At 39.1% G+C, this 57,671-nt stretch carries 37 protein-coding genes and 2 tRNA genes (2 of these 39 running past the window's edge); 25 read left to right on the top strand and 14 right to left on the bottom strand.

The features are described from left to right. Positions 1 to 332, top strand: partial view of an NUDIX hydrolase gene (locus tag L2567_RS01260; protein WP_235295867.1) — the 3' portion only. The gene continues 298 nt to the left of window position 1, outside the view; the window shows 332 of its 630 coding nt (coding positions 299-630); its start codon lies off the left edge, out of view; the stop codon is at positions 330 to 332. 71 nt (positions 333 to 403) lie between these two features. Then, positions 404 to 757, top strand: coding sequence for a hypothetical protein (locus tag L2567_RS01255; RefSeq protein ID WP_235295866.1), 354 nt, complete (start codon positions 404 to 406; stop codon positions 755 to 757). A 5-nt stretch (positions 758 to 762) separates the two neighbouring features. On the opposite strand, the gene L2567_RS01250 is transcribed toward L2567_RS01255, so the two are convergent. After that, positions 763 to 1,560 (bottom strand): hypothetical protein, encoded by a 798-nt coding sequence (locus tag L2567_RS01250; protein ID WP_235295865.1) that lies wholly within the window; start codon positions 1,558 to 1,560, stop codon positions 763 to 765. Positions 1,561 to 1,673: 113 nt separating this feature from the next. Here L2567_RS01250 and L2567_RS01245 point away from each other — a divergent pair, with 113 nt between their 5' ends. The 18 genes from L2567_RS01245 (at position 1,674) to L2567_RS01160 (ending at position 29,783) form a co-directional block, all read left to right on the top strand. Beyond that, positions 1,674 to 5,708: a two-component regulator propeller domain-containing protein gene (locus L2567_RS01245; protein WP_235295864.1), complete on the top strand. Its 4,035-nt coding sequence runs from the start codon at positions 1,674 to 1,676 to the stop codon at positions 5,706 to 5,708. A 130-nt stretch (positions 5,709 to 5,838) separates the two neighbouring features. Continuing rightward, a complete protein-coding gene (locus L2567_RS01240; RefSeq protein ID WP_235295863.1) occupies positions 5,839 to 8,763 on the top strand; it encodes a TonB-dependent receptor in 2,925 nt (974 codons plus the stop codon). 32 nt (positions 8,764 to 8,795) lie between these two features. After that, positions 8,796 to 10,376, top strand: coding sequence for a T9SS type A sorting domain-containing protein (locus tag L2567_RS01235; RefSeq protein WP_235295862.1), 1,581 nt, complete (start codon positions 8,796 to 8,798; stop codon positions 10,374 to 10,376). Between the two features lie 62 nt (positions 10,377 to 10,438). After that, complete coding sequence (locus L2567_RS01230; protein WP_235295861.1) at positions 10,439 to 11,599, top strand: glycoside hydrolase family 88 protein; 1,161 nt, start codon at positions 10,439 to 10,441, stop codon at positions 11,597 to 11,599. Between the two features lie 6 nt (positions 11,600 to 11,605). Beyond that, entirely contained in the window at positions 11,606 to 14,893 is a 3,288-nt protein-coding gene (locus L2567_RS01225) for a DUF4861 family protein (RefSeq protein ID WP_235295860.1), read from the top strand. Further along, complete coding sequence (locus tag L2567_RS01220; protein ID WP_235295859.1) at positions 14,894 to 16,042, top strand: alginate lyase family protein; 1,149 nt, start codon at positions 14,894 to 14,896, stop codon at positions 16,040 to 16,042. Next, positions 16,039 to 17,202 (top strand): alginate lyase family protein, encoded by a 1,164-nt coding sequence (locus tag L2567_RS01215; RefSeq protein WP_235295858.1) that lies wholly within the window; start codon positions 16,039 to 16,041, stop codon positions 17,200 to 17,202. Before L2567_RS01220 ends, L2567_RS01215 begins: the two co-directional genes overlap by 4 nt. Continuing rightward, positions 17,199 to 20,558: a T9SS type A sorting domain-containing protein gene (locus tag L2567_RS01210; RefSeq protein WP_235295857.1), complete on the top strand. Its 3,360-nt coding sequence runs from the start codon at positions 17,199 to 17,201 to the stop codon at positions 20,556 to 20,558. The genes L2567_RS01215 and L2567_RS01210 overlap by 4 nt, the downstream gene beginning before the upstream one ends. After that, positions 20,559 to 21,356, top strand: a complete 798-nt coding sequence (locus L2567_RS01205; RefSeq protein ID WP_235295856.1) for an SDR family oxidoreductase — start codon at positions 20,559 to 20,561, stop codon at positions 21,354 to 21,356. It begins immediately after the preceding gene. Positions 21,357 to 21,358: 2 nt separating this feature from the next. Next, positions 21,359 to 22,528, top strand: a complete 1,170-nt coding sequence (gene uxuA, locus L2567_RS01200) for a mannonate dehydratase (RefSeq protein ID WP_235295855.1) — start codon at positions 21,359 to 21,361, stop codon at positions 22,526 to 22,528. Between the two features lie 50 nt (positions 22,529 to 22,578). Then, positions 22,579 to 23,514: a TRAP transporter substrate-binding protein gene (locus tag L2567_RS01195; RefSeq protein WP_235295854.1), complete on the top strand. Its 936-nt coding sequence runs from the start codon at positions 22,579 to 22,581 to the stop codon at positions 23,512 to 23,514. Position 23,515: 1 nt separating this feature from the next. Continuing rightward, entirely contained in the window at positions 23,516 to 23,992 is a 477-nt protein-coding gene (locus L2567_RS01190; RefSeq protein WP_235295853.1) for a TRAP transporter small permease, read from the top strand. After that, positions 23,988 to 25,292: a TRAP transporter large permease gene (locus tag L2567_RS01185; RefSeq protein WP_406626645.1), complete on the top strand. Its 1,305-nt coding sequence runs from the start codon at positions 23,988 to 23,990 to the stop codon at positions 25,290 to 25,292. The genes L2567_RS01190 and L2567_RS01185 overlap by 5 nt, the downstream gene beginning before the upstream one ends. A 368-nt stretch (positions 25,293 to 25,660) precedes the next feature. Then, positions 25,661 to 26,491: a 5-dehydro-4-deoxy-D-glucuronate isomerase gene (gene kduI / locus L2567_RS01180; protein WP_235295851.1), complete on the top strand. Its 831-nt coding sequence runs from the start codon at positions 25,661 to 25,663 to the stop codon at positions 26,489 to 26,491. Positions 26,492 to 26,536: 45 nt separating this feature from the next. After that, complete coding sequence (locus L2567_RS01175) at positions 26,537 to 27,541, top strand: sensor histidine kinase (RefSeq protein ID WP_235295850.1); 1,005 nt, start codon at positions 26,537 to 26,539, stop codon at positions 27,539 to 27,541. After that, complete coding sequence (locus L2567_RS01170) at positions 27,538 to 27,948, top strand: response regulator (RefSeq protein WP_235295849.1); 411 nt, start codon at positions 27,538 to 27,540, stop codon at positions 27,946 to 27,948. Before L2567_RS01175 ends, L2567_RS01170 begins: the two co-directional genes overlap by 4 nt. Continuing rightward, positions 27,938 to 29,236, top strand: a complete 1,299-nt coding sequence (locus tag L2567_RS01165; RefSeq protein WP_235295848.1) for a sensor histidine kinase — start codon at positions 27,938 to 27,940, stop codon at positions 29,234 to 29,236. The genes L2567_RS01170 and L2567_RS01165 overlap by 11 nt, the downstream gene beginning before the upstream one ends. A gap of 13 nt (positions 29,237 to 29,249) precedes the next feature. Beyond that, positions 29,250 to 29,783, top strand: a complete 534-nt coding sequence (locus L2567_RS01160; protein WP_235295847.1) for a response regulator — start codon at positions 29,250 to 29,252, stop codon at positions 29,781 to 29,783. A gap of 902 nt (positions 29,784 to 30,685) precedes the next feature. Here L2567_RS01160 and L2567_RS01155 read toward each other — a convergent pair. From L2567_RS01155 to L2567_RS01145, 3 genes are all read right to left on the bottom strand, one after another. Then, positions 30,686 to 30,769: transfer RNA gene (locus tag L2567_RS01155), tRNA-Leu, on the bottom strand. Positions 30,770 to 30,796: 27 nt separating this feature from the next. Then, positions 30,797 to 30,869 (bottom strand) — tRNA-Gly (locus L2567_RS01150). A 197-nt stretch (positions 30,870 to 31,066) separates the two neighbouring features. Beyond that, complete coding sequence (locus tag L2567_RS01145; protein WP_235295846.1) at positions 31,067 to 31,975, bottom strand: sugar phosphate isomerase/epimerase family protein; 909 nt, start codon at positions 31,973 to 31,975, stop codon at positions 31,067 to 31,069. Positions 31,976 to 32,018: 43 nt separating this feature from the next. Between L2567_RS01145 and L2567_RS01140 the strand changes: the two genes are divergently transcribed. Both L2567_RS01140 and L2567_RS01135 read left to right on the top strand, forming a co-directional pair. Further along, complete coding sequence (locus tag L2567_RS01140; RefSeq protein WP_235295845.1) at positions 32,019 to 33,197, top strand: redoxin domain-containing protein; 1,179 nt, start codon at positions 32,019 to 32,021, stop codon at positions 33,195 to 33,197. A 113-nt stretch (positions 33,198 to 33,310) separates the two neighbouring features. Then, complete coding sequence (locus L2567_RS01135; RefSeq protein ID WP_235295844.1) at positions 33,311 to 33,826, top strand: DUF2911 domain-containing protein; 516 nt, start codon at positions 33,311 to 33,313, stop codon at positions 33,824 to 33,826. Positions 33,827 to 33,862: 36 nt separating this feature from the next. Here L2567_RS01135 and L2567_RS01130 read toward each other — a convergent pair whose 3' ends face one another. The 10 genes from L2567_RS01130 to mgrA form a co-directional block, all read right to left on the bottom strand. Continuing rightward, a complete protein-coding gene (locus L2567_RS01130; protein WP_235295843.1) occupies positions 33,863 to 35,221 on the bottom strand; it encodes a hypothetical protein in 1,359 nt (452 codons plus the stop codon). Between the two features lie 44 nt (positions 35,222 to 35,265). Beyond that, on the bottom strand, positions 35,266 to 36,297 hold the full coding sequence (locus tag L2567_RS01125; protein WP_235295842.1) for a DUF4249 family protein: 1,032 nt from the start codon (positions 36,295 to 36,297) through the stop codon (positions 35,266 to 35,268). Position 36,298: 1 nt separating this feature from the next. Next, positions 36,299 to 38,983: a TonB-dependent receptor gene (locus L2567_RS01120; protein WP_235295841.1), complete on the bottom strand. Its 2,685-nt coding sequence runs from the start codon at positions 38,981 to 38,983 to the stop codon at positions 36,299 to 36,301. Further along, entirely contained in the window at positions 38,973 to 40,451 is a 1,479-nt protein-coding gene (locus L2567_RS01115; protein WP_235295840.1) for an FG-GAP repeat domain-containing protein, read from the bottom strand. Before L2567_RS01115 ends, L2567_RS01120 begins: the two co-directional genes overlap by 11 nt. After that, positions 40,435 to 42,471, bottom strand: coding sequence for a CRTAC1 family protein (locus L2567_RS01110; RefSeq protein ID WP_235295839.1), 2,037 nt, complete (start codon positions 42,469 to 42,471; stop codon positions 40,435 to 40,437). The genes L2567_RS01115 and L2567_RS01110 overlap by 17 nt, the downstream gene beginning before the upstream one ends. Next, positions 42,468 to 45,494 (bottom strand): VCBS repeat-containing protein, encoded by a 3,027-nt coding sequence (locus tag L2567_RS01105; RefSeq protein ID WP_235295838.1) that lies wholly within the window; start codon positions 45,492 to 45,494, stop codon positions 42,468 to 42,470. The genes L2567_RS01110 and L2567_RS01105 overlap by 4 nt, the downstream gene beginning before the upstream one ends. Continuing rightward, positions 45,481 to 48,945 (bottom strand): VCBS repeat-containing protein, encoded by a 3,465-nt coding sequence (locus L2567_RS01100; protein ID WP_235295837.1) that lies wholly within the window; start codon positions 48,943 to 48,945, stop codon positions 45,481 to 45,483. Before L2567_RS01100 ends, L2567_RS01105 begins: the two co-directional genes overlap by 14 nt. Before the next feature lie 79 nt (positions 48,946 to 49,024). Beyond that, entirely contained in the window at positions 49,025 to 50,746 is a 1,722-nt protein-coding gene (locus tag L2567_RS01095; RefSeq protein ID WP_235295836.1) for a RagB/SusD family nutrient uptake outer membrane protein, read from the bottom strand. Between the two features lie 32 nt (positions 50,747 to 50,778). Next, a complete protein-coding gene (locus L2567_RS01090) occupies positions 50,779 to 53,934 on the bottom strand; it encodes a SusC/RagA family TonB-linked outer membrane protein (protein WP_235295835.1) in 3,156 nt (1,051 codons plus the stop codon). A 320-nt stretch (positions 53,935 to 54,254) separates the two neighbouring features. Next, entirely contained in the window at positions 54,255 to 55,253 is a 999-nt protein-coding gene (mgrA, locus tag L2567_RS01085; RefSeq protein WP_235295834.1) for an L-glyceraldehyde 3-phosphate reductase, read from the bottom strand. Positions 55,254 to 55,592: 339 nt separating this feature from the next. On the opposite strand from mgrA, the gene L2567_RS01080 reads away from it, so the two are divergent. The 3 genes from L2567_RS01080 to L2567_RS01070 form a co-directional block, all read left to right on the top strand. After that, the gene (locus L2567_RS01080) at positions 55,593 to 55,808 is read left to right on the top strand and encodes an RNA-binding S4 domain-containing protein (protein WP_235295833.1); all 216 of its coding nucleotides are present in this window, start codon (positions 55,593 to 55,595) and stop codon (positions 55,806 to 55,808) included. A gap of 69 nt (positions 55,809 to 55,877) precedes the next feature. Beyond that, positions 55,878 to 56,978, top strand: a complete 1,101-nt coding sequence (mnmA, locus tag L2567_RS01075) for a tRNA 2-thiouridine(34) synthase MnmA (RefSeq protein WP_406626622.1) — start codon at positions 55,878 to 55,880, stop codon at positions 56,976 to 56,978. A gap of 9 nt (positions 56,979 to 56,987) precedes the next feature. Beyond that, positions 56,988 to 57,671 carry the 5' portion of a hypothetical protein gene (locus tag L2567_RS01070; RefSeq protein WP_235295831.1) on the top strand. 81 nt of this gene lie beyond the right edge of the window, so only the first 684 of its 765 coding nucleotides appear in the window; it begins with the start codon at positions 56,988 to 56,990; its stop codon lies off the right edge, out of view.

The following is a 57,671-nucleotide window of genomic DNA, read 5'->3' as shown; positions in this document are numbered from 1 at the left end:
TCTGGGATTTGCCGAAAGGGAAGTTGGATAATGGTGAAGATTATAAAATGGCAGCTGTGCGTGAGGTTAAAGAAGAGTGTGGTTTAAAAAATTTAACTAGGGGAGCGAAATTGACCACCACTTACCATGTTTTTAAAAATTTAAGTAAACAAAGAATCTTGAAAAAAACAAAATGGTATCACATGACAAGTTCGGATACCAAGCTGGTAGCGCAGAAAGAAGAAGATATCGAAATCGCGAAATGGAGGAAATTGGGCGAATTTCTCGCTTCGGGTGATGTCGCTTACAACAATATTAATGACGTATTATTTACATATTTCGATAAAACATAATAAAATGAATTGGGTAACGTTCTTGCTTAGTGTCCTATAGGTACAGGACTAAAAAATTAAACAATTAAAGAATGAGAACCACTTTATTTTCTTTGCTTTTGACATTTACTTTCGCACTGGGAAGCGCTCATACCACAGTATTGGATCCACCAACTGCAGTCAAAGTTGTCGAAGTGGATTTCCCAATTTTTAAGGATAAAGACTTTAAGATTATTTATTTGGATTTTGAACTTTTAACCACTAATGTGAAATCACTTCAGATCATTAAGAATAAAAGCAATATCGCTTTTACAGATGACGTCAGCAAGGTGAGTGTAGACGGAATCTATGAAATTGATTATTCTGAATATTCTGCCGGACAATATGATTTAGAACTTCTTACCTACACCGGCGAAAGACTGAGATCTACTTTTGTTATTGAATAGTATTCTTATTCGCATAGTGCATCACTTAACACATTAGTAGCAGTAGCTGTATTCTGTGGTATGTGAGTCAAAAACATCGTCAGTTTATCAATTCCATGATTTGTCGATCTGCCTGCAATCTGTATGGTATAATCTCCTGCTTCATCAAAAATAGCAAAGATTTGGTGTGGGTCGTTGTCACTTGTTCTCGATATCCAAGCCCATGAGCCAAGCCTGTTCATATAAATTTTAAACCAACCATCTTTTCCTGCACCCTCCGGCATCGTGTGCGCCTGGCCCTCGCTATCCACTATCGGGTCTTGATTGGTACCTTTAGGATATACAATATGACCGTCACTATCTCTTTTACCATAAAAATGATCGGCATTAGGAATGCGCAACCATGAATCGTTAAAATCCGTGTTAGAATTGCCTTGAGTAATTCTAGATCTCCATAGAAAGCGATAGGTGCCAGGATTTTCAATTCTTATTCGAAAGTTTAACAAACCTTTACCAGGATCCGAATAGTGATTACTCCCTTTCCATACTAGATATTTATCGTTCGACGCTCCAGATAAAACACTGTCTAGTGTCCATGAAGTGGCATCATAATCAGCACTCTCCATTTCAATCATTAATTGTCCATCTTTCTCTAAATAGAAAGGAATTAAAGTGTCAGGACATCCGCCATTGGCCAACAAGACATTGGCTTCAGGAATTTCGATCTCCTCTTCCTCCATTTCATGATCTACAAGTTCTTCCTCGCAGGAAATGGCAAGACAAAGTAGCAGTATGATGCCTATATTCGTTAGTCCTTTAAACATATGAATTATTTATTAGAAAGAAAAAAGATAATAGAAGTATGAGGAGCAGCTGTACTGTACTGTTTTGTTTGAAATCACGCTATTAAAAAAAGATTATATTTGTTTACACGAATATGAATAACTGTAAAACTAACTTATCACTGGTAAGAGGTTTACTGCTTTTAGCATGGACCTGCTGGAGTGTAGTGCTTGTTGCACAAGATGCGACATATTTCAAAAAGCTTGGCCGCCAGGACGGGCTTTCACAGTCCTCAGTTTTCGCCATCACCGAAGATACAGATGGCTTCTTATGGTTCGGTACCCGGGATGGTTTGAACAAATATGATGGGTATAATTTCACGATTTTCCGTAAAGGAGATTCCGATAATGGACCTGTGGGAAATGATGTTCGGAGCCTTTACACTGATCCTTTTGAAAATTTACTATGGATTGGCACATTGGAAGGGTTGAGTTATCTTGATCTTGACACCTATACCTTTACCAGCTTCCGTCACGAAGTTGATAATTTGTCCGGTTTGGCATCCAATCATATTTCCTGCATTTACAGAAAAGGTGAAAATCAGGTTTGGGTAGGTACTTCTAAAGGCTTAAATGAATACAATCCGGTCACTAGCCAATTTAAACTTTATAGAAATACTGATGCTTCCAACACCAACACAATTACACATATTTTGGACATGGGACCATCTACATTTTGGATAGGAACCAGGAATGGACTTTATTCATTTGATTTGAACACCAAGGGCTTTGCAAAGATTGATTTAGGGGAATCATTGAACCAATCAATTATTACAGCAATGGTCAGAAATGTGGATGGAACCATATGGCTAGGAACAGATCAATTCGGAATAATTCAATTAGATTCAGAAGGCAAAATACTAAAGCATTTAAAGAGCAATTCTGAAGTATCAAATACATTGGGTAGTAATATTATTCGATCTCTTTGCTTTGATGCGCCAAATCGCTTGTGGATAGGCACATTCGATGGACTTAATTTACTGGATACGAAGACGGAAGAAATGACCTTATATAAGAGTGATCGCTCCTTGAAGAATGCATTGACTGATAACTCTATTAAGGCGCTCTATGCAGATCGAAAAGGTAGTATGTGGATTGGAACCTACTACGGTGGCGTCAATCATCTTGATGAAGGGTATAATCAATTTAAGAACTACACCTATTCTCCGTATCATCAAGGTTTGAGTGCTCCCGTAGTCAGTTCATTTGCTGAGGATCAGAATGGTGACCTATGGATTGGAACAGAAGGTGGAGGACTAAATTTCTATGACGTTAACCTTCAAACCTATAAACACTTTGTACCGGACGACCATTCTAATACGATCGCTGGTTCAAATGTAAAACAACTATTATTAGATGGAGATGATTTATGGATAGGGCATTTCAGTTCGGGTCTGGATAAATTTAATATCAAAACACAGACTTTTGAAAATCTAGGTCTGGAAGAAGGCTTGTCTAATGATAATGTTTATGATTTATTGATTCAGGACGCTAAGATCTGGATAGCCACCTATGCAGGAGGTTTGAATATCTATGATAAAGCTACGGGTGAGGTGGTGATCTATCAACATAATGATCTTGATTCACTATCAGTGAGTTCTGACTTCATTCGGGTATTGTTCAGATCAAGTAGTGATGAAATATGGTTGGGAACAGCCAGAGGATTGAATCAAATAGAAGTAGATGGCAATGGGTTACCTTTTGTTTTCAAACGTTACCTTGAGGATATCAAAATTTACAGCATCCAGGAAGATAACAAAGGAAATCTATGGCTGGGTACAATTAGTAATGGCTTAATCAAATGGAATCCTAAGACATTGGAGTCAAAAAGTTATTCTACGTTTGACGGTTTGGCGGGCAATACGGTTTTTGGTATTATAGAGGATGAGAAAGGCTATTTGTGGTTGAGTACAAATAACGGTATTTCCAGATTTTGCAAGGATGATGAACAATTTATCAATTTCAATAATGCAAATGGACTTACGAATTCTGAGTTTAACTTTAATGCCTATTATAGAACTGCGAATGGCGATATAATTTTCGGCGGTGTCAATGGTTATACCAGGTTTGATCCACAGCAAATTATAATTAATGATTTCGAACCGCCTGTTGTTTTTACTGGCATTACGCAAAATAACAGACCATTAAAATTAGAGCATAATATCAATGAAATTGAAAAAGTACTCTTCAAATATAACCAGGCAAATTTTACAATAAATTTTGCCGCACTTGATTACTCTAATCCTGACAATAATTATTATTCCTATAAATTAGAAGGGCTGGATCAAGAGTGGATTACTTCTATAGGTCAACCTTCAGCGACCTATACTATTCAAAGACATGGCACATATACATTCTTGCTGAAAGGTGGAAACAGTGCAGGAAAGTGGAACGATGAAGTTAAAAAATTGGAAATAGAGGTATTACCACCGCCATGGAGAACATGGTGGGCTTATTTACTTTATATTTTAATAGGCATAGCAGGAATTTATGCCATTTTGAGATATCTTCGGTTAAGAGATTCTTACCAATTTGAGTTGAAGGAAAAGCTGCAGAAGGAGGAACTGCACAGGTTGAAACTGAATTTCTTTACGAATGTGGCTCATGAATTCCGGACACCATTGACTTTAATCATAGGTCCTATAGAGGATTTGATTAAGAATCTTAAGTCTTATGATTATGAAGCACTCAAAGACAAATTACTGAAAATCAACAGTAACTCTCAGCGAATGCTTAATCTTGTCAACCAATTGATGACCTTCAGAAAAATGGAAGCAGGTCACGAGCCAATGAAAGTGACTGAGGTACAACTGAAACCATATCTTTCGAAAATCTATGGATTATTTGAGGATCACGCAAATTTAATGGATATCAATTACAAATTGATTTTACCAAATGACGATTTGAAAGTATGGATAGACGAAGAGAAGATTGAAAAGGTGTTATTTAACTTGTTATCAAATGCTTTTAAATTCACTCCTCATCAAGGAGAAATTATCCTATCAATATTGGAAGAGCAAACCAAGGTTATGGTGGTCGTTCAAGACTCGGGAGAAGGCATTCCCAAGCATTTGCACAACCAAATATTTCAGCGGTTCTATGAGAAGAATCCAGGGGAGACTAGCAATTTGATCAAAGGAACAGGAATCGGATTGGCTTTGAGTAAAGAATTGGTAGAACTTCACAAGGGCCGCCTGGATGTGGAAAGTAAGGAAGGGAATGGTGCTCGGTTTATTGTGAATCTGCAAAAAGGAAAGTCACATTTTAGCTCTAAGGAAATTGTAGAAGTGAGACAATTTGAGGCTATAGCTAAACCCACGGAGATTGTCCTGCCTTCCGAAGCCACAGAAGAGCGGTCAATTATTTCTGAAAGTACACTTAAGTTACTGGTAGTTGATGACAATAGAGAAGTCCTGGATTATATTACCTCTATTTTTGATGGTAAGTACAAAATTGTAATTGCATCTGACGGTAAAGAGGGATTGATGAAAAGTCGCGAATACCAACCTGATCTCATTATTAGTGATGTGATGATGCCTGAGATGGATGGTATCACATTTTGCAATGAAATTAGGAGCGACCTCAGTACTTCTCACATTCCACTGATTTTGTTGACAGCTAGAACGCTTTTGGATGATAAACTGGAGGGATTGAAATCCGGGGCCAATGATTTTATTTCGAAGCCGTTTCATCCTGATGAGCTGAGGTACAAAGTAGAAAATTTGTTGGCACAACAAAAGATGATCAAGGAAGCACTCGCTGATAAAGCGTTCAATCCAAAGGATCTCGAGATTACTTCTGCCGACGAACAATTTTTACAAAATTTACTCAAGCTGGTAGAAACAAATATTGACAATCCAGAATTCAAAATTGAGCAGTTTGCACATGAGTTAGCAGTTAGTAGAGCTTTGCTTTTTACCAAAATTAAGGCCATGACTGATATGACGCCTAAGAACTTTTTGAAATCCTTCAGAATGAAGAGAGCCATTCAATTATTGGAGACCGGAAAGCTGAATGTGCACGAAGTAGCATTTATGGTTGGCTACAAAGATCCGAAATACTTTAGTAAAGTTTTTCAGAAAGAATTTGGTAAAAATCCTTCTGAATATACCGTAGCTTTTAGGGTTTAGACTTTTTTCCTCCTACATCTGGACTTTTATGTGTTAGTATTCTGCTAGCTTTAAGGTATAATGTTAGCAAGATAGGTTTAAGGACTTATTTTAATTCTTTAACCTACTATAAGACTGCAAATAAAGTTTTATGATGAATACTGTATGTAAAAATCTCTGTCTTTTGATGGTGGGGGTACTGATTTCTGTAATTGGTGCGGCTCAAACTGGTAGCGTTGTAGGTGAAGTTAATGATGGCGATGGCGGTTTCGGGCTTCCAGGGGCCAATGTTTATTTAAAAGGATCAACTTCTACGGGCACAAATACAGATTATGATGGAAAGTTTGTTCTGACCAATGTTCCAGTAGGGGAACAAGTTATAGTTATATCATACGTTTCTTATGCCACAGAAGAAATTCCAGTGACTGTAGTGGAAGGTGAAAATACTTCCATATCTGTTGAACTCAAACCCGAGTCAATTTTGGGTACTGAGGTTGTAATTACTGCACAAGCTCTGGGCCAAGTTAAAGCGATTAACCAACAGCTAAATTCCGATGCCATCGGTAATTTTATTTCTGTCGAAAAGATTAAAGAGCTTCCTGATGTCAATGCAGCTGAAGCTATATCTCGACTTCCTGGGGTCGCCATCAATAGAAGCGGTGGTGAAGGTTCTAAGATAGTTGTGAGAGGCTTAGATCCTAAGTTTACAGCCATTTCAATTAATGGGGTGAGATTACCTTCCACATCAGGTGCTGACCGATCTGTAGATTTATCCCTAATTTCTCCCGAGTTACTCTCAGGAGTAGAATTATTCAAATCTCCTACTCCTGATATGGATGGGGATGCCATAGGAGGTTCAGTAAATCTGAATATTATGCGTGCACCAGAGGATAGAAAAATAGCAATGAAAGTTTTAGGTGGTGCTAACTTTTTGGAAAATACATTCACGGACTATAAGGCGACACTGTCTTTTTCTCAGCGATTTTTCGATAACAAATTGGGTGTCATCGCTACTGCGAATACGGAGAGATTTAATCGAGGTGGTGAAACCATTAGAGTTGGATGGACTGACAATACAAAGAACGTTATCGATACGGCGTTAAATATTTTCGAACAACAGGGAAGTAGTTTAACGTATGTGAAAAGAAAAGAACAAAGATATCGTACCAATGGGACATTGGGATTTGATTTTAAGATCGGCAACAATTCTGATTTTAATGTACTTGGCCTATATTCCAGAACATCACGTGATCGCTTTGATCATATAGAACAATACAATGTTGGTGGATTTCAGGTCAGATATAACCCTAACGTTACAGAAAGTTCTATTGATTTATTTTCAGGATCAATTACGGCCAGACACCGCTCAAATATAGTCAATGTGGATTGGGGTACCTCTGTTTCCAGAGTATCTGGAATGACGCCTATTGATTATACCCAGACTTTTAATAACAACAGGTCACCGTTCGATCCCGAAGTAAACAGCGAAAATTCCAGAAGAAATCCATTCAATTACTATAATTTTCTGGATATAGATCCTACTTCTAGCTTCTTACTGCAAATTGCATCCTCAACAAGCGGCAATTCAGAGGAAATTACGACAGGATATGTCAATTTCGACTTCAATGTTTTCAAGAGAGATGCAAACTCTATCAATTTCAAAGCTGGAGTGAAGGCTATCAATACAATGAAAGACAGGAATTATGATGAAGAGAGGGCAAGGCTCTATTATCTTCTTAATAATAATAGATTTTTACCTTTTGATGAAAACGGACAAGGAGCTACTGGTGTTGACCCTACCGGAAAGTTCTATTACGCCATGAGTAATTTTCAGAATGATACACCTCAGACCTTCACCAATGAAAAAGGAGAGGTTGTAGAGTTAAGCAATGAATTTGATCCAGACAGGATGATCAGATTTAGTGAATTATTTGCAGATGACTTAAGAGATTACAGATATCAGGACGTCAATAATTATGATTTAGAGGAACAAGTATATGCTGCATATGCTATGCTCAAAGCAAAGATCAAAGATAAAATTACTTTGATTCCTGGTATCAGATATGAATACTCAGACAACAGTTATAATGGCTTATATGCTGACCTTGATGGCGACTTTGGAGAAAGTGGGAATGTGCAGGAAAGAAGTGCAGAGGCACAGTATGGAGTGTTGATGCCCCACCTTCATTTAAAATATAAACCATTCTCCTGGTTTGATTTAAGAGCTTCTTATTCTACTACCTTGGCAAGACCAAATTACGATTATTTGGTTCCAGCTACTATCGTAAATAGGGGGGGAGATTTAAGAATAGAGCAGGGAAATCCAGATCTAAAACCATCCGTATCCACAAATTATGATTTGTTTGCAACGGCTTATTCAGGTAAATGGGGATTGATTTCTGCGGGTGTATTTTATAAGCAAATTAAGGACGCTTTCTATCCATTCATAATAGGCTTGAATAGCGATTCTCTCGTAATGGCTTATGGATTTCCTGAGCAGGGATTCGGGAATGCTGAATTAACGACGTTTGTTAATTCTCCTGTATCAAATGTTCAGGGTTTTGAATTGGACATTCAGACTAATCTTAACTTTCTTCCTAAGCCTTTTGATGGTTTGGTCCTAAGTGCAAACTATACTCGTTTATTTTCGCAGACGACGATCAATTCTTTTAGAGAAGAAACCGTAAGAACAGGTGTTTTTCCTTTTTTTCAAACACAAATCCTAGTGATTCCATTTCAGCGCGAGGTAGATCTAATAGGTCAAGCCAGGCACATATTTAATACTTCATTGGGGTATGATATTGGTGGATTTTCCTTTAGAACATCTGCTGCTTATCAAGGATCTAAATTAACTGGATATAGCTCTAATGCAGATAAAGATAGATTTAGCAATCAATTTTGGAGATTCGACATGGTTTTCAAGCAAAGATTCAATAGAAATTTCAATGCCTTCCTAAATCTTAATAATCTCAGTGACCAGAAAGACATCAACTTTTTCAGGTCTCCCGAATTCATTACGAATAGAGAAAGATATGGTTCTACCGCCACGATAGGCGTCGAATATATAATTAGATAAATTAAACTATTTAAAAATTAAATGTTAGCAATATGAAACGATTTTACTTTACACTCTTAACCCTGGTTTTTCTAGGATCAGGCATTATGGCACAGAGTATAACAGTGCCACCTAACTTAGATGGAACTGAGGATTTTCCTTTTACTTATTTAAGTGATTTTATTGAGGCAGATACAGCGGCTGATGGCACTCAAAATAATTATGAGTATCTCCTTGAAAGAGGTTCTCTCTACTTTTTTACATTTGAGGCTAAATGGGATTTCGACTTTAAATTAGGTGCCACTGGTGACGAAGCACTGGGAAAGCCTGTTGTTTCTCGTGCAAATAAGACTGGAGGCTCAAGTCTAGCTCGATTATACAGTGGAACCGGTAGTTTTGTCTGGGATGATCTATTTGTCATCATGGGAGACGAGGGACCATTGGCTTCCAATTATGAAACCAACCCTATCAGGGCTTTTGGAGAGAATCAAAAATATGTGATTCAAAATTGTATTCTTGAGAAAAACAGACAAGCCATTGTGCGAAGTGAAGGTGATGGAAGCAGTGTCTTCATTATTGATAATTGGATTAGAAATTTGGGAGATTACGCTAAATTACAGGGTAATGGTAGAATTGTAGATCCGCGTACTTCATTTGCGGATTCTGTGGTGATACATGGGAATGTAATGCATAACATTCTGGATAGATTATTTATCGGTTTTAGAATGCAAGGTTTGAATTACTTTGAATTTTCTAATAATACTGTGTTCAATCACGTTGGTCGTCACGGTATGATTCAGTTGAGAAATACCAAAGAGTCCGTCATTACAGATAATTTATTCATGAATCCAAGTATTATTGGAACTTCACCAACGTTGGCTAACGAGCAAATTAATTTTGCAGATTCAGTCAATTTCTTAGTGTCTTTGGATACGATCGTAGAAGGAGCTTCTGCTATTATGTCTAATAATAACATTTTCTGGACGGAAGATGTACTGAATCATTATGAAACTTTCGATTCAGTCTCACAACCACCGGTATTAAGTCCTACTTATGCTGCACTATTAGAAGATCCGGAAATGGCATATTTTACTGAAGTTTTGGAATTAGGAAATATTCCAGATAGAGCACCGATCATTCAATATGCATTCGAAGCAGTAACTTACCCAGACAGTACAGGAATTACCAATATCATGGTTGAAGACATCAGCTTTGCTGGCTCAGATTATGATAGAGGCTATTTGTTTAATTATGCTGAATTTGATCCTTGCTTTTCCGATGATGCCGTTTCAGCTACTGCATCTACCAGTGGAGGACCAATTGGCTCAACTTTCCTATGTGATTATTCTGTTTCGACATCAGAAGTATTTAATCCTATGATCGAACTAAGAGCATTTCCTAATCCGTCATCTGGAAACATTACTTTCCAATTTGATAATCCAAAGAATGGAAATGTCAGTGTAAGAATTTTTAATGTGCAAGGTCAAACGATGGCTACAGTATTTAATGGTCAGAAAAGTCAAGGTACACATACCGTTTCCTGGTCCAATGCTGAGGGCCTTAGCTCAGGTATGTATATCGCCCAAGTACAGACTGAGGGTGGTAAAATGGTTAGAAACATAGTTTTACAGTAATTCAATCATATTCATGGGCTACTTCCACTAATTCTGGGAGTGGCCCTTTTTTAAATACTTTCATGAGATTTCTACTAGTAATTTTATGTGTTACTACAGCATTGTATTGCTGTGCGGACAATGATATGACTAACCGTTCACAGTTGGATGTGGCTTCCGAAAAGATGCTGGGTTACATCAACGTCATTCCACTTGACTCAACCGCCATTCCCCGATCTTTGGAGGAAGATGGAAGCCTGATTACAGGTAATTCGCGTCAGTGGACCAGTGGATTCTTTCCAGGAACATTATGGCAATTGTACAGCTATAGTCAAAATGATAGTATTAAAAAGGCAGCAGAAGACTGGACCGCTTTCATAGAGAAAGAAAAATATGATGATCATACTCATGATCTTGGATTTAAATTGAATTCCTCCTTTGGTAAAGCCTACGCCATCACAGAAAATGAAGCATACAAAAATGTGGTAATTACTGCTTCCAAAACCCTAATCAACAGATATAACGAAAATATTGGATCGATCAGATCCTGGGATTGGAATGCTGATGTCTGGCAATTTCCGGTCATTATCGATAATATGATGAACTTGGAAATGTTATTTGATGCCACCAGGTTTACGGGTGATTCTACATTTCATCATATTGCAACTCAACATGCATTAACGACTAATGAGCATCACTACAGGGCTGATAATAGCTGCTTTCATGTGGTAGATTTCGATACCACAACCTTCGAACCCCGATTGAAAACAACACATCAAGGCTATAGTGATGAGTCCGCATGGTCCAGAGGTCAGGCATGGGGCTTATATGGCTTTACAGTGGCCTATGGAAGAACTGGAAATGATATTTTTCTGGATCGTGCCAAGAAAAGTGCGCAATACATTTACAACCATCCTAATTTACCGGAGGATAAGATTCCTTACTGGGATTTTAATGCTCCAAATATTCCAGATGAACCACGTGATGTTTCAGCTGCAACAGTGACTGCATCGGCTTTACTTGAGCTGATAAGATATGATCAGGAAAATACAGATTGGTACTTATCCTGGACAGACCAGATTCTCGAATCACTGGCAACTGACAAGTATCAATCCAATATCGCTCCTTTTTTGTTGCTGCATAGCACCGGCAGTGTTCCAGGTGAATTTGAAGTAGACCAACCAATCGTCTACGCAGACTATTACTACATCGAAGCACTCTTAAGGAGAGATGCTATAAAATAAAAATATATGTCCCTTGTTTTGAGAATATTGGCATTGATCCTGGTCATGTTTATTTCCAGAAACGCAGATTTATTGGATAATGCAGGGAATAAAACACAAAGAAGCATTGAAAACATCAACGAAGGTTGGCAATACCTTGAAAAGAACATTTCAGATCTAAAATTGGCTACTCAGGATCCTTCCTGGACGAGTATCGATTTACCTCACACATGGAACCAATGGGATGCAGTAGACAATAGCCCAGGATATCGAAGAGACGCCAGTTGGTATAGAAAAACACTTCAATTAGATCCTTCTGATGGAGTGAGTTACTTACTCTATTTTGAAGGATCTAATATTTCAACCGACGTTTATGTCAATGGCGAATTGGCTGGAAATCATGTTGGTGGATATGTTGGATTCGAGATCGATATCACGAAATATTTAAAAACGGATGGTCAGCAAGATATTATGATACGTGTAGACAACTCCTACAATCCTGAAATTATACCTTCTCAGAAATCAGACTTCTTTATCTATGGTGGCCTTACCAGAGACGTTTGGGTAAAGAAAGTGCCCAACATTCACATTGCAAACGCCAAAATTCACCCGACAAGCGTCACCAAGATTACTGCTGACGCTATTGTGGAAGTCAATATTGCGCAAGCTGAAAAGTGTCAGGACTGTAAAATTATGGCCAGTCTCATCGATCCTGAATCAAGGCAAATTGTGAGTGAAAATACCATTGACTTAAAAAATCAGAAGTCACTTACTTTAGAATTACCGACGCTGTCAAATCCTAAATTATGGTCACCAAAATCGCCAAACCTTTATGAATTAGAAGTAGCTTTAATAAAGGGTGACGACCTGCATGATTCTGTCAAAGATCACATTGGTTTTCGTTTTTACAAATTTGAAAAGAACGGACCATTTTTTCTAAACGGTGAGCGAGTTCTTTTGCGTGGTACTCACCGACATGAAGAACATGCCGGTTTCGGTGCGGCCATGCCCAATGAATTACATAGAAAGGATATTGAACAGATAAAAGATCTCGGAGCAAATTTCCTGAGATTGGGGCACTATCCGCAGGATCCTGAAATCTACAAGGCATGTGATGAACTGGGCATAATCGTTTGGGATGAACTGCCCTGGTGTCGGGGAGGAGTTGGAAATCAAATCTGGAAGGACAACGGAAAGCGTCTCCTTCAGGAACAAATCAGTCAAAATATAAATCATCCAAGCATATTTTTCTGGTCATTGGGTAATGAAGTTTACTGGTTGCCGGATTTCGAAAATGGTGATGATACACAGGAAATCAATAAATATTTAACGGAATTGAACAACATAGCACATGAAATGGATCCTTCGAGGTTAACCGCGATCAGGAAATATTATGATGGTGCTGATCTTGTGGATGTTTTTTCACCTTCTATCTGGTCTGGGTGGTACGCAGGGGTTTATACGGGATACGAAAAATCAATTCAGGAAAGCATGGAGAAATATCCGGCATTTCTTCATATGGAGTATGGAGGTTCCAGTCATGTGGGTAGACATACCGAGAATCCAATTACAGGCTCAGGAATGTTGAGTGAGGATGATTGGGAAGAGGTCTCGAATCAAGTCAATATTAAAAATATTGCTAAGGAGGGAGACTGGACTGAAAATTATATTGTCGATTTATTTGATTGGCATCTTTCTGTATCTGAGACCATGCCTGATTTCACTGGAAATGCGCAATGGGCCTTCAAAGATTTTGGTACACCTCTTAGACCAGAAAATTCGATTCCATATTTGAATCAGAAAGGTTTGGTGGATAGAAATGGAGAGCCAAAGGATGCCTATTTTGTTTTTAAGAGTTATTGGTCGGATGAACCTATGATATACATTGAGTCACACACATGGACGCGTAGGCAGGGACCTGAAAATAAGGAAAGAGAAGTTTGCATTTACAGCAACTGTGAAAGTGTGGAATTGATCTTAAATGGCCAATCTTTAGGAACAAAAGATCGCAAATTGGGAGATTTTCCTGCAAGTGGATTGCGATGGAATATAAGATTTGACGAAGGAGCGAATGAGTTAAAGGCAATGGGATATAAAGGAGGAAAGGTGGTAGCAGAGGATAAAATCAATATTGATTATACCTATAATCAGTCGGGTAATCCCGACATTGTCCAACTACAAAGCCATCTTTTGCCCAATGGAAATACATTGGTAGAAGCATTCATGATGGATAAAGACGGTAATCGAGTGCTGGACTACGAAGGACGAATGTACTTTTCATTAGATGGTTCAGGAAGGTTGTTAAAGGATTACGGAACACCCACCAGAAGTCAAGTCATTGAAATGGCTAACGGAAGAGCTGCAATTGAAGTGGAACTGGGCGAAGGTCCTGCTGTCATTGAAGCCAGAAATCAAGATTTCAAAGGAAGCTACCTGAATTTGAAGCCGGTGGAAGCAAAAGCACAGGTAGTCATGAAAATTCAACCTGTCGAATACAATGACACTGAAAAAACTAAGATTTCTGGACCTTACAGGGATATGAAGAAAGTATCAGTACCAAAGACATTGACTGGCCAGAATAAATGGTTTATGTTCGAGGGACCTGTACTTGAAAATGATAAAGTGGCTTACCGTTATTACGCCGATTACAGACATCGATTTGATATCTATGGTAAGCAAGTGAACGATTTAGTAATGGATACCGTTTCCTGGGATTATCACAATTTGATGAATTGGGGTTCGGACATTTTAAAAGTGGGTAATTCTTTGGGTATGGGGAGCCCGGGCATATATTATAATGACTCGGTTTATACTTTGTCAGATTGGAATTCTAAGGAAATTGAGGTGATTGAAAGCGGAGGGGACGTTGCCCAGGTCAGAACGATATTCAATGACTTAAAAATAGGGGGAAAGACTTTTACGGTGATTCAGGATTGGCGTTTGAAAACCGGCGACTTTTGGAGTGAAATAGAGATGAGCGTAAAAGACGGACAACTTCCGGAAGATATGAAATGGGTAACTGGTGTCGTAAAACATTTGCCCCATGCGACTTCAGGCAATATGGATGATCATACCTACCTCTATACTTATGGTGAACAATCATTTCACCATCAGGACTTAGGCATGGCGGTCATGGCTTCAAACGAGGAAGGTCCTGTTATCATTGAAGACGAGTTAAGTCATTTAATGCTATTCGAAAATGCAGGTAAAAAATTAAATTATAGATTTATGGCAAGTTGGGCTGAGGGAATCAATGGTCCCAAAACTGAATATGAGTTTAGGAAGCAGGTAGTACAAGCTTGTCAAGACAAATAGATGTATAGTAGAGCCATATTTTATTATATAGTATTCATGTTTTTTGCGGCTTGTACCTCAACCGAAAGTGGAAGTGATGCGGGATATGATGGATTTGATACCGAGGCCATTTTAAGCAGGGCGAAAAAACATTTGTCGTCGGCACCTGTAACTGTAACAACATTTAAGGCCACCAGGAGCAAAGGAGGTAAGCACGACTACTATTCGGAAGGGCGGTATTGGTGGCCGGATCCAGAACATCCAGACGGACCCTATATTAGAAAGGATGGTCAAAGTAATCCCGAACTTTTTACAGCACATAGATCTGCAATCAAAGATTTTGAAGATATCGTATGTGATCTTACTATAGCAACAATTATAGAGGGTGACAAGCGATATTCAGAACATATTCTTTCCCATCTCAATGCCTGGTTTGTTGATAGTGCCACCTATATGAATCCATCTCTTTTGTATGCTCAAGCGATCAAGGGTATTGTAGATGGGAGAGGGATAGGTATGATTGATGTGATTGGACTGATCAATGTTTCTAATAGTATTCGAGTATTAGAAGAGAAAAAGTTCATCGATTCTGAAGATCTCAGAGGAGTGAAAAACTGGTTTGGTCAATTTGCAGAATGGGCTACGACGCATTCCCATGGGATGGATGAGAAGAATAATAACAACAATCACAGTACCTGGTGGGGCGCTCAGATTGCATCCTACGGATTAGTCGCTAATGACCCTGATGTCATGCAAGTTGCAATTGAGCAATTTAAATCTCAGCTACAAATCCAGATGGATAGCATTGGGCGTTTCCCCCATGAATTAGAGCGAACCAAGCCGTCACATTACACCAATTATACGCTCTATGCATGGACATCATATGCGGAACTGTTATCGGCCACATCTTTCGATGCCTGGAGCTACAAGACTGACAAAGGAGGTATTGCTAAAGCTGTTGAGTTTGGTTACCAATTTTTCAAAGATCCTGAAAAGTGGAATTACCAAACAGAATTAGAACCAACATTCAATCCTGCACATAGTGAATTTCTATTTTTAGCAGGTATTGGGCTTAATCGTCCCGAATATATGGATGTGTGGAAAAATGACAATCCTCACAAAGGAAGTACAGAAAGTCATTTATTAATCTGGAAATTATTAGAAGAATGAAAAAGCTGATATACTTATTGTTAATATCTATGGCTTCGTGTGAACCATCGACTGTCGGGAACACAGCAGGAGTGGATGTGGAAGCAGTTTTAGATGAAAGGGCCAGGGAAATCGTTGAGAAAGCGCAAGAATTTCTTAACCAGGAACCGACACCAATCACCATGTTTGTCAGTGATCGAAGTGAAGGAGGTATCCACGATTTCTATTCAGAGGGTGATTACTGGTGGATGAATCCTGATGATCCTGAAGGTCCTTACATCAGGAAAGATGGCTTGAGTAATCCCAATAACTTCTTAGAACATAGAATAGCAATGCGGAATCTTAATGAATGGGTTTCAACTTTAGTTGCAGCATATAAAATCACCGGAGAAGAAAAATACGCTGACCATGCGCTGACGCATTTGACTGCCTTTTTCATTAATAAAGAGACATTAATGAATCCGAGCCTACTTTATGCGCAAGCGATTAAAGGTAGGCATACCGGAAGAGGAATTGGAATCATCGATACCATTCATTTGATTGAAGTTGCAAAATCAATCATGAACTTAAGACAGTTAGAATATCTCACTCTTGAAGAGTATGACGGCTTTAAAAATTGGTTTGATCAATATGCAACCTGGATGAATACCCATCAATACGGATTAGATGAAAAGGATCATGGAAATAATCACAGTACGTGGTGGGCTGCTCAAATGGCGGCATTTTCAGCATTGGCAGAGCGAGAAGATTTAAGAAAAGTTTCCCGTGAGCAATTTATGAAACTTATTTCAGCTCAGATGGCGGATGATGGCTCTTTTCCTGATGAATTATCGAGAACCAAACCCTATAACTACTCGCTGTTTAATCTGGAAGGATATGCTGTACTTTGTGAGTTGGCAAGCGATCAGGGCGATTTGTGGAATTATGAAGGAGAACACGGCAGCGTAAAAAAAGCATTTGACTACATGTTGCCTTACATCGAAGATAAATCTAGGTGGACTTTTCCACCTGATGTTTCACATTTTGATGAAATACCGATTCGTTCTGTAGGATTATTACTCGCAGGTCTTGCCTACGAAGACCAGTCTATATTAGCAATATGGAAATCATTAGACCCAGAAAAAAAATCAGAAGAAGTCAAGAGGAATTTTCCTCTGTGGTACCCACATAATTGGATATGAAGAATTTATACCTATTTGCTTTAATACTTACGACCATACTAACTACACATGCTCAAATTACTCTAAATCCTAATGGAGAAAGTGGAAGTGGTTACGATGCCATTTTGGCTGCAGGTCTGGACATAGAGTCACCTGATTGTGTACATACTGAATTTGGACCTCACGTGACTCAGATCATGGATAACATTCTGGATAGAAATGTCTTTGAATTTCATTCTCATATCGCAGAAGATAATGATCGATGTCAAGTTTTTGATCGTGTTAGAATGGAAATTAAAGGTGGACCTGGCACGAATGCGGAGTCACAGCATGATTTGGGTTCAGAGTCCTATTATAGGTGGAAGTTTAAGATACCAGAGGACTTCAAAGGAAGCAGTTCTTTCTGTCATATATTTCAAAACAAAATTAAAGGTGGAGAGGATAGTGGCTTTCCGGTCATTACAATAACCTTAAGAACTTCCAAGTTAGAAGTGATCCACAATGGTGGAGACACCGGCAATGATCTCGGTAAGGTAGTGAGCACGGACATTGAACCCTTTTTAGGAAACTGGATCGAGGCTTATATCTACCAAAAGCATTCGGAAAACGGTAATCTACTCATCACTTTAAAAGATTTAAAATCCGGTGTCGAACTGGTCAACTATAGTAACAATGACATTGATTTATGGAGAGATGGAGGTGAGTATTCCAGACCAAAATGGGGAGTTTACAGAAGAAAAGTTGAAGGATTAAAGGATGAAATAGTGCGTTTTAGTGATTTTTGTATATCCGAAACAAGTGAAACACTTTGTCCTGCGGATGACATGGTCTTTGTTGATGAAGAGGCACCATCGGCACCTTCCAATTTGATGGCAGATAAGGTGACCATCAATACGATCGGGCTGTCCTGGGAAGAGTCTTCAGATAATTTTGGTGTAACTGAATATTTGATTTATCTGAATGGAATAGAGTTTTTGAAAACTTCAGAGCTCCACACTGAAATTACTGGATTAACAGGTGGGACTGATTACACTGTGTATGCTTCTGCAGTAGATGCTGCAGGTAATGAATCCGACTTCAGCAATACGGTGAATGTAACCACTGATCCCTCAGATGCTTTGCCTGATGAACCTACAAATCCTTTCCCGGCAGACGGTACTGAAGATATCAGTAACACAGTCACTCTAAGATGGGATTTAGGAGAAAATACAGATAGTAGTCTGATCTTTTTTGGATTACAGAATGAACTTATTTTACTTTCGACCCAAGCAGAAAACACTTACTCGCTAATGCTTGAGTCAGACTCAACTTATTTCTGGCAAATTGGTCAGAAGAATGTTAATGGTGTCACTTTAGGCCCCATTTGGTCCTTCTCTACAGCAGGCGAAAATTCAGATGGTCCATGGCTGGTTTACAGAGGTGAGGATCGATTGGATCTGGAAACTAATTTCATGGAACCAAGAGACATTCCTGAAGAACCCGAAATCGATGAAGTGATGGTTGACCCACTTGTTCCGACCAATAACATATATCAATATTTTGAAAACAGTGATGAGAAATTCAGATGGAGGTACGAATTTGAAGATTCTGATACTGCCTTCACTGTAGTAGCCAGAATAAAAGGATTTGAGGAAGCTAAAAACGTGGGATACTTTGAAATCAGATTAGGAGGAGTGAGAGATAAATTGAGAATAAATCATGACAATTTTAAACTGGAGAAATCGACTCCAGTCATTGAATCTGACATTCCTTTCGATTTTGATGCAGATTTTCATATTGTGCGAGTGACTATGGAGGATCAGGTAATGACCGTTTACGTGGATGAAAATCCTGTTCCATTTGCAGTAGGATATTCCGAAGAATCAGATGGTGGAAGCAATTTTGAATTTGGAAAGTCAGGTGGGACGCCAACTGGAAGCTTTGTGGATTGGATGACTATCTTGCCAAATCAAGCTTATGGGCCTAAAGAAGGTCCCGAACTTCCATCGGATTTTATTTTAAGTAATGATGCCACTTTAAGTGAATTACAGATCAATGGTTTGTCAATTGAGGGCTTTTCATCAAATGCATTTGAATACACTGTAACATTGAATAACAGTGAATTGCCGACAATAAATCTTCAGACCAGTTTTCGCAAAGCGACGACCAACATTGAGATTAGTGAGGAAGATGAGTTTTTTACTGCTACTATTAAGGTAGTTGCTCAGGATAATTTCAACACTCACACCTATTTGATCACCATGCTCAAAAGTGAAAAGGATAATGGGTGGGATGTTTATAGAGCCAATGCCAGATTGGATCTAGAGACATCGTTTTACGAGCCTAAGGACATTCCTGTAAATCCGGAATTGGATACCATCTTAGTGGATCCGAACGGCTCCGGAAACAACTTTTATATGTTTGCAGATCTGTCAGATGATCAGAAGTTCAGATGGAGATATCGTTTGGAAGAACAGGATACTGCTTTTACAGTAGTGGCAAGAATTAAAGGAATCAATCCGGACGTTAAGAATATAACCTTCTTTGAAGTCAGAAGTTTTGGATGGAGAGAGAAGATTAAGATCAATCACAATACCATCAAATTTGAAAGATCTGAGCCACTCGTAGAAGAGTCCTACAATTTCGATTTTGATGAAGAATTTCATTTGGTAAGAGTTGTGATGAAGGGCAATGAGACAACCATGTACCTAGATGAAAACCCAGAGCCATTTGCCATAGCAGTTTCAGGAGACGATGATTCGAATCATTACTTTGATTTTGGAAAGTTAGGTGGTTCTGAGTGTGGATCGATCGTGGATTGGATAGCCATTTTGCCTAATCAGGACAAAGGCCCGGGGGAAGGACCAACATTACCGGAAGACTTGTTCCTCAGCAGTGTAGCAAGTTTAAACTCTATTTCACTCGATGGAGAAGTAATCCCGGATTTCGACCCGGACTCGCTTATCTATGATTTAACCATAGAAAACAGTGCATTACCGGCGATCGAAGTCACAACTCAATCTGATTTGGCAAATGTTCGATTTGATACCACCTCAGTTGAAAACTTGACGACGGTTACCATTACTGTAACAGCGCAAGACGGCTTCACTCAAGCGAACTACATTCTTAAATTCATGGGTACGAGCAGCGTTGACGGCATTATTGCTGCTGACAAAGTTGTCATCTATCCCAATCCGACGAATGGAAGTTTTCAAATTAAGTCACCTGAGTTCATGGTAGCCGAAATTTCTATCTTCACGATGGCAGGTCAAAAGGTATTCTATACTAAGTCAAAGGGCCAGGTTTTGATTAATCAGAAATTTGATCCGGGAGTTTATGTATTAAGTATATCTTTAAATGCCCAAGAAAACATTTACAAAAAACTGATTGTGAAATAGATGAAAGACAAGGTAGTTTGTATTACGGGAGGAAACGGAACCATAGGTAAGGCTATTGCACAGGGCTTGGGAGAGCGTGGTGCAAAAGTTTTTATCATAGCGAGGAATGAACGCAAGTGTAGAGATGTTGTGGCCGAACTAGCTGAAGAAGGGACCAATATAGATTATATCATTGGAGATGTTTTAGACGAAAAAGCTATGGCTCATGCGGTCACTCAGGTCATTTCTAAAGCGGGTAAGGTAGATGTTTTAATTAATGGTGCAGGTGGAAACATGCCCGGTGCTACCATCATGCCAGATCAAACACTTTTTGATCTTAAGATTGAAGAATTCAAAAAGGTCAATGACCTCAATTTACTGGGTACAGTGATCCCAACCATTGCCTTTGCAAAGCCGATGGTGAAACAAAAATCAGGCTGTATCATCAATATTTCTTCAATGTCCGCAATTCTTCCATTAACCAGAGTCGTAGGATATTCTGCTTCAAAAGCGGCGATCGACAATTTTACGAGATCTATGGCCGTAGAGGTCCTCAATAAATATGGGGAGGGGATTCGAGTCAATGCCATCGCTCCCGGATTTCTGGTGGCTGATCAGAATCGCGACTTACTCTTGAATCAAGATGGAAGCTTGACCGATCGGGGTAAGACAATCATCAGTCAGACGCCAATGAAAAGATTTGGAAAGCCTGAAGAATTGGTAAGTACCATCTTATGGTTGTGCGATGACAGGTCTTCATTTATTACTGGGATTATTGTGCCGATTGACGGCGGTTTTTCAGCATTTAGTGGTGTATAATTATGGGTAGATTAGAACAAACATGGCGATGGTATGGTCCTAAGGATTCAGTTTCTTTGGCAGATATCAGACAAGCAGGAGCCTCAGGTATAGTAAATGCTCTTCATGAAATTCCTAGTGGAGAAGTATGGACAAAGGAGGCCATTGAGCAGCGAAAAAAAATCATAGAAGATCACGGGCTAAAGTGGTCTGTTGTGGAGAGTATTCCTGTTCATGAAGACATCAAAAGAAGATCAGGCAACTATAAAAAATACATTGAAAATTACAAAACTTCTATTGAGCATTTAGCAGCCAGCGATATCAGAATCGTCACCTATAACTTCATGCCGGTTTTGGATTGGTCAAGAACTGATCTGGAATATCCCATGAAGGATGGATCTACAGCGCTCTACTTTGATAAAGCAGCATTTGCAGCCTTTGATATATGCATTCTCAATAGAGATAATGCCGAAAAAGATTATACAGCGGAAGAAGTCGATACAGGTTGGCAGTACTTTCGTAAAATGTCACATCCTGAAAAGGAAAAACTAACCCAAAACATTATTGCAGGCTTACCTGGAGGCACGACTGAAGGCGTCCTTTCGCTGGTCAGATTTCAAGAGATTTTGGACACCTACCAGAATATTGATGCGGATCAGTTGAGGGCAAACTTGTTCCAATTTCTGGATGAAATAGTGCCTGTGGCTGAAAAGAATGATGTAAAATTAGCCATACACCCTGACGATCCACCATTTCCACTTTTGGGACTGCCAAGAATCGTTTCTACTGAATCAGATGCAGAAAGCATACTCCAGCATATTGACAGTCCTGCAAATGGCTTATGCTTTTGCACCGGATCATACGGAGTGAGGCCTGATAACGATCTTCCGAAAATGGTGGAGAAATTTGCGAATCGGATTAACTTTTTGCATTTGCGTGCTACCAAAAGGGAGAAAAATGGTAACTTTTACGAGGCGGATCATTTGAATGGAGATGTAGACATGTATGCGGTAATGAGAAAGATTCTTGAACATACAGACTGGGCTATACCTATGCGACCTGATCATGGACATAAGATGCTTGATGATTTGCACAAGCAAACGAACCCTGGCTATTCCGCCATTGGAAGATTAAGAGGACTAGCTGAATTAAGGGGGTTAGAATTGGGAATATTAAGGTCAATGAAAGAATAGTTATGTCGTTAATTACTAGGTTATTAGGAGTATTATTATTTAGCACTTTGATGATGTATTCTTGCAGTGAAGTGACCGAAACGAAGCGAGTTCTCTTAGCACATACTTTGCCCATCAGCCATCCCGTACATAAAGGAATGGAGGTTTTCGCTGAGGAGGCCGAGAGAATATCTGGAGGGAAACTGAGTGTAAAGATTTTTCCTGATGGTCAATTGGGCTCAGAAAGGGAGGTATTAGAATTACTTCAAATAGGAAGCATAAGTATGACCAAAGTCAGCGCGGCTGCCATGTCTAATTTTGCTCCTAAATATAAGGTCCTGGGCATCCCCTATATTTTTCGAGATCACGAACATCTGTTCAATGTACTAGAAGGTCCGGTAGGTAAAGAGTTGTTGCAGGCCGGTAGTGAATTTTTATTACAAGGACTATGCTTTTACGACGCCGGTAGCAGAAGCTTTTACACCAAGGAAAAGCCAATTGTAGAGCCGGATGATTTGAACGGTATGAAGATTAGAGTAATGAATGATCAGATGTCCGTGAGCATGGTCAATGCATTAGGTGGTTCGGCTACGCCAATGTCTTACGGTGAATTATACACTGCTCTACAACAAGGGGTTGTAGATGGGGCCGAAAACAATCCACCATCTTTTGTAACCTCCAGGCATTATGAAATATGCAAATACTATTCTTTGGATGAACATAGTTCGCTTCCTGATGTACTGGTGATCGGAACAAAGTTTTGGAATACTTTAAGTCCTCAACAGCAAGAGTGGTTACAACAAGCAGCAGATGCATCCGTAGTTGCTCAAAAAAAGTTTTGGAAGGATAATGTGGATGAATGTATGGTCATACTTGAAGATGCTGGTGTGGAAATCATCAGACCAGATAAATCTAAGTTTGCAGAAAAAGCATCCATCGTGAAGGAGCGATTTGCTAATGATCCTGAAATGACCTCACTTATTGAAAGAATTGAACAACAAAAATAATATGGAAACAGCTTACAAAGGGGTCAATAGGATTATTGAAGGCATACTGATATTTATATTTGCCTTGATGGTTCTCGACGTGGTCTGGCAGGTTTTTAGTCGATATGTGGTCGGTCAATCATCCTCTTTTACAGAGGAGTTTGCCAGATTTTCCTTAATCTGGCTTTCTATTTTAGGAGCGGCTTACCTTAATGGAAAAAGAGCACATCTTTCTATGGACTACCTCATAAAGAAACTAGAAGGAGAGGCCTTGAAAAGGAGGATGAGAATGATCGAGATACTGATGATGTTGTTTGCATTGATCGTCATGGTCATAGGTGGGGGTAATCTCGTCTACATCACATTTATTTTGGGACAACAATCTCCGGCGATGGGCATTTCTCTGGGCTTTATCTACAGTATTGTACCCATTAGTGGTTTGCTGATTATGTTTTATTCAATCTACAACATTTCTAAAATAGCGGATTATGTCGATTGAATTAATCAGTATTCTGGTATTGTTCGTTAGCTTTTTTGCATTGTTGGCTTACGGAGTGCCTGTGGCCTATAGCATCGGAATATCAACGCTTGTGACCCTGCTTATTAATATTTCCTTGATTCCGGGAATTACTACGGTTTCGCAAAGAATGACAACGGGTATCGACAGTTTTGCATTGCTGGCCATTCCTTTCTTTATTTTAGCAGGCGAGCTTATGAATAGGGGAGGTATAGCCAATCGGTTGGTCAACCTGGCAAAATCTATGGTAGGAAGCTTGCCAGGTGGTTTGGCATATGTCAATGTCATTGCCTCTATGTTGTTTGGTGCCATTTCGGGATCAGCAGTTGCTGCAGCTTCAGCAATTGGTAGTGTGATGACGGATCGAATGAAGGACGAAGGCTATCCTGTTCCTTTCAGTGCTTCGGTCAATATAACATCTTCCACCACAGGTTTACTCATTCCACCAAGCAATGTCTTGATTGTCTATGCGCTTGCAAGTGGTGGAACGGCATCTGTAGCTGCCTTGTTTATTGCAGGTTATATACCTGGATTTTTGGTTGGATTGTCCCTTATTGTTGTAGCGGCCTATATAGCCTATAGAAAAAAAATTAAGCGTGGAGATCGGGTCAAGCTTTCGCAACTATGGACAGATTTTAGAAAATCTTTTTTGAGTTTGTTGATGTTGGTTGTGGTAGTTGGTGGGATTGTGATGGGTATATTCACTGCTACTGAAGCCGCCGCCATCGCCATTATATATGCCGGTGGATTAGGATTTGCATATAGAACTATTGGTATAAAGGATTTACCTTCGATATTGCTGAATAGTGCTAAAACAACAGCGATAGTCATGTTTCTGATTTGTACTTCAATGGCCATGTCCTGGCTTTTTTCCTTTGAAAGTATTCCACAATTAATGACTGGTTTTCTTGTAGATACGGTGAGCAATCCGATCGCTATTTTTCTGTTGATCAATTTGACGCTCTTGGTTTTCGGAACGTTTATGGATATGACTCCGGCGGTACTGATCTTTACACCGATCTTCTTACCTGTGGTTGTAGAATTGGGTATGGATCCGGTTCATTTTGGTATCATTATGGTCCTGAATTTATGTATTGGTCTGTGCACACCACCTGTGGGTACTATTCTATTTGTGGGAGCGGGTGTGGCTAAAATATCTGTAACTGAGGTGATCAGACCATTGCTCCCTTTTTTAGCAGCGATGGTTGTATCTTTAATTTTAGTAACATTTATTCCACAGTTGAGTTTGTGGCTGGTGAATGTGTTTGGATTAGGGGGGTAGTTGGGGCGTCGAAGAGTTAGCGGGTTAGGGCTTTAGGTTATTAGCGCGTTAGGGAGTTAGCGTGTTAGGGAGTTAGCGTGTTAGGGAGTTAGCGCGTTAGGGTGTTGGGGAGAGGGCTTTAGGGAGTTAGCTTGTTGGGGCGTTAGGGAGTTAGCGTGTTAGGGAGATAGTGTAGTTAGCTTGTTAGGGGCGTTGGGGCGTGAGGGTATTAGGGCTTTAGGATATTAGCGCGTTAGGGCGTCAGGGCGTTAGGGAGTTAGCGTGTTAGGGCTTTAGGGGATAAAATTAGAAATTAGCGAATAGCGAATAGCGAATAGCGAAAACTGAATATTGAAAACGAAATTATTTAAATAAAATATAAGATAGAGATGGAACAACGTTATGAATCTCACCCGAACGAGGTGGAAACCATGAACACTGAGGAGCTCAGAGAAAACTTTCTTATTGAAGAAATATTCGAAGATGGTCAGTCACACTTTGTATATAGTCATTATGATCGAATGGTAGTAGGAGGTATTGTACCCCTTGGCGAAAGCATTGACCTAAAAAACTATGAAGACTTAAAAAGTGAATATTTCCTGGAAAGAAGGGAAATCGGAATCATTAATGTAGGAGGAACAGGTAAGATTTCAACAGGTGAAGATTCCTACAAATTGGAGAAATTGTCATGCTTATACATAGGAAAAGGTATTAAAAACGTAAAATTTTCTTCTGATGATGCTAAAAATCCAGCAAAATTTTACTGTTTTTCAGCTTTGGCTCATGCGCAACATCCAACAAAATTATTTACAAAAGAAGATGCGCTACCTGTCACACTTGGCTCATCTGAAACCGCCAATGAAAGAACAATCTACAAGTATATACACAATGAAGGTATAGGAAGCTGTCAGGTAGTTATGGGACTTACTGTCATGCACAAAGGTTCAGTCTGGAACACCATGCCTCCTCATACGCACGACAGAAGAAGTGAAATCTATCTTTATTTCGATGTGCCAGAAAAGCAAGGTGTAATGCATTTTATGGGAGAGCCGGATCAGACGAGACACATGTGGGTCAGAAACAATCAGGCTATTATTTCACCTCCATGGTCGATACACGCTGGAAGTGGAACATCTAGCTATTCGTTTATTTGGGCCATGGCTGGGGAAAATAAAGACTTTACCGATATGGATTTTATTGAACTAAGCGAACTTTTATAGCATTTTGTCTATTTCGTCGATAGTGACACTAATATTGTATTGCGATTGATTGAAACTTACTTAAAGCAGTATGCTGTTCCTGCAAGTCTGATCCTAGGATTTGTAATACTCTTGATTGACTTTGTCGTCGGGCCTAAAATACCTATCTACATACTATATCTTCTTCCTTTACTTATTTTTTTAAGATTTATAAAAGATAATGGTGCGCTGTCGGCTTCTATCATTTGTATATTAGTACTGATAGGTATTGCTAATGTACGAGTGGGATGGGGTGCTGATTTAATTGGGAGGTTGCTCTTCACAGGTGTAGTATGGTTGGTATATTTTACCTTAAAAATGTATACTGACCAATCTCGAAAGGTCAAAGAGTTGCAACAAAGAGTAGATGATAAAGAAGCACAATTGACACATTTTGCTTATGTGGCTTCACACGATTTAAATGAACCTCTTCGATCTTTAACAAGTTTTACAGAAATTCTGAATGAGGAGCATAAAGATGAATTTAAAGATGAAACGGCGACTTACTTTAGATTTATTAGTGAAGCCTCTTTGAGAATGAAAGGTTTGATAGATGGATTGCTACAGTACTCCAGATTAGGACGGAATAGAAAAAGAAGGCCACTATCTTTGAGAGATTTATTTTTAAAGCTTTCAGAAGAAATGGATCTTCCCATAAATTATGATGCCCCCCCTATCATTAATGCTATGGAAAAGGAAACTAGAATTCTTTTCAAAAACCTTTTTGAAAATTCAAGTAAATTCCGAAGTGAGGATAAGCCACTTCGCATTGAAGTGGCGGTGGACGAAAACGAGGAAGATTGGGAATTTAAGGTGAGTGATAACGGCATAGGCATTGATGAAAAAAATCATGCTAAAGTTTTTCACTTATTTACTAAATTACACGCTCAAAGTAAATTTAACGGACGAGGGCTAGGTCTCGCTCTTTGTCATCGTGTAGTAGAACTTCATGGCGGTAATATTATTGCGGAGACCAACAAGAGTGGTGGAACAACGATAAAATTTAATTTTAAAAAAGAGGAAGTAAAATGAGTAAAAAGTTGAATAAGATTATGCTAATTGATGATTCTGAAGCTGACAATTTTTTACACAAAAGAGTAATTACAAAGGCTGATGTTTGTGAGGAAGTAGTGGTAACTTACAGTGCTCCTGAAGCGCTAGAATATCTTAAAACTGCAGTTAATGGCGAATACGCTTGCCCGGAAATCGTTTTCTTAGACATTAATATGCCTGGAATGAATGGCTGGGATTTTTTGAAGGAATATGAGAAATTACCGAAAAAAATGCAAGCACAGATGATCGTTTGTATGTTAACCACGTCTGAAGCTCAGGAGGATCGTGACAAAGCTAAAGAGTTTGGGATTGTGAAAGAATTCTCGACGAAACCTTTGACTCAAGAAATGCTGTTGAAAATAGTGGCAGAATTTTATGAGTCTTGAGCTTAGCAATATATTTGAAAAGTCTAGGTTTAGTCTTATGGATGTAGACGAACTGAAACATGACAGACTGCATTCGATGCCTGATGACATTTTCGAAGACATTTTTGATTTGTTAAATGCCAGTCTTCATCCTTCCGTGTTGGCGATCACGCTTTACGACCTTGACACGCAATGGATTTATGGTAATTTACAAGGAAATACTTCATTAGACCTACCAATCAAAACTTTTTGCGCTGAAGTTATAGAATCGAATAAGGAAGGAGTCCTTACCTCTTTATCTGGTAGTGAACTTAAGGACACCAGTGAAAGCTTGTATGCTTTAAGATTTAACGGAATTTTACTTATCGATCATGAAGGCTTCGTGATTGGAGTTTTGACCATAGTTGATTCTGACGAGAATTCCCTTAGAAGTGAGGACACTAAACTTATCGTCAAAGTAGCGAAAATAATTGAAAGGCGTTTTACCATTTACAGTGCCAACTCGGAATTAGAATTTAGTAAAATAGAACTTAAAGATTCATTATTACAGTTAGAGCAGTCAAGTAAGAAATTAGAGGAGAGCAATCTCCAAATTAAGGCCACATTGCGTAAGAATAATGCCTTGATTAGAAATTTAGCAAGTCGAAACAGAGAGTTGGATCAATTTTCTTATATAGTCAGCCATGATTTGAAGGAACCTATCAGGACGGTTACAGAAATGGTAAAAATTCTTAAAGAAGAGCAAGGAGATCATGATCGCGAGACTGCTGAGATTTTTAATTTTATTATCGATGCTACTTCCAGAATGAATGCATTAATAGAACATTTGCTGGATTATGCCAAACTGGGCAAAAGTGGATCTTATGAATTGATTAACATGCACGAATTGCTTGCTCAGGTCTTACAGGATCTTAATACTGCTATCAATGAAAAGAAGGCTACGATTACTTTTGGCAAATTATCATCAGTAAGAGGGAATAAGATCGAGATCAAGCAACTTTTACAAAATTTGGTTAGTAACTGCATCAAGTTTTCAAAAAAAAATGTGCCACCCCGCATTCATATAGAGCAGAAGGAAGAGAAAGAATGGTGGGTTGTTAGTATACGTGATAACGGGATCGGAATAGAAGATGACCAAAAAGAAAATATTTTCAATATGTTTAGTAGGTCACATATGGATTATGAGGGCCATGGAATAGGTCTGGCGTATTGTAAGAAAATAGTTGAACACCATAATGGAGAAATATTTGTAGCAGATAATCCGTCAGGTGGTAGTATATTTACATTCAGAATTGACAAAGAACTATAGCAATTAACAAGCAATGGATTTTAAGAACTTAAAATTTTTAATTTTAGAAGACAGTACCTCAGATTTTGTATTGGCCAAACATCATCTTTCGAAGGAATTTAAATCGCCTCAATTCACTCACTGTGAAGATTTGAATTCATTTAAAGAGGTTGTAACCAGTCAGAAGGTTGATATCATAGTAAGTGATTTTGAATTGAAAGGTGCCACTGGTTTAGAGGCATTGTTGTTTATGGTTACACAGGATATTGATATACCATTTGTCTTTTGTACAGGCGCATTGAACAATGAGGAAAAAGCTGCGGAAACCATTCTTCAGGGAGCAGATGGTTATATTTTAAAAGACAATATTGAGAGCCTTGCAAATAAGGTTAAATCTGTATTGGCCAAAAAGTTTAAAGAAAAGCAGGAGAAGGATGTCTTGAAAACCCATATCGATGAAGCCATCAGTTTATCCGCTATTGAGAAAGGTGATATGATGATGGATAAACTGGTAGATCAGTTCGAAAAAGTCCAGGGCATACTGAAGGTTCTACAAAAAAACCTTTAATAACTTTTATTTGGTTATCAGGTCAATTTGGATTTCGATCTTCAATCAGGAGAATTTCACTAACTAATAATTTTGCGAGCTCATCTAGGTACAGACTATTGTATCATAAAGTTCAATATTCCTATGGTGTAGATTTTCACTGAATAGATGTCAAAATTATTTCTACTTTCTGTTTTCTATACTTCTCATTGCTTATGGGTAGAAGTAAGTCTTGAATAATCAGGTGAAATGTCATTGTAGAACACCCAAGTTTTTAAGGCACTGGATGGTGATCTATATATATATTAGAGTACTAATTATCTGATGTAATTTAAATTTTTGTGTTGGACAAGCAAATAAATTTGGCAGATCATAGAAACTGATTTTCATTTTATCACGGGAGTGAGGGAGCGGTCTGTTTACTAGTGGAATAACGCTGGAAGCGTTATAGCGAGTGAGCCGCCGGCACACCCGGCGGAAGGGTAGCGTTCAAGTCCCGCCCACAATCACACATGGTCAATAAATAAAAAAAACCTTGTAACTCTGTTGAATTACAAGGTTTAAAATAGTACCTCGGGCGTGAGTGAGCGGTCTGTTTACTAGTGGAATAACGCTGGAAGCGTTATAGCGAGTGAGCCGCCGACACACCCGGCGGAAGGGTAGCGTTCAAGTCCCGCCCACAATCACACATGGTCAATAAATAAAAAAAACCTTGTAACTCTGTTGAATTACAAGGTTTAAAATAGTACCTCGGGCGTGAGGGAGCGGTCCATTAACTATAGGAATAACGCTGGAAGCGTTATAGCGAGTGAGCCGCCGGCGTACCCGGCGGAAGGGTAGCGTTCAAGTCCCGCCCACAATCACACATGGTCAATAAATAAAAAAAACCTTGTAACTCTGTTGAATTACAAGGTTTAAAATAGTACCTCGGGCGGGACTTGAACCCGCACGCCCCAAGGGGCACAGGATTTTAAGTCCTGCGTGTCTACCAATTCCACCACCAAGGCAAATTTTAGCGAAATGGGTATAATTAGAGCGAAAGACGGGATTCGAACCCGCGACCCCGACCTTGGCAAGGTCGTGCTCTACCAGCTGAGCTACTTTCGCAATCTATTGTTCTCACTTTCTTCAAAGCGACTGCAAATATATAATAACATTGCAATACAAGAAAGGATTTTCCTAATTTCTTAATCTAAATTTAGAATACAACATTATATCACCTGGATCAAATTCAGTAATGCATTGTCACTCAATATTTTGAAATTTTCCTATCAAATACCTTCGGAATGACATTGACCTAAATCCTAAGCAAACTGAAATTCTTTCAAATATGCCGCTCCTTTTTGAGCTTCTTCCAATGGCGTAGAATTATCATACCGCTCTTGTTCCATGATATAATGCTCCATGCCGTTTTCCTTGGCTACTTTCAGTATTTCAGGAAAATCTATTACTCCAGTTCCTAACGTAGTACTGGCCTGGCTTTCGGCCGCATCTACACCTTTCATTCGATCCTTAACATGACAGAGTTTAAACCTGCCCGGATATTTCTTCAAGTAGTCGATCGGATCAGCGCCACCTGTTACCACCCAATAAATATCCATTTCATGCTTTACCAAATCAGGATCGGTATTTTCCATCAAATAATCATGTGGTATCATTCCTGAAAATGCCTTAAATGAATAAGCATGGTTGTGGTAGGCAAACTGGATTCCTTCCTTTCTACATATTTCTCCCGCCTTATTGAACTTGTCTGTGATACCTTTCCACGCATCCATGGAAGTTTGAGGACCTACATATGGACAAATGATATATTCCATGCCTATCTCAGCGGCCTCTGCTGCCTTTTTCTCTAAACCTTCATTGATATTGGTATGGGAAGCCACAATCTTCAATCCTAATTCATCCATGTAGGCTTTAAATTCTTTATTGGTCATTCCCCAGAACATACCATCCTTTCCTTCGTAAGATTCGATGTGATTAAATCCGTACTCAGCTACTTTCTTCAATGTTCCTTTAGGATCTTTCGGCATTTCGTCTCTCAACGTATAAAGCTGTATACCAAAATGTTCCAGCCCACTTTCACCCGTGGACATCACTGCTTCACTTGATGCGGTACTATTCGCTGTACCTTTGCATGAAATCATGGGAAGTACCATGGAACCTGCAGCTAACATTCCTGATCGTGCTATAAATTTCCTTCTATTGTATATCATTAATTTATATATTTAGATTAGATCAAGTAAATTAATAATAAAAATGAAATTTTCTAAGTATATACTCCTTGTATGTTGGTTAATGTTCATCACCAGCTGCATGCAGACTGATGTGGATACTAAAACCTTGGATGATGGCTTCCAGCCTAATCCTCAAGCCCTTCCTGCCCAGGAAGTAAAAACATTGGAATTAGGTCAGCCTGCTCCTGATTTCAGGCTTCCGAATCACAAAGGTGAATATGTTCAACTGGCAGACTTTGATCAGAGCGATGTACTGGCTATAATCTTCACTTGCAATCATTGTCCCACCGCCCAGGCATACGAAGACCGAATGATCGATATTACTGATGATTACCAGAGTCAGTCTTTTCAGATGGTGGCCATTACATCTAATTCACCTCTAGGTCTTCTATATAATGAATTAGGCTATTCAGACTTGAATGATGATTTCGAAGCTATGAAACCTAGGGTGGATTATAAAGGATATAACTTCCCCTATCTATATGATGGGGATGACCATGAAGTTTCGCTTCAGTATGGTCCAGTTGCAACTCCTCATGCTTTCGTTTTCAACAAGGAAAGAAAGCTCATTTATAAGGGAAGAATTGATGGTAGTGAAGAACCGGGAACAGGAAATGGCGAGGATTTGCGGAATGCTATAGATTCAGGACTTAAAGGTGAGAAACCATCTATTGCTGAAACGAAGACCTTCGGATGTTCGACGAAATGGGCGTGGAAGACTGAATACAAGGAGAAGGACAGTCTCGATTGGGCTTCACGACCAGTAACTTTGGAGATGATTGATGAAAAAGGGATCGCTGATCTTAAGGTCAATGATTCGGGAAAACTAAGACTAATTAATGTATGGGCTACATGGTGCGGTCCATGCATTCAGGAATATCCGGATTTCATAGTGCTTCAAAGAATGTATGGCGCACGTGATTTTGAATTCATTTCCATTAGCGCAGACAAGCCATCTGCCCATGAAAAAGCCCTTCAGTTTTTGAAAGACAAGCAATCAGCCGTATCGAACTATCTTTTTGACAAAGATGATAAGTATGCTCTGATCGAAGCAATTGATCCTGAATGGAATGGAGCACTTCCGTATACCATGTTAATTGACCATAACGGAGCTAAGATATGGTCGCATCAGGGAACCGTAGATTTTCTAGATTTGAAAAGAACCATTGTCGAACACGAATTGATCGGAAGATACTACTAGTGTCTTGAGTGGCACTAACGCACTATTAAAGTATTGTTAAGAATTACAAACAAAGAACATTTCCTTTCTTTCAGCGGTATTATAGTTGTATTACTATAATAAAACAATAAAAAATGAAAACGATATTAAAATTAAGCTTTATCATGTTTTTGGCCGCTTTCATGGTCAACACTGCTGTTGCTCAGGATAAGTCAAAGAGAGCAAGTCCCCCTATGAAAGAAGAAGCTAAAATAGGTGATGCAAATGTGATCGTTGCCTACAGTGCTCCTTCAGCAAAAGGAAGAGCGATTTGGGGCCAATTGGTACCCTATGGAAAAATATGGAGAGCAGGTGCTAACGAAGCAACTACATTTGAGTCAGACAAAGAATTAACTGTTCAGGGAGAAGCTTTAAAAGCAGGAAAGTATAGTATTTTCCTTGTGCCCGCAGAAAATGAATGGACTTATGTCTTTAATTCAGTTTCAGATCAATGGGGTGCTTACCAATACGATGAGAGCAAGGATGTCTTGCGCGTGGTCACCACTCCCGAGAAAAATTCTGAGAAGGTTGAACAATTAACCTACAAGATTGAAGGTGGAAAACTTTGGTTGCTTTGGGATGACATGAAAGGTGGTGTAGAAATTAAGTAAAAAGTTTTTCTTAAAATATACGAAGCCAGCCAATCCTCATGGATTGGTTGGCTTTTTTAATTCCAAGATACATCCCTCATCCGTTATATAGTTGAGAAAAATGCACTGCTGATCTGCTAACGTGGATACCAAATCACTAGTTGAAAACGAGGTGCTCAAAAACACAGGCCCTTCAGCTGCATCGAATTTGATGTTCATTTGATTATTACCTGAGCCAGAAACTTCAAATTGCGAAGTGTATTGATCCGTAGTAATAACCATCACGCCGTACCTTCCAAATGCTCCAAAAGCATTCTTTAATTTCTCCTTATCTCTAAAGATTTTGATGGATTCAAATGATTGATAGTCAGTGGACTTCAAAAATGTTTGCTCGTCAGTGACAACATCGTCGACGATGATCAATGCGCCATCTGTAAACCATTTTTTCTCCTCATTCAAGATTTCAAATTCTTTAGTACTCTTGCGGTATCTCACTACTGGAATGACTTCTTCTATGAACTCTTGCACGCTTTTAAATTGAATAAAATCTGCTTTATTGTACTGATTATCTGCCTTGATCAAATTGGTATCATTCGCTTGATAAAAACTCTGCGAATAAAGTACTTGAATTGTCAATCTTTTAAGATGTTGTGCTATATATGCATCAATGATAGGGTCTTGCGCAATCACTTCACCTCTATTTTGAACGGCTGGCAATTCAAAATTAAGATTTACAAAGTCCGCCTCATAGTTTTTAATTCTTCCGAAAGCGTCTGTTCCTAATACTTGACCCCTGAATGGCAAGTAGATGTTTTCAATCGGAAAGCTATAAATGCTATCCATGCTTTTTCTTAAACCAACTATTTCCGGGATCGATGGATTAAAAAAACCAAAATATACTTGCTCGTTATTTGTTTCAATATGAAGATAAGCTCTATGATTTTCTGAAACTTCTCCTTGACTAATCAATTGATATTCAGATTCTAATGAATTGTAAAGTGAACTCAGGTACGCAGGCTCAGACAATAAAAAACCATCCATTCGGGGTGTCTCAAATGGACATTTGTCTAATTCAATTTGCTGATCAATGGTTATCAAATCTCCTCTTATCTTTGAATTAGGACGATATAGTGGAAAAGATAAATTGGCATATTGCCGTATTTTATTCTGGTTTGAAAAAGTAATGGCGCTGAAATTATACCATCCTGCCTCAAGTTCTGATGGAATGATGGTTGAAAATTTTGCGATGCCTTTTTGAAAATACCCTAAAGATTCTTGCCTGATTTCGCCCTTATTATCCCTTAAAAATAAAATGACAGGATGATCTGAAGCAATGTCTTGAGATAGCACTACAAGATTTACCATTTCACCACTGAGCGCGAAAGCTTTATCCAATTTCACTACAAGCTGACTCATGCAATGATGACTCAGTAAAATAAAAGAGACTAATATCAAATTTCTTAGAAGCATTCCGGTTTTGTTAAAGTACTCTTTGGAAGTAAAAGGCAGTTGGTGCATGTAGGCGGTGGAGCGGGGAAAGGTTGGCAACGGGGTCTTGGATTATTCACTGCACTGGGAAGAATGTGAAAATCTTTGGTACTCACTGCCGCTACAGAAAAAACGCCAATGCACCCTATGTCTGAAGGTCCTGTTTCATTGATATTACCTCTAATAATTCCGGGAGGTGCTTCGAAAATATCCCCAGTCCGGTTAAATTCATTTTCCACTAGACGCCAAAATTCATATGCCTCTTTTGAGATTCGATCCTGACTAATATGCATACAGTAATTATAAGAATATCGGTAATCAGGAGCTCTAGTCAGGATCAACTTATTTTGAATATTTCCACCTTCCAAACCTGTATTGGATATGATGGCGAGATTATTCAAGTCGATGATTTCATCGACATAGCAGGTGACCGGATTAAGATTGGACGGTGTACCTATCTCCCTGTATTCGTATGTACCATCAATACGATATCTAAGGTAAATTTCTTCATCGACGGGTAAGTTGATATCGGTCAAAACATTTATGACTTCACGTTCTACCACATTACCGGCAGCATTATTGACCAATTCATTCGTTACCCTAGTTTTGAGTTCACCAACGGGAACAGGCTCCAATAATTCTTCATGGGTAGATTCATATCGAACGCCTTTGTATTCAATGACGAGCTGATAAAATGATCCTGTATTTAAAGAAAGTGTCTGACCATAGTTTCCTCTGTCATCTACATTTCTAAAGTCAAATCTTTGAGAATTATCTTTAAGGACATATACTAATGCATCATTGACTGGAAAATTAGCTTGAAAATCTGTGGCATCGGGTGAATTGCTGGTAATATTTACGATCTGCTGATCTTCATTGTCTTTAAGTGCAGCTTGTACAATAAGATATTCTGAATCATCCTCTTTGACATTAACAGGTATCTGATCTATACATGAAGCAAACCATAATAAGACAAAGATGAAGAATATGTAATTTTGATTCATCTTAAAAGTTAAAATTATAAGTTAGGGATGGTATGGGTCTGGCTAAAATACTTAAACGATTAGCAACCGGACTTTGGAAGGGCTTTTGTGTAAAAAATACGGAGAATGCATTTCGACGTCCATATAGATTGTAAACAGAGAAAGTCCAACTGCTGCGCCACTTTTGATCTTTTTTATGAGACTGTTCCACAGTGTATGAAAAATCCATTCTGTGATAATCAGGAATTCTAAAATTATTTCTGGAACCATATACGGGTATGTTTCTGACATTTCCGACAGAAATATTACCGGTTGGGGCTGAGACAGGCCTTCCACTGCTATATACAAAATTTACGGAAGCATAACTTCTTTGAGTGATTTGAAGGGTCGAGATCAGACTTAAATCATGTGGGCGATCATAATTCGATGGAAACCAATTGTTGTTATTGATTCTTTCTCGCGGGAATATGCCTTGAGTTTTTGATTCTGTGCGGGAATAAGTATAGGACAAGCGACCCGTAATTCGGCCGATATTTTTCTTAATGGAAAATTCAACGCCGTAAGCCCTTCCTATGGCATTCAAAAGTTCTGTCTCGACAAATGGATTGAGAAAGAGTTCTGCTATATCTTTGTACTCGATGGTATTTTTAATATCTCGATAAAAGACTTCCAGAGAATTTTCCCATTTGTTTTCATCTAGACTAAGAAAGTATCCTAATGAATAATTGAAAGCTCGAATAGGGTCAACGTAAGTATTACTAGCATACCATAAGTCTACTGGAGTGACCGATGTTGTATTGAAGAGCTGACTGATGTATTGATTGGTGATATTGAAACTCATTTTAAGGGAACTTATAGGAGAGGTGATTACCTTCAACGAAGTTCGGGGTTCAAATGCATCAAAAAACTTGAGGACCTTATTATTACCTACAGTTTTAATATCCTGAACATTCTCTCGTATCCTTTCTTCTCCCTCTTCATATATTTTGATTTCTCCGGGTCCAAGATTTCGAAACTGGCTGTAACGCAATCCAGCTGTCAAACTGATATAATCGCTTAAATTTTTGGTAAGGTCAATGAAAGCAGCAACTTCAAGTCCTTTTTGAGGATCCAAATCAAATTCTGTTTGAGAGGATTCATCGGTTAAAGGTGCTATACTTCCAGAAGCAATGTTATAGTGATTGATCTCCAATCCTGCAAATGCATTAAGAGTCAAGAAATCATTCAATTGTAAATATGGTTTCAGCTTGAAATTGCTTATACCATTAGAATAACTGAAACTTGACCCCACTGTTGGATCAATTAATTCGCTCAAATAATTGGAATATGAACTTTTCACTATAAGTGAGGTCCCAGGATTAAATACGTAGTTAAAATTGGCGCTTCCAGCCGTGGTTCTCCAATTAAAATCAAAATTGTCATCAAATTTGAACCTGTCGTACGAATTATAGGCTGAAAGTTTCAATTTACCTTTGGAACCTAATCTGAAGGTCAATTTTGCATTACCATCATAAAAATTTGCCCTGCTTTCTCTTATTTCAGCAACTCTTATGCTGGAAAATATATAATCAGAAAACGAGAATCTCCCACCCAACAGGAGTGATACTTTCTCGGGAATGATCGGCCCTTCGAAAGTAAGTCTAGAAGAAATGAGCCCTAGACCTCCTGTTCCCTTCCATCTGGTAAAGTCACCTTCTTTTAACTCTACGTCCATCACCGAGGCCACTCTTCCACCAAACCTTGCTGGCAGACTGCCTTTATAAAGCTCTATCGACTGTACAACATCGGGATTAAAAAGCGAGAAAAGCCCAAGTACATGAGAAGCATTGAACAATGGAATGCCATCTTGTAAAATAAGATTCTGATCCACTGATCCTCCCCTGATATTAATGCCACTGGAACCTTCACCTACCGTCGAAACTCCCGGAAGTAATAAAAGAGACTTAATCACATCTGCCTCGCCCATAAGAGCAGGAACTCGTTTGATTTCTCTTGCACTTAAAGCTTCCAATCCTATTTCTTCTCTCGTAATACTATTTTGACCAGCGCTGGCACTGATAGTGACTTCTTCCAGGGTGACTGCTTCTTTAGACAAAGCTATTTCGACTCTTCCTGGTCCGAAAACATTGAGTTGAATGGTTTTCGATAAATAACCTAAGTAATTGATGTCAATCAAATAATTACCAGTCCCGAGCGAAAGCTCTACTATTCCTATCTCGTCGGTGATGGAGGCCTGATCACTTTCTTGAACTATAGCCGTAACACCGATCAAACCATCCTTGAGGTTGTCATCATAGATGTAGAGTTTGATCTCATGTTCACCTACTTTTACAATGTTTTGTGGATCACCTACAGCATAGGATTCAAATTGAGGTTCATTCTCGCGAAGGAGCTCATTTTCAGCTTTTACACTAACTTCTTTGATTTCTCCCTCTATTATATTTTCGGGTCCGATAATGATGTGACCTTCATTATACTTGAAAAAAACAAGTGTAGTGTTATTGAGCAATGCATCCATATTTTCTTCTAAAGAATGATCAGAAACATTTTCCAATAATGCTACTTGGCTGGGTTGAAATTTCTTAGGGCAATGGATTTGAACATTGAATGCCTTTTCCAGGACTTGTTTTGCTTCTTCATACTCTATCTGACCATAAATAGGGTTAGCAAATATCAATGTAAATAAAAGCAAGAAACTAGTCTTCATAAATACACCTGTTGTTTTCCTCCATATATGAAGACCATTTAATTTTATCATTAGGATTGTAATGATACTCATTTCGAATTACATTAAAACCTAAAAACTCGTGGAATATTCTTGTATTTTCCGCAATGATACTAACCAAGTCTAAGTTATTATCCCCATCAAGATCGCCAATCCATGGGGTTGAGCTAATATTTTTACCAAATCCGGAAGTCTCAGCAAATATGGAAATAGTATCCAGATCAAAAATATAAAGAGAGACCAGATTATAGGTAGTATTATAACGACGGCAATCAAAATCGTTGATGTATAGCAGCGCCTCATCTTGAGGATCTTCGTCTATATTCATTGACAAAGGAGATGAAAATCCACTACATCCAATTTCGTAAGTTTTGTCGATTTCACCGGTTTTACCATCCAGGAAGTACTGTTTTGACCCTGTGTTCCTGGGCCATTGTCCTAAAGCACCAGAAATAAAAATATCCAGATTTTCGTCGCTGTTGAAGTAACCCACGGTGGCTTGAGCATTCAATTCTACTCCTTCCAGATTTTTTTCCCAGCTTAATGCCAGATCATTTTGGCCGTCAAATAAACAGATTGACCCTCCATGATTGATCGCTAAGAGATCCTTGTAACCGTCGTTGTTGAAATCAGCAATCAATGGCGGCGCAATAAAGCCATGCTGATTATTATAGCTTCTAAGCAATTTGGCTGACTGCAAGCCTGATTCCAAAAAGTCATCCAGTTCAACTCTGAACAGATTACCTGAAATCGTCTCACCTCCCGTTCCAAAAATAAGTGTCTGGTTTCCATCATGATCAAAATCGTATAGGACAGGAGACATGTAGGACTCCTTGCCATCTGGCATGGTATCCAGATGAAGAATATTTCCATTATAAGAATTCAGAACCAACAGCACTCCAGGATAACGATTAAGGCTGTCATATGGCGCCGCATTGACGTTTCCACTGTTTAGAATTAAGATATCTTGTAAATCGTCATTGTTCTGATCATCAATGAAAATGGGATTATAGAAATTAAACCGGGCCAGCCCTTCCGGACTGTACTCGTCACTAGCCTTCTCATACTTCCAGATCCGATGACCATTGTTTCCATCAAGGGCATAAAGGTTTAAATCTCTACCTGAAATAATGACATCTGGAGTTTCATCACCATTAATATCCTGGAAAATAGGGCTTCCATACATTTGATCAGTTGATGGTGCTGTCCATAGCGTATCTCCAGACGCTCCATTGACAGCTATTACGCCCATGCGACAATCCTGAAATTCATTTCTGCCAGCACCCAGGACGATGTCAAGCACCCCATCCTGATTCAAATCCACACATTTCGGTGAAGAATTAGATCCGATTATAGGCAAATTTAGCTTCCACGAATCCAGCTTAGCTTCTTTCTCACACGAGATGACAAGAACCATCACTAAGAAAAATAAGCTATTGCAGTTTCTCAATCTCACAAATTTGTTTATTCACTTTATACTTGCTGTTCACTTGAAGGTCAACAAAGGTACAATCTGATATGTTTATGGAATCAATTTTTGTTGCTGTTCCCAGGCCAATTTCAAGCCACAAAGAATTGTTGCCAAAACTTCCTCCAGTACTCACCGTTCTCTGTACGCTAAATCCAGGCGTATATACGGATACTCTGCTACCGGGCAATAATCCACTTAGTGTGATCCAATTTCTGGGAGTACTCTTATTTTCATATAGGTAGTTCATGAACACATCTCCCTGAACAGCACCTCCAATGGTATGAAAAATATCCTGATCGCCGTCATTGTCAAAATCTCCAAAAGAGATGCCATGACCTTTCTGGATCATTCCTAATCCTGAGTTAAAGGTTTCATCAGTAAAGTATTCACCGTTTTGGTTGATAAAAAGTCTGTTAGGCATGATAGCCCACATATTGAACTCACCTGTTCCAAGGTAAATATCCAGGTAACCGTCATTATTTACATCACCGTAATTGCCACCCATGGCAAAAAGTTCTTTATTAAGCCCTACTTCATTTGTTACATCTGTAAATTTACTCCCGCCTTCATTTCTATATAACCTGGGATGTGAGAAAGCGACCGTATCGCCCATAAAGTCCTTAATGGACTCATCGATCATCCTTCTTTTATTATCAATATTGTAGCCTCCCACAAATAAATCTTCCCAACCATCGTTATTGTAATCAAAGAACCAGGTCACAAAGCTGTTGATCGGTGAAGCAACGCCAAAGATTTCTGTTTTGTCTTCAAATTGAAAGTTATCCTTATTAAGATACAGTTGATTTTCATCTCCTAAAACTGAGATGTAAATGTCAGAAAGGCCATCATTATTTACATCGCCCACACTGATGCCTTTTACAAATCCTTTGCAATTTATCCCTGACTGTTCCACCTGTCTGAAATGGGCACCTGTATTTTCATAAAGCCTGACGGATTTCCGCTCCGATCCCAGGATCAAATCAAGTTGGCCATCGTTATTAAAATCGCTAAAGGCAGCGGTTTGAGTGGGTTGGTAAACCAATATGCCCCATTCCTCAGTTCGATCTATGAAAGTATGGTCACCTTGATTGATGAGAAGGGATGGAGGGAGGTTTCCAAATGATTCAAGCCACCCACCTCTTAGGATAAGTATATCCTGAAAGCCATCGCCATTGACATCACCGTGAATCAGATTCAATCCTCCGGTGATACCATTGAGAAAAGCCTTTTTCGTATGATCCTTAAACGTCCCATTTTCATTGACATAGTATCTTACGTTATCGTTAAGATGATAGGAGGTGACAAACAAATCAAGGTCCCCATCATTGTCGAAATCCTCCATAGAAGAGCCGCCTGCATGACCCATGCTTGCATCCTGAAATGTATTCACAAATTCAATTTCAGAGTTTTCGCTAAGATTCAAATTGATATAGTGTTCCTGAGGTATCATTTCTACTGATCCAATGGCTCTGGCTGCAATATTCAATAGCCACTTTGATTCAACATCATTGGGTTTGAATTTCAACATTTGAAGAAGAAGCTCTACCGATCGCTGACCAGACCGTTTATTAGTATGGATCGTGGATTCTGTGAAAGGCAAAGTACATGCATTTTTTCCAGATTGATGAAAACAGTTTTCTTGCTCAGCCTTTCTCAGATAGGCCAAGGCACCTAACCTAAAATATTCGTAATTTCTATTCGTAATATCCGTTATAATGATATCTTTAATGACATCTATAGCTTTCTCGTTTTCTCCTGCTTTTAGGTATTCATAAGCGGTTTCATACCTTAACTGTACAGGGATATTGGATGGCAAATCATGCAATTGTTCAGCTAGTAAATCTGCTTTTAATTCATTTTGATACGGATGGTTGGCATCTGTTTTTGTGTTTTGATACAAATTCTTCAACCTATCAATTGCGGATTGATTTGGATTTGGCCTTTCTTTTGTGCAGGAAAGAAAAACGAAGATCACCATCACAAAAAGATGTAGCTTCATCTTACAGTTACAATTTGATTTTCGTCTTTACCGATGAGAAGTGTCCCTTCAGAGTAAAAGATAGATCTAATATCACCTTTGATCCTGGGGAAAGAAGAACTGATGTCAAGCCAATGATCTGTATCCCATTTCAACCAGGACCCAGTAGACCCATTAAAACTTCCCCAAAATTCCCTGCCGTATGAAATGTTACCTCCCATAAACAAGGTATCGCTGAGGAATGAGGCTACTAAAACCGGAGCCCTATCGATCTGATTAGGAAAGGTGTCGATGCGATGTCCTTGTTCACTTGATGTCAGATAAAGGCTGTGGGTATGGTCCGAATTGTAAATCCTGGATTCTTCATTTAAAAAAGTATCTATTGTTACTTTGGTATATCTGGAATAGTCGGTATAATCCTTCTTAAAACGGGGTACCTGGCTGATTAACTCATCTTTTAGATCGAGAGGAACCAATGTGCCTTGTCGATTATAATTAAAAAATACAAGAGGGTCTATAGTGCCGTTTTGATCAAAATCCTCAGCAATCATTTTAATAGGCCCCGTTTGAAAATTAGTATTGGTCCCTATATTTCCTAAAACTACATCATCGATGCCATCATCGTTGTAATCAGAAACAGCAATGGTAAAAAACAGTCCATCCGAGGTTCCGGCATAATTCAATTTTGGTTGAGATATCAGCTCACCCTTGTTGTTTGCAAATACGGCAAGACCCTGCCAATGGCCTGTAAGCAGTAAATCCTTGTATCCATCTCCATCCAAATCAGCCCATGCTGCATCTTGCGGTGCAAAATCGTAGCTTAATTTTTTAAACTCCCAGCCATTCTCACCATGATTAACAGCAATCATATTATCATAATGTAGGGGATATTGACCATACTTGTAACTACCACCCAGAAAAAGATCATTATCGTTATCAAGATCATAATCACAAGAGGTGAGAACAGAATAGTTGCCTATGATTTGATCAAAGGCCGAATCTACGGGTTTCCCGGATCTTTCAATTAATTGCAATGACCCAAGCGAGTCACTACGATGATATGCTCCTTTAGAAAGCAACCATAAATGATCGGAAATCTTTGCTGCCGCCGTTACATCTTGAATAAGACTACCTCCTATATGTAAACCCTCTCCGGTAATGATCATATCCTCATTCACTATCTTAGGAAAATTATGGGTATAATCGGTCAAAATGGTAGTCTGCAGATTAGCGTCGAAATTAATGGGTGTCAGTCGGCCGATGGTATCTATCTGCAGATCATTGATCAATTCCGAAGAAGGATAGGCAAATGGTTCTCCCTTCATGTCGTTGAGGGTAATCTCTGTGGGAATTTGATTACCCTTTAAGGTCTCAGATTTTAAATTTGGATAAATAATCTTAATGCTGTCAAAATCTGAGGTTTGCGTAAATAGAAGTTCATAAGGACTTGAACTCATATAAGAAGTATGTGGAAAGAATTCTTTAAAACTGACCTGATCTTCTTTGTAGGCATAAACCTTGGTACCGATCAACGCGGACTTATCAAACCGAATGGTCAATTTAGCAGGCACAGACGTGTTGTTTTCGATGATGAAGGCTTGTTGATTTATATTATTCGTAACAATGTCCAAATCACCGTCTTGATCCAGGTCCACTGCGATAGCGCCATTAGAGAAGGATGGATTATCTAAGTTCATGGCGGCAGTCTTTTCTTCAAAATTCATCTGGCCTTGATTCTCGAAATACACGTTCGGGATCCTGACGATTGGTATCTCATTTAAAATGTCCGCTCGATTTAAAGACATATTTCGGTTGGCCTTATAATTTATGAAATCAAGGTCCGTAATATCCTTTGGAAAGCCGTTGGTGACGTAAATGTCAATGTCTCCATCGTTATCAAAATCTTCCATAAGCGGTGACCATGACCAGTCTGTTGCGAAAACGCCTGCTTGATAGGCCACTTCAGTAAAAGTACCATCACCCAAATTACCCTGGAGCATGTTTCTGACATTCTGCTCTTGATAGTCAAATTTTTTATTATTCAAAACATTATTGTATTGACTGCTTGAATTCAATTTCTTCAATCGTTCATTGTTCAAAGCCAACATGTCCAGGACGTAAATTTCCTGGTCTCCATCATTGTCCAGATCTGCAGTATTGACACCCATCGAAAACTTGCTTTGCTTAGAAAGCCTTTCTGCGATTTCATTTTTAAAAGTGCCATCTCCCTGATTGATGAAAAGCAAATCATTGGTGATGTAATCATTGGCTACATAGAGGTCTGGAAAGCCATCATTGTTGAAATCCGAAATGGCCAATCCTAAGCCATAACCTTCGATAACGATTCCTGCTTCCTTACTGACATCCGTAAACTGATTGTCTCCATCATTTCGAAACAGCTGATCGTTATTAGGCGCATTGCCATCGACTTGTTTCGTGCGATAATCCGTAGGACTGACCAGGTCCAGAACGTTGTTTAGGACATAGAGGTCGAGGTCTCCATCCAGATCATAATCGAAAAATGCCGCATGAATACTGTGCTTTCCGCTTTCGATTCCGTATGTCTTTGCTTGTTCATTAAAAGTAGGAATCCCTTGATCATTTAAACCTTGATTTATAAAGAGTAAATTATCGGGACGTTCGTTGGTATTAAACGAGGTCACACTAACATAGATATCCATCCATCCATCGTGATTGATATCGACTATACTTACGCCGGTACACCATTTGCCTGAAGCGCCTACCATACTTTGTTTAGAGACATCCTCAAATTTCAGATTCCCTTTGTTGAGATACAGTGCATTGTCTACCAAATTGCCTGTAAAAAATAAGTCTTGTAGTCCGTCATTATTAAAGTCTCCTGCACCTACGCCACCACCATTGTAGATGTACTCATAGGATAAAATATTGATGATGTCAGAATCCGGGATTTGATTATTGAAAGAAATACCGGTCTTATTAGCGTTCAGAAATCCAAAAGGCTCAGATTTCTTATTGCATGAGAGCAAGAGCACGACACAGACAACTACACTAAATGTTCTCATTAGGAAAAATTTTCACCTCTTCTCCCAGAAAATTGATGGTATAAAGCTCTGCCACCTTTTCTTTGTCAAAGAAAAAGTGTTTGCTGTTTTGCGTGCTATACCCTTCGCCGTAGTAATATTCACTAATTTTCACATCCCCGGTTATATCAATCTGTTTGACCCTAAAAACATCGTTTGGAAGTAACACTGAAGACAGCGTAACGTCACTTGAATACAAAAGGAACTTGTCATTATTTCGGGCAATGATATAATATGGTAAATCAGTATCATTTCTTTTAAACTGAGCTATACCTCTCGTATTTCCAGGAGCATAAAAGTTGGTCGATGATGCCGGAGCGTCTAGAAAAGTCTTATTCCCTTGGTTCAGGAGCACAGAGCCAATTCCCGCATCTGTTCTACCAGATAAGACCTCTGTGCCATAATCGTTTCCTACGGTAATGATATCGGTCATTCCATCTGCATTCATATCCATGGTAGCGATGCCGTGAACACAACTGAACTGCACAGAATATGGAAGATTTGTCATCTTGAATTGATGATCTCCTTCATTCCATAAAATCATACTCTCCAAATGATGGACCTCGTAAGTTAGCATGCCTGAGGTATCCAATGCTTCCAGAATCTGATCGGTGCTGGCCTCTGAATAGGAATTATAGGTTTGGAATACTTTACTTAGACTCTTAACCTGTTTGGTCAGATCATTTCTTAAGTTATATGGTTTATATTTTCCATCAACATAGTGACTGGTGATGATATCCAGACTCTCATTTCCATCAAAATCCTTTGCATACATTTTAATGGGATGCAGGCTGTCTAATCGAAGTTTGGTATTCAGTCCCTGATTTCCTAATATATAATCGATATCACCATCCATATCTAAATCAGCTCCGGTAATACTGTTCCAAAGCCCTGATGAATTGGGAAGGATCACCTTAGTAAATGATTTTCCATTGTTGTTCACAAACAGGTGAATCGGCATCCATTTTCCTACAGTAATCAAGTCCGGCCAGCCATCGTTGTTGACATCAGTCCAAACGGACGATGAAATCAAGTGGTGTTCTGGCTTAAATTGCAGGTAGCTGTCTACTTGGTTGGTGAATGATCCGGCTTCATTTATTAACATTTGCGGTGAGGAGGCCAGGGGAAATTTTGCAGAAATGGAGTGTCCTCCTACGAATATATCCAGGTCTCCGTCCTTGTCAAAGTCTGCCGCAGAGCACATCGAAGAGCCTTCCGAGGGGTCGACCTTTAAGGATTCTTTCCTTAGCTTGAGATTACCTCTTCCGTCATTTATGTACAGTCGATTTGAATATACGGTGTAATCATTAACCTCGGAAGAGCCTAGTGTCAGAAAGAGATCGTTGTCCGAATCGTTATCGATATCCAAGATTAGAATTCCCGAGATATCCGTAGTGGGAACATCTAGATCCTGAAAACCAATCTTGCCATCGTTATCTTGCATACCAATTTTAGTTGCGATATCTCTGTTCCCACCTATGACGATATCATCGATTAAATCACCGTTTATATCGCCAACGGCTATAGCGGGTCCTCCCTCAGATTCAAGGGATTGTATTAATCCTTGGATATCAAAATCATAAAACCTTCTTTCTGTGTGAGCTATACTATCAATCAGAGCTAAATCTGCACTGACGAACATTTGATCATTATAACTCTGTGAAGATCGGATTCGGTTAGGTATATAATTGATGGTATCCTTTTGATTAAGCTTCACCTCACTTTCCAATTGAATAGCGCCGTCAGGCCACACTATTTTTATCGAATCAGGCCTGGAACTACCCAGACCAAAATGCAAAGCACTTTGAGAAGTCGAACAGTAACCTCGATTAGGTTGATAAATCTGATACTGGACTGCGTCATCATGATATAAATATACCTTAGTACCGACTTTTTCAATATTGTCTAAATTTTCATGTAATTCGATTTGTATGAAATTTTGGGTGGGTTCAGAGGTGTTTTCATATAGAAAAGCATAATCGTTGATATTCGAAGTGATGATGTCCAGGTCACCATCATTATCCAGATCTGCATAAGCAGCACCATTAGAATAAGAGGGTAGGGTGTCGGTCCACTTAGCGGAAACATCTTCAAACTTTAAGTCACCCTGATTTTCAACGAACACATTTGAAATTTTAACACTGGGAATAATATTTAAGAGCTTCTCCGTTACCGAAAACATGACATTGATTCCCGAATGGTAATCACTGAAATCCAGGTCTGTAATGTCACGTGGAAATCCATTCGAAATAAAAATATCTTTGAGGCCGTCATTGGTCAAATCTTGCATTAATACACTCCATGACCAATCCGTATTGTACAAGCCTGTAATCATTCCAATGTCGGAAAAGTGGCCGGCACCTCTATTGATCTGGAACACATTTCTTGCGTACTCCAGTTCATAGTCTTTGTTTAACATGATGTCGTAGAAGTAGTGATTGACTCCTCCAAACATTCTCTTCATTCTTGCGTCTTCACGTGGAAGCATGTCCAGAGTGAAAATGTCATCCAAGCCGTCATTGTTGATATCGGCAATATCATTGCCCATCGACGAATAACTTTGGTGCTGTAAATATTTACCTACCTGATTTTCGAAAGTGCCATCCCCTTGATTGACGTATAAAAGGTCATTCGTCACAAAGTCATTAGAAATATAAAGGTCTTGCCAGCCATCTTCATTGACATCCAAAAGGGCTATACCTAATCCGAAACCAAAATCTAGTATATTGGCCTCCTTGGTTACATCTGTAAATACTCCGTTGTCATTTCTCATCAGACGATCGTTAGAAGGGGAATCTCCTGATCGGTTTTTACGCTGTAATCCGCTGGTTTTGGGAATATCCAATTTATTATTGAGGATATATATGTCCAGGTCTCCATCTTTATCATAGTCGAAGGCGAGGCTATGGGTCGAGTAATCTTTCACATCCAGTCCGTATGAGGCAGCTTTATTTTCAAATATTGGTATACCTTCACTGTTTAATCCTTGGTTGATGAATAGTATATTGGCTCTTAGACTATCGTTATCGTGATAGGTGGTAGTGACATATATATCCAGCAAGTCATCACCGTTGAGATCTACTACATTTACCCCTGAGCACCATTGTCCGGAAGCACTGACTCTAGCCTCTGCAGTAATGTCCTGAAATTTCAGATCACCCTTATTGAGGTATAATTTGTTGTCGACTATATTTCCTGCAAAAAAAACATCCTCAAGACCATCTTGATTAAAGTCGCCAATTCCTACGCCGGCTCCATTGTACAAATAGTTATGTATGATGATATTTTGCTGATTGGTCTCTTCAATTAAATTGTTAAATTCAATACCTGACTTCTTAGCCTCTACAATGTTAAATCTGTATCCATCCTCCGAATGATTACAACCACAAATAAAGATTAACAAAAGAATGAAAGAAAAATTTAAGATCTTCATAAGTACAAAAATAAGTTGAAAACAAAAAAGAGACAAATCGTTCGAAATGTCTCTTTTTTATTATGTATTTAAAGATCTATTAGAATCCTGGATTCTGCGTCAAAGTAGGCATACCCGCATCGTCATTAGATTGATCTATAGCCTGTTGAGGAATAGGCATTCTAATATTTTTAGGTTGGAAAACTGCATTGGTTAAATACGTTCTTTTGGTTTTTGCTTCGTCCAAATACGTATTGATCGTACTTTCTGCAACTCCCCATCTCTTCAGATCAAAAAATCTGTGGCCTTCCATCGCTAATTCCAATCTTCTCTCAATTCGTACAGCATCTCTTGCATCAGCTTGAGACAAACCTGATGGATATTCAGATATTTGGTAGTTGGCTGCATTGTTTCCATCTGCATCTTTTACCCATGTGCTTTCATTAGCAGCTCTTCTTCTGATCATATTTACATACTCAATAGCTTGATCTACGCTTCCCACTTCTACTTCACATTCTGCAGCCATCAGCAATACATCAGCATATCTTATAATATTGTGATTTAAAGCCGTAAGACCAGCTCCATGCCATCCAGCCTGAGTATCAGAACCTGTACCTTGCTCTGATTGGTAATACATTTTTTTGATTTGACTGTAAGGACCTGCATAGGCTTGATTTCTTACCCAAGCTGCACCAGGATGAACACCCCAGTCAAGGTAAGGAATACCTCTTCGACCAACGGTGTAATCCAGTCTTGGATCGATAGGCTCCGTAGTAGGTTCAAATGGTTCACCTGCTAAGACACCATCGTCATTTTTCAAATCAGTTGCGTTGAAATCTTCTGTAGGCAAACCGTCTTCAGTTTTGTATCGATTGACCAAGTTCTGGGAAGGCTGGTGGAATCCACAACATCCGCCACCAGGTCCTCCTTGAAGATGGTTGAGTTGGTCTCCCATGTTACCATTTTGACCACCTGAACCATCATTCACACTTGCCTGAATTTGGAATATGGATTCAATTCCATTATTACCCGCAAGTCTGAAGTTAGTATGGAAATTTTCATGTAAAGCATACCTTCCACTATTGATCACGGTATTAAAGTTGTTAAGTGCATCACCATATTTTTGCTGATAAAGTTGAACTTTACCAAGGTATGCAGTAGCAACCATTTTGTTGGCTCTTCCGACTTGGCCATTTCTAGGCTCTACAGGAAGATCAGCAACAGCAGCCTGGAAATCAGCTTCTATTTCGTCCCACTTTGGTCCGTCGTTTGTCACTCTGGTATCTTCCAAGTCATCAGTTATATATGGAATATTATCCCAAAGTCTCTGAACTTCAAAATGGTAGTGAGCTCTTAGAAACTTTGCTTCAGCTACTATGATCGCCTTTTCATCTGCCGGTATATCATCAGCTTGTGGTACTACTCTAAGAACATCATTAGCTCTTGCAATACCATCAAATAGCCTAGCCCATCTACCGATAAGATATGGATTCGCGGCGTCGACGTTGTAACTTTCTATAAGTTCAAGTGCAGGTTGATCACCAGCCTCCGTTCCTTTATAGGCATCGTCTGAGTAAACATCTCCATAAACCCAATTAGAGGCAGCACTGTTCCAGGGAGCTCCACCAGCTGTGGACCAGCCACCTTCCCAACCGTCTAAAAGGGAATAAGCACCAATAAGTAATCCTTCAACCCCTGCTGAGTTGGCAAGCACATTGATACTTAACGCACCCTGAGGATTTTTTTGAAGGAAATCGTCACCACAGGAAAATGTTACTAAGAACAATCCTGTCAGCATCGACATATATAATAATTTCTTCATCATTTATTTTTTTATATAAACCAATTTATGTTTTAAAATGTTGCGGAAAATCCAACTGTAAATGTTCTGTTAACCGGGTAGAATCCACTATCCAAACCTATGGATAGGTCACCACCACCATTATAGAAATTCGCAATTCCTACTTCCGGATCTAAACCAGTGTACTCTGTAAAAGTAAGCAGGTTAGTACCCTGAACAAAGACTCTAATACTACCATCGTCTAAAGACCCAATTAGGCTGTCATCAATGGTATATCCTAATTGAAGATTTTTGATTCTAAAGTAGGATCCATCTTCAATAAAGAAGCTAGTAGAGCCATACTCAAGTGCAGGCGCTTCAAGACTGACCAATGGCAATTCGGGATCTGGATTGGTTACTCCCGGGTATCCAAATGAATTTAATAAATCAGTTGATCTGTTGCCTTGGAATGAGTTGAAATGCGTAAAGTACTTATTGGCGTTGTATAAATCATTGCCCTGAACTCCATTAGCAAATAATGTCACAGAGAATTTTTTATAATTGAAACCTAAATTAATTCCATATGTAAAATCCGGATGTGGGTTTCCAATAACTACACGATCACCATCCAGTGTGATGACACCGTCATCATTTTGATCAACATATCTGACCCTTCCAACACCAGCACCTGGCTGCTCTGCATGAGCATCTACTTCCGCCTGATTTTGGAATATACCATCTGTTTGAAGTCCATAAAAAGCAGCTAGAGGCAAACCTTCCTGCGTGATAGCAGTTTGTGATTCTCTTACCTGGCCACCAAGAATATTTACATTTTCACCTCCTAAATCAGTCACCTCATTTCGGTAAGTTCCGAAAACTATCGAAGCATTAAAGCTCATATCTGTATTGATCGCCTTATCGTAATTTAAGGCTAAATCGACACCGGTATTTCTAACAGATCCGACATTTTCAAATGGAAATGCTGTGATTCCCGCTGTTGAAGGCAAAGGCTTCTGAATGAGAAGATCAGTAGTCAATCTGTCATACCAATCCAGGCTCATTGAAAATCCATTGGTTAGTGTTGCATCAAGCCCTACATTTAATGAAGTGGTTGTTTCCCACTTTACGTTTGGATTTGCGCTTACAGTTTGGTGGAAACCAGAAATTACGGAACTATTTGATCCTCCTATGGCATAGGCTGATGACGCCAGACTAGTAGCAAATGCAGGTGAATATCTATAATCACCAATTTCATCGTTTCCGGTCTGTCCCCATCCAGCTCTTAATTTTAGATCTGCGATGTAAGAGTTATTTCTTAAGAATGGCTCATCTGAAATTCTCCATCCTACATTAAACGCGGGGAAAACTGCATAGCGATTACTTGGTCCAAATCTGGATGAACCATCTCTTCTCACTGTAGCTCCTAATAAATATCTACCAGCAAAATTATAATTCACTCGTCCAAATACTGAGAATAACGCTCTTTCACTACCAAATCCGTAGTTTCCGATTCCTTCTTCACCCGCATTTAATTGCCAGTAATCGATATCAGTACTAAAGAAAGTAGATCTACTCGCACCAAACTGATCGTATTTACTGTTGATTGCTTCAGTACCAACCAAAACATTTAGATTATGAATGCCGAAGGATTTATCATAATTTAAGGTATTGTACCATGTCCATTCTTCACTTCTTCCCTGATCTACTGAAAGTCTGGTTCCTGTAGGATTACCTTCAATATCTTCTGGATTAGGAAAAGCGAAAGATTTGTTTTCCCAGTTGTCAAAGTTGATATTCAGTGAGGATTTTGCAGTCAGACCTTCGATGAAGTCAACTTCGATGAAAGCACCACCTAAAGCTCTTAGGTTCGTAGTATTGTTGTCTTTACTTCTAAAGAGTACAGCAACTGGATTGGCTGCATTGGTAAGTTCTCCTCCTTTAGATCCTGCAAAGTTATTTTCTACATCATAAATAGGTATGATAGATGGTGATCTGAAGGCGTTTGAAATAGCATTTCCAGAACCATTGACACCACCTGGCAAACCTACCCGGTCTCCATAAGTAAGGTTGAAGTTTTCTCCAACTCTAATGTTGTCTCGGATACGGAATAACGTATTGGCACGTAAGTTCCATCTTTCATAATTAGTATGAATGACCGTTCCTTGTTGATTAAGATAACCCAATGAAATACCGTATTGTCCACTTTGATTTCCGCCGGATGCAGAAATATTAGCATTTGTGATAGGAGAAGTTCTGAATACCTCGTCGAAGTAGTCGGTTCCTTCACCTTTAGCAGCAGGAGTGATGGCATTAGAAAGCCTGTCATAAGGTTGATTAGGATCTCCATTGATAAAGTCAGGAATGACTGGTGTTGCACCATTGCCATACTGACCATGCGAAGGAGTCAATCCTGCATTCTTTTGTAATTCCCAAATATAATCCGCCAGTTGCTGAGGATTCATCAATTCAGGTAAATTGGATACGGATTGCAAACCATAGTTCAGATCGACAGTGATTTTTGATTTGCCATCAACAGATCCATTTTTAGTAGTAACGATAACAACACCGTTACCAGCTCTAGCACCGTAAATAGAAGCAGCGGAAGCATCCTTCAAAACTTGAATTGATTTAATGTCATTAGGATTAATGTCACCAATACCTCTTTTCGACGGCACACCATCGATAATGTAAAGAGGCTCGTTGTTACCAATGGTTCCGTAGCCTCTGATTCTTACAGAAGTACCTGAACCAGGTTGTCCGGAAGAGGTCACATTTACACCTGCAGCCCTACCTTGCAAGGCTTGTTCAGCAGAGTTGACAGGTAGGTCCGTAATTTCTTCGACCTCTACAGAACTTACAGCGCCTGTAATGTTCTTTTTAGACTGAGAGGAGTAACCTGTTACGACGACTTCATCCAATACCTTGGCGTCGCCGACCATCACTACATCAATGGTTGATTGATCACCTACCAGTACGGTCTCAGTAGCATATCCAATATAGGAATACTGCAATGAGGCACCATCCTCGACAGAGATGCTGTAATTACCATCGATATCTGTGATGGTACCATTATTGGTTCCGACTTCAATTATACTTACACCTGGTAAGCCAAGACCATCAGCATCAGTTATCTGACCACTAACGGTTCTGTTCTGGGCAACAACCAATTGCCCAATCAGTAGAAAGGCAAATACGAACACGTACTTTGCCTTTGAGAGAGTTTTTTCCATACAATAATATTAAGTTTAAATAAGCAAATTTTTCTAGTTCATAAACCTGATAAAATCACATGAAAAATGAGTAAAGCACAAGATGAATGTGCTGGAATTGGTCTTCAAAATGATTAAAAAGGTTTAAAAACAGGATGAATCTATGAAAAGCGGCACTGAAAACAAAATTTAAGATTAACAAATTCTTAATATTCATATTAATTTTCATCGGGTGACCATCCATTACGAAGTACATAACCAGCTTTTCCTCTTTTGCCTAACTCAAGAAAAATAAGGCTAAGCCATATGAAATGCTTTGCTCGTAATCAATACCTTATATATTAATCTTTAATAATTTTATTAATAGAGCCGATCTCATCATTTGTAAAGTCAATATTTTGAAGCGATCCAATATTGTCCTTTAGTTGCTTGACTTTGCTTACTCCTACTAAAACAGTGGTCACACGCTCATCCTTTAACAGCCAGGCAACTGCCATTTGGGCCATAGTTTGGTTTCGGCTTTTAGCTATTTTATTCAGTGCCTGAACTTTAGCTACCTTTTCATCCGTGATGTCATTTTCGCTCAAATAACGCCCATCCTTTGCAACGCGTGAGTCCTCCGGTATTCCATCCAGGTATTTGTCAGTCAGCAATCCCTGTTCAAGTGGTGAAAAGGGGATCGAACCTATGCCTAGCTGCTCTAATGTGTCCAGTAATCCGTCTTCTTCCACCCAGCGATCCATCATCGAGTAACGAGGTTGATGAATTAATAATTTGATGTGGTATTGATCTAGAATTTCCTGAGCAAGCTTCAATTCATGCGACTTATACTGAGAAACTCCAACATATAGTGCCTTTCCTTGTCGGACGATGTCTGCAAGCGCACCCATCGTTTCCTCAAGAGGTGTTTCGGGATCAGGTCTGTGGTGATAGAATATATCCACATAATCCAAACCCATTCTTTGGAGACTCTGATCCAGACTGGCCATCAGGTACTTGCGTGAACCCCAATTACCATAGGGCCCTGGCCACATATCCCATCCTGCCTTCGTGGAAATGATCATCTCATCCCTGTAGTCTGAAAAGTCAGAAGCCATGATTTTGCCAAACGTCTCCTCCGCCGTTCCATAAGGTGGACCATAATTGTTAGCTAAATCAAAGTGTGTAATCCCGTGATCAAAAGCATAATGTAATATTTCACGAGCGTTTTCAAAATCATTTTCTCTTCCGAAGTTGTGCCAAAGGCCCAGAGAAATCATGGGCAGTTTAATGCCACTTTTACCACATCTTCGGTATTTCATTTGATCGTATCTATCGTCTGCTGCTGTGTAAGCACTCATATTTTAAAGAATTTAATATATTGTTGATTTTCAAATTGTAATATATAAAATCCGGCGGCGATCATCCACATCCATAGCTTGATTAATTCATGTCTAACCTGGAATCTTCCGGCCATTGACAACAAAAATCATAGAAGCAATATCCCCTTAATACCTTTGAGATGAAGAAAATCTTGTATGGGGTTCTTTATATCTTATCTATAGGGTCTCTTCGCTTTGATATTAAAATTTCTGCGTTTCGCCACCTATCAGGAACTCTACTGCTTTTACTTGGTTTAATTTGGTAAGAATTAATCAATTTCATACTTTTAATTTAAATCCATTCATAAATATAGAGCAATGCTAAAAGATTTTAAGTTAGAGGAAAACGAATTTGTCGAGTTGAAGTCTCTCTTAAAGTTGATGAATTATGTCAACTCAGGTGGTGAAGCTAAAATTAGGATTCAGACTGGTGAAGTTTTCGTCAATGGCGAACCTGAAACCAGACGTGGACGTAAATTAAAAGAAGGAGACATTGTGCAGATCGATGAAGATAAAATCAAGATTTTATCGTAATTTTGCATCCATTTTTGAAAAATCTGAAGTATTATTAAAAACAATACTTAGAATAAAGATTGAAGAATAATGAGTAAAATGGGTAGGGTATTGGTAGCCATGAGCGGCGGTATAGACTCTACAGTCACCGCGATGATGCTGCATGAGCAAGGATATGAAGTGGTAGGGATTACAATGAAGACATGGGATTACGCTTCTTCTGGAGGTTCGAGTAAGGAAACTGGTTGCTGTTCTCTGGACTCCATCAATGATGCCAGGGAAATTTCAGTTAAAATGGGTTTTCATCACTTTATTGTGGATATCAGAGAAGAATTTGGTGATTATGTCATCGATAATTTTGTAGATGAATATATTGCAGGTCGCACTCCCAATCCTTGTGTTTTGTGTAATACGCATATCAAATGGTCAGCGCTATTGAAAAGAGCAGATGCTATGGATTGCGAATTTATTGCTACCGGACATTATGCAACTATTGCTCAGGAAAATAACCGCTATTTCATTCAAAAATCCAAGGATAGTAGGAAAGATCAGTCTTATGTTTTATGGGGATTATCTCAAGAATGTATGGCGAGAAGTAAGTTTCCTTTAGGTCCATATGTGAAAGAGGAGGTGCGGCAAATGGCTTATGACTGGGGTTATGAAGAATTGTCTAAAAAAGCTGAGAGTTACGAGATTTGTTTCGTTCCGGATAATGACTATCGCGGTTTTCTAAAAAGGAGGGTTCCCGAATTACAGGAGCAAGTATCAGGTGGTACTTTTGTAGATGGAAAGGGGGAAGTTATTGGCCAACATGATGGCTATCCATTTTATACCATCGGACAGCGGAAAGGTTTGGGAATGGCATTTGGCAAGCCCATGTACGTTACTGAAATTCAAGCAGACTCCAACACTGTAGTATTGGGTGAAGTAGAGGATCTGATGCGCAACGGCATGATGGTTGGCAAATTAAATCTTCAAAAGTATGATCAACTCGAGGCGCCTATGGAATTGGTTTCTCAGGTTCGTTATAATGATCCGGGAGTACTTTCCACAGTTGAGCAAATTGGATCAAATATTCAATCCACCTTTCATGCCAATGTCCGTGGGGTGGCGCCCGGTCAGTCCGCAGTTTTTTATGAAGGTAATGATGTTGTTGGAGGGGGTATCATTTTGTCTTCATTGAAGCAATAAATTGATTTTTTGAGTGGTTTAACATTTATGAGACTCGATCTACTTTTCGCATTTGTTTTATTGATCGCTTTCGCTTCTTGTGAAAAGACTACCGAAGAATTTGACAGCAATAAGTTTGGATACGACTACTACCCAGTAGGGGTAGGAATGTCATGGATCTATGATGTGGATTCTACGATTTACGATGACTTGGGTGCCAAGATTATTCAAAGCAGTTCTCAGATCAAGGAGGAAATGGTGGAGGAATTTGTAGATCTTGCAGGAGATACGATCTATAGAATAGAGCGTTTCTGGCGTCAAAATGCCATGCAACCCTGGCAAGTCACTGACGTTTGGGTTACCCACAAGAACAATGCACGCGTTACTCGCACGGAAGAGAATCTAAAGTTTGTCAAGTTCGTTTTTCCCGCCCTTGAAGGCAGAAGTTGGAACGGGCATATATTCTTTGATGAGTTCACACAAATAACAGTTGCTGGAGAAATCATTCAAATGTATGCAAATTGGGATGAATATGAATTAATATCCGTTGATGTTCCTGAAGAAGTTGGGGGAATTCAGTATGATCAGGTAGCAACTGTTCTTCAAACTGAAAGCGACACCATAAGAGATGTGATTTCCCGTCGATATGCCATAGAAAAGTATGCCAGAGGAACAGGTTTAATATACAAGGAGAATATTATCCTTGATTCTCAA

The organism is Portibacter marinus, assembly GCF_021533195.1.
GTDB lineage: Bacteria > Bacteroidota > Bacteroidia > Chitinophagales > Saprospiraceae > Portibacter > Portibacter marinus.
This window is presented reverse-complemented; position numbering and strand designations above follow the sequence as displayed.

Coding starts and splice junctions, on each gene's coding strand:
- L2567_RS01210 (WP_235295857.1), top strand. CDS start 17,199: ATGAAGAATTTATACCTATTTGCTTTAATACTTACGACCATACTAACT.
- L2567_RS01230 (WP_235295861.1), top strand. CDS start 10,439: ATGAGATTTCTACTAGTAATTTTATGTGTTACTACAGCATTGTATTGC.
- L2567_RS01170 (WP_235295849.1), top strand. CDS start 27,538: ATGAGTAAAAAGTTGAATAAGATTATGCTAATTGATGATTCTGAAGCT.
- L2567_RS01100 (WP_235295837.1), bottom strand. CDS start 48,945: ATGAAGATCTTAAATTTTTCTTTCATTCTTTTGTTAATCTTTATTTGT.
- uxuA (WP_235295855.1), top strand. CDS start 21,359: ATGGGTAGATTAGAACAAACATGGCGATGGTATGGTCCTAAGGATTCA.
- L2567_RS01215 (WP_235295858.1), top strand. CDS start 16,039: ATGAAAAAGCTGATATACTTATTGTTAATATCTATGGCTTCGTGTGAA.
- L2567_RS01160 (WP_235295847.1), top strand. CDS start 29,250: ATGGATTTTAAGAACTTAAAATTTTTAATTTTAGAAGACAGTACCTCA.
- L2567_RS01105 (WP_235295838.1), bottom strand. CDS start 45,494: ATGAGAACATTTAGTGTAGTTGTCTGTGTCGTGCTCTTGCTCTCATGC.
- mnmA (WP_406626622.1), top strand. CDS start 55,878: ATGAGTAAAATGGGTAGGGTATTGGTAGCCATGAGCGGCGGTATAGAC.
- L2567_RS01190 (WP_235295853.1), top strand. CDS start 23,516: ATGGAAACAGCTTACAAAGGGGTCAATAGGATTATTGAAGGCATACTG.
- L2567_RS01130 (WP_235295843.1), bottom strand. CDS start 35,221: ATGAGTCAGCTTGTAGTGAAATTGGATAAAGCTTTCGCGCTCAGTGGT.
- L2567_RS01195 (WP_235295854.1), top strand. CDS start 22,579: ATGATGTATTCTTGCAGTGAAGTGACCGAAACGAAGCGAGTTCTCTTA.
- kduI (WP_235295851.1), top strand. CDS start 25,661: ATGGAACAACGTTATGAATCTCACCCGAACGAGGTGGAAACCATGAAC.
- L2567_RS01250 (WP_235295865.1), bottom strand. CDS start 1,560: ATGTTTAAAGGACTAACGAATATAGGCATCATACTGCTACTTTGTCTT.
- L2567_RS01225 (WP_235295860.1), top strand. CDS start 11,606: ATGTCCCTTGTTTTGAGAATATTGGCATTGATCCTGGTCATGTTTATT.
- L2567_RS01090 (WP_235295835.1), bottom strand. CDS start 53,934: ATGGAAAAAACTCTCTCAAAGGCAAAGTACGTGTTCGTATTTGCCTTT.
- L2567_RS01080 (WP_235295833.1), top strand. CDS start 55,593: ATGCTAAAAGATTTTAAGTTAGAGGAAAACGAATTTGTCGAGTTGAAG.
- L2567_RS01220 (WP_235295859.1), top strand. CDS start 14,894: ATGTATAGTAGAGCCATATTTTATTATATAGTATTCATGTTTTTTGCG.
- L2567_RS01140 (WP_235295845.1), top strand. CDS start 32,019: ATGAAATTTTCTAAGTATATACTCCTTGTATGTTGGTTAATGTTCATC.
- L2567_RS01245 (WP_235295864.1), top strand. CDS start 1,674: ATGAATAACTGTAAAACTAACTTATCACTGGTAAGAGGTTTACTGCTT.
- L2567_RS01235 (WP_235295862.1), top strand. CDS start 8,796: ATGAAACGATTTTACTTTACACTCTTAACCCTGGTTTTTCTAGGATCA.
- L2567_RS01120 (WP_235295841.1), bottom strand. CDS start 38,983: ATGAAGACTAGTTTCTTGCTTTTATTTACATTGATATTTGCTAACCCT.
- L2567_RS01255 (WP_235295866.1), top strand. CDS start 404: ATGAGAACCACTTTATTTTCTTTGCTTTTGACATTTACTTTCGCACTG.
- L2567_RS01240 (WP_235295863.1), top strand. CDS start 5,839: ATGATGAATACTGTATGTAAAAATCTCTGTCTTTTGATGGTGGGGGTA.
- L2567_RS01205 (WP_235295856.1), top strand. CDS start 20,559: ATGAAAGACAAGGTAGTTTGTATTACGGGAGGAAACGGAACCATAGGT.
- L2567_RS01095 (WP_235295836.1), bottom strand. CDS start 50,746: ATGAAGAAATTATTATATATGTCGATGCTGACAGGATTGTTCTTAGTA.
- L2567_RS01145 (WP_235295846.1), bottom strand. CDS start 31,975: ATGATATACAATAGAAGGAAATTTATAGCACGATCAGGAATGTTAGCT.
- L2567_RS01135 (WP_235295844.1), top strand. CDS start 33,311: ATGAAAACGATATTAAAATTAAGCTTTATCATGTTTTTGGCCGCTTTC.
- mgrA (WP_235295834.1), bottom strand. CDS start 55,253: ATGAGTGCTTACACAGCAGCAGACGATAGATACGATCAAATGAAATAC.
- L2567_RS01125 (WP_235295842.1), bottom strand. CDS start 36,297: ATGAATCAAAATTACATATTCTTCATCTTTGTCTTATTATGGTTTGCT.
- L2567_RS01110 (WP_235295839.1), bottom strand. CDS start 42,471: ATGAAGCTACATCTTTTTGTGATGGTGATCTTCGTTTTTCTTTCCTGC.
- L2567_RS01165 (WP_235295848.1), top strand. CDS start 27,938: ATGAGTCTTGAGCTTAGCAATATATTTGAAAAGTCTAGGTTTAGTCTT.